Genomic DNA, 56,378 nt, shown 5'->3' with positions numbered 1-56,378 from the left:
GCCGCACCCCGCCGCCGCACCTCGCTCAACCTTCGCGACCGACCCCATCCCACCGTCCTCGGCCGTATTCCTCATTCCTCTTCGAGGGCCTCGATGGGGCACCCCTTCTCCCGAGCCGGGCACCTCTCGCGAACACCTCAGCCATAAGCGCCCCCGCACCCGCGCAACAAACCTCGCATTTCGGGCTTAATCTGGCGCCTTAGGACGAGTCCTGCACCCGGGCGGAAACCGGATGCACCTCCGGCCAACTGAACCCGTGGACGGGCAGGGCATCTCCTGGGGGGCGCTTCGACGGCATGCCCCACGCGGGTGCGCTGCCGACGTTGCGCTCCCACCGCCCCGCGAAAAGTCCGACACTTCGTGATCGGACTTTTCGGATTTATACCCTGACGGGGGATGGGAGCTATTGAAACGAAATGCCCGACTCGATGCCGAGCCGGGCATTTCGCAACACAGGTTCAGGCGGCCAGTCGAGCAACCTTCGACAGCAGCAGCGCCTCGGCGATGCACACGCGCTCGAACTCGGCGAGGTGCAGGCTCTCGTTCGGCCCGTGCGCGATCGTGTCCGGGTCCTCGACGCCGGTCACGAGGATCGCGGCCTTCGGGAAGAGCTCCTGGAACGTGGCGATGAAGGGAATCGAACCCCCGATCCCCATGTCGACTGGCTCCGCCCCGTCCCACGCGGCCGCGAACGCCTCGCGCGCCGCGTCGTACGCGGGTCCGGTCGCATCGATCGAGCACGGCTCGCCGAGCTGCTCGAGCTCGACGGTCACGCGGGCACCCCAGGGCGCGTGCTTGCGGAGGTGGTCGGTGACGGCCTCGTACACTTGTTGCGCCGAATCCCCGGGCGCGATCCGCACGCTGAACTTCGCCTTCGCCCGCGGGATCAACGCGTTCGGCGCGCCCGACGTGGCCGGCGCGTCGATGCCGAGAATCGAGATCGACGGGCGCGTCCAGAGCCGTTCGACCAGTCGGCCGGTACCGATGAACTGCACCCCTTCGAGCATGCCCGCCTCCTCGCGGAAGCGCTCCTCGGGATAGTCGAGCGGCGCCGAGTGCGTGCGCAGCAGTCCTTCGACGGCCACGTCCCCGGCGTCGTCGTGCAGGCTGGCGATGAGGCGCGACAGCGAGATGAGCGCATCGGGCACCGCACCGCCGAACATCCCACTGTGCACAGCATTTTCCAGCACTTGTACTTCCACGAAGCCGTTGACGATCCCGCGCAGCCCGGTCGTGAGCGCCGGCTGGCCGACGGCCCAGTTGCCGGAGTCCGCGATCACGATGACGTCGGCGGCGATATCGTCGCGATACTCGCGGAGCAGGTCCTCGAGCGACTCGGACCCGTACTCCTCCTCGCCCTCGATGAACACCACCACCCCGACGGGCAGGTCGTCCCCGAACGCGCGCAGCGCCGCGACATGCGCCATGACCCCGGCCTTGTCGTCGGCGACCCCGCGTCCGTAGAGGCGCCCGTCCCGCTCCACCGGCTCGAACGGGTCGCTCTTCCACTGCCCGAGATCCCCGACGGGCTGCACGTCGTGATGCGCGTACAACAGCACGGTAGGCGCCCCGGCCGGCGCCGGCTTGCGTCCGATGACCGCCGGCTGCCCACCCTTGCGTACGATCCGCACATCGGGCAGCCCGACCCCACGCAGCAACTCCGCAACGGCCTCGGCCGAGCGCTCGACGTGGCTGTGGTCGAATCCGGCAAACGCAATGCCGGGAATCCGGACGAGCGCCTCCAGATCGGCGCGCACACCCGGCATCTCCCGCCGGATCGCGGCGCGAAGCTCTTCCTCGGTTCGCACTGTCATATGGAGAACTTACTGCCCACCGCCCACAGCCGCCCCCGCCGCCCCGGCTTCGCGAATCCCTGCCTCCCACCCCGAAACCCCCGCGCAAGCCAAGATCAGCGGACCGGGCATCGAACGAACCCGAGCCTCGATCGCGCGGGCGACCACCCACCCCGCAGGCGTCCTATCAAAGCTCGCCACGGCGGATCCAGCACGCTCGCGCTTACCGGCCCGTCACCCGCTCCCGGCACCCATCCGCCGGTGAGCCCTCACTCCAACGCCTTCTTCGTGGGCGAGGACCGCCCAGTGCGCTCATGCACCGGATACGCAGCCCGCGGAGCTGACGATCCGCCGAGATCATCGCACTGACGCCGCAGCCCACCGACCAGGCCCGCTCTCCTCACACGAGGACCGCGCGGTGTACTCGCGCACCGAACACACCACGCCGGGCACTGCTGTGCACGCGCGACGACCGCCCGGTGCACTCGCGCACCGAACACACCACGCCGGGCACTGCTCTCCGCATACAAGGACCGCCCGGTCACTCACGCACCGGACAAACCGCGTCGAGCGCCGCTCTCCACGCACGAGGACCGCCCGGTGCGCTCCCGCACCGAACACTCCACGTCGAGCGCCGCTCTCCAAACACGATGACCTCGACGCCGACATCGCCGACACCGGCACCCGGCTCCTCTCCGGCAGGCACCGTCGCCGGTTGACGAAGTCCGCCAGCGCGAACCACGGGCCACCCGGCGCATCACGGCATCGCAGAACCCACAGCCCCGCCGGTGCCGCTCGAGTCCCCCGCTGTGTGAGGGTGCGGATACGGGGGACGCCTGCAGCGGCATCGGGTTGCCTGGCCATTGGCCGGAACACCCGGTGACGTCAAGTTCCGCCGGATGCGCCCGACCAACGCCCGACCGTCCTACGACTCGGCGGGCCTACGACTCGGCCGCCCTACGACTCGGCCGTCCTGGTGTCCCCTCCGTCCGAGCCGTCGCCCCGCATCCAGCCCCGCATGCGCCCGGCCCCGGCGCCGACCCAGCCGCCGACGTCCGCCGCACCGTCCCCGAGCTTGCGCAGCAGCGACACCAGCGGGTCCTGCGATCGGCTGAACGCCTGCCGATACGAGGCCGCCGCCGCCTTGATCTCCTCGCTCACCGACGCGTTCCCGTCGTCCTCGCGCCGCGGGTAGTCGCCGGACAGAATCCGCTGGTACTCCCCGCTGTCGATCCAGGCCCGCACCTCGGCCGCCCGCGCGACGGGCATCGGGTGCGACCGTGCGGTGACCATCCGGATCTTGATCAGGCTGTCGCGCAGGTCCCCGGCCCGGTCGAACTCGGCCGCCTGCTCCAGGAACGCCGTCGTGTCGACCTCGGACAGGTCCCCGCCGCCGGCGAGCTTCATCGCCAGCCGCAACGAGGCGGCCGGGTCCTGGCAGGCGAGCAGCCCCGCGCGGTCGGCGGAGAGCTCGGCCTTGCGCCACCACTCCATCAGCGCCGCGACGATCGCCCGCAGCACCATCGACCCGACCGGCAGCCAGGCCAGCCGGACCGCCCAGTCCGTCAGGATCATGACCATCGTCCGGTACACCGCGTGCCCGCTCACCAGATGCCCGAGCTCGTGGCCGAGCATGCAGCGCAGCTCGTCGTCGTCGAGCAGTTCCACGGAGCCCGAGTTCACCACGATGAACGGCTTCGACATGCCGATACACATGCCGTTGATGGACCGGTCCTGCTGCACGAACAGCTCCGGCAGCTCGGCCAGGTCCAGCGAGGCCGCCGCCTCGGCGAGCAGCCGGTGCACCCGCGGATACTGCCGGTGGTCGACCCGGATCGCGTTGCCGAGGAACTGCAGCCGCCATGCCCGCTCGTTCCACAGTGCGTGCAGCGACTTGAGCACGTCGTCGAATCCGCGCAGCTCACGCAGCGCCACCAGTGCGCCCCGGTCCGCCGGATGCTCCCAGGCCCGGGAGCTGATCCCGGTCAGCACCACCCGCCGCCGCGCCGGAGGATTTCCGCTCTGCGCCTCGTCAGTGCTCATTCGCTCTGCTCCTCCCCGTCCGGCCTGCTCTCCGGATCGTCCTCCAGTGTTGCGCGGGCCGTCCACCCGCTCGGGACGGCGATGTACTCATTTTCGGGATCGTGGCCCTCCTCCGGCGCCCCGTCGACCAGTACATCCATGGCCATTTCGGTCGCATCCCCGGCGAAGTGCTCGTCCTCGGCGGCCATCCAGCGCTCCCACTCGGCCCGCAACCCCTCGCCGTCGCGCTCCAGCCCGCGCCGCAGCCGAAGCCCCCGAGGCGCCTTGACCAGCACTCCCAGCGTCAGGAACGGCCGCATCGCCACCGACCCGCTGCCCACCCCCTCGACCACGAGCACATCCGGCGGCTCGACCGGCGTCCATTCGTCCCCGAGCCGCTCCATCCCCCAGTCGTACCGCCGATAAGCCCCCGCCTCCCCCCGCCCCAGCGGTTCGAGGACCCATTCCCGCATCCGCGGCTGCCAGGCGAGCAGCTTCGCCCACCCGTCCAGGAAGTCATCGGTGTGCAGCACCGTCACCCGCCGCGCCGTGCGCTCGATCCCGTCGCCGTTCCCCCGGCCCTCCCCGAGCGCCCGAGCCAGCCGCCCGGCGAACGTGGTCTTCCCGGACCCGGCCCGCCCGTCGACCCCCACGACGCGGACGGCCCCCAACCGAGCCGGCCGGCTCAGCACCGACTCCGCCAGCGCCTGATACGTCCTCGGCATCACTCCCCCGTCCTCGACCACGTCGCCCGCCATTGACGCCGAAGAACGCTGCCTGACCGCCCGACTCATCGCGACCCGGCCAAGAGCATCGGCACCCTGTGGCGTCGGGACCGTTGCGCAGTCGCCCGGCTCATCGCAGCCCCACCGAGATCGTCGGCAGCCCCTCGGGCGCCCCACCCTCGATCAACCGCCAGAGCGCATCGGTGTCGAGATGCTCCTCCACGAGGTCCCCCAGCACGTCCACGGTCCGCTCCCGTAGCGCCGCGAACGACGTGTCCGGCGCCGCCTCGAACCCGTGCCGCCCGGCCAGCCGAGCCGCCTCCGCCAGAAACGCCCGCCGGAACCCGTCCGACTCGAACGCGCCGTGCCAGTGCGTCCCGAACACATTCCCGGCCACGATCCCCTCCCCGGTCCCGTCCGGCAGCCGGATCAGCGGCGGCCCGTCGTTGCGGGTGACCTGCCCGTGATGGATCTCGTACCCCCGCACCGGCACCCCCTCGAACGCCGTCCCACTCGGCAGCGCCAGGGTCTTGCGCTCGGCGAACGCGATGTCCACCGGCAGCAGCCCGAGCCCCGGGGCGCTGCCGCGCCGGCTCTCCACCTCGTCGTCGATGCGCTCGGCCAGCATCTGGAACCCGCCGCAGATCCCCAGCACCGGCCGCCCCGCCTTGGCGTGCCGGACGATCGCGTCGGCCAGCCCCCGTTCCCGCAGCCAGTCCAGATCGTCCACAGTGGACTTGCTGCCGGGCACGACCACCAGGTCGACATCGGCCAGATCGGCCGCCTCCACCGTCAGCCGCACCTGCACCCCGGGTTCGCACGCCAGGGCCTCGGCATCCGTCGCGTTCGACAGGCGCGGCAGCCGGATCACCGCCACCCGTAACCACTGTGTCCCCCGCGCCGGGGCCGGGCGGCCCAGCACCCGCCCGTCGTACGCCAGCGAGTCCTCGGCATCCAGCCACAGGTCGTAGGACCAGGGCAGCACCCCGAGCGTCGGCCGCCCGGTGAGTGCGGTCAGCGACTCCACACCCGGCCGCAAGAGGCCGGCGTCGCCCCGGAACTTGTTGATGACGAACCCGCTCACCAGCGCCTGGTCCTCGGCGTCGAGCAGCGCGACCGTCCCGAACAGTGCCGCGAACACCCCGCCCCGGTCGATGTCCCCGACGACGATCACCGGCAGGTCCGCGGCCCTCGCGAGCCCCATGTTCGCCAGGTCCATCGCCCGCAGGTTGATCTCCGCCGGGCTGCCGGCCCCCTCGCAGATCACCACGTCGTGGCGCCGCCGCAGGTCGTCGAGCGTCTCCAGCACCGTCGCGCGGAGCCGGTCCTTGATCTCCGCGTAGTTCGCCGCGCCGATGTGCCCGACCGCCTGCCCCAGCACGATGACCTGACTGCGCCGGTCCGAGCCGGGCTTGAGCAGCACCGGATTGAACCGCACGCTCGGCGCCAGCCCGCACGCGGCCGCCTGTAATGCCTGCGCGCGCCCGATCTCGCCGCCGGTGCCGTCCGGCTCGATCGCCACCGCCGAGTTGTTCGACATGTTCTGCGCCTTGAACGGCGCGACGTTGACCCCTTGCCGATGCAGCCACCGACAGATCCCGGCCGTCAGCAGACTCTTGCCCGCATCCGACGTCGTTCCCGCGACGAGCAGACCACCCTTGCCTTCCACGTCGCCCATTCTCACCCGCGGGTACGACACAAATTTCGCCCCATCACCTTCAGTAGTCGAAAAACTTCACTAAGCAACTCCCCCGCGCCGACTCCGAAAAAGTGTCAGAGCCTCCCGGTACGGTCGCGGCATGAAACTCTTGGCAGGCGCAAGGGCCGACGCGGCCGGGATCGCGCTCGGCGCCGCACTCGACGCGGTCTTCGGCGACCCGCGCCGCTGGCACCCGGTGGCCGGCTTCGGCCGCTTCGCCGGCGCCCTCGAGCGGCGGCTCTACGCCCGCAACCGCTGGGCGGGCGCGCGGTTCACCGCCGTCGCGGTCGGCGTGCCGGTCCTGGCCGCGGCCGCCGCCGCCCGCCTGACCCGGAACCGCCCGCTGGCCCGCACCGCCCTCGTCGCCGCCGCCACCTGGTCCGCTCTCGGCGGCACCAGCCTCGCCCGCGAAGGCCGGGTCATGGCCGCCAAGCTGGCCACCGGCGATCTGCCCGCCGCGCGGGAGCAGCTGCCAAACCTGTGCGGCCGCGACCCGTCAGGCCTCGGCCCGCCGGAACTGGCCCGGGCCACCGTCGAGTCCCTGGCGGAGAACACGTCCGACGCCGTCGTCGCCCCGCTCTTCTGGGCCGCGATCGCCGGAGTGCCCGGCATCGTCGGATACCGGGCCGTGAACACCCTCGACGCCATGGTGGGTCACCGTTCAGAGCGATATGCCAGATTCGGTACCGCCAGTGCCCGCCTCGACGACGCCGCGAACCTCATCCCCTCTCGCGTGACCGCCGCCCTCACGGTCGCCGCCGCCCCTCTCGTCGGCGGCAGCCCGTCCCGCGCCCTGCGCACCTGGCTGCGTGACGGCTCCCATCACCCGAGCCCCAACTCGGGCCAGTGCGAGTCGGCCGCGGCCGGCGCCCTGGGCGTGCGCCTGGGCGGCCGCAACGTCTACGGCTCGCGCGTCGAGGAGCGCCCTCACCTGGGCGACGGCGAGCCCCCGACGTCGTCCGACGTGCGCCGAGCCGCAACCCTCACGGTCGCCGTCGGCACCGCCGCGGTGGCCCTGGCCGCGGCCACGCGCCTGACCCTCGCCCACCGCCGCCGCCGCCGAAAACCCACCCGCCACCCGGCGCCCTGATCCCAGCCCGGCGCCGCACCTCTCAACCGCACCGCAGCAATCCGCACCGCAGCACACCGCGGCGCGGCGACGCCGCGCGGCCCGGCACACCGCGTGCGCCCGGCACGACGCGGCGCAGCGCGATGCAGCACAACACGGCGCGGACCAGCGGGCGCGGCGCGGACCAGCGGGCGCAGCGCGATGCAGCGGGCGCAGCGCGATGCAGCACAACACGGCGCGGACCAGCGGGCGCAGCACGAACCAGAAAGGCGCTGCACAGCGCAATCGAACCGACCGAGCGCATCCAACGTCGCGGATCGTGAGCGGCGGTCCGGGCCGACGTCGAGCCGCACCGGGCCGGCGTCCAGCCAAGAACAGACCAGCGGGCGCCATAGATCAGGATCGGGGCGGGCAGCGGAGCGACTCAGCCGGGTCTACACCTGGAACGGGAGGGGCTCTCCGCGGCAGCTTGAGCCCGAAGTGAGCCGACGATTCCGAACCGTTATCAAGCCGCACGGCAGCTACGGAGGTGAATATGGACACATCTGAGTGGTGTCAACTGGGCGTTCGTCCTGGGCGCGCACAGCTAGCAAGCACATGGCGCAAAAACAAGAGCTTGTCTCACTTCCGGCATGGTCTTACCTTGCACTCGTGCAGCTCGTGCTCCTGCCCGTACTCGCACCGCTTCGCGACTTCCGTCGCGACGATGTGCACGCGCCCGTGCTCGATGAGTTCATGGGCGGCCTGGGAGTCGGCTACAGCTACGGCCCACCATTCGGCCAGCGTCTCGTCACGTGGGCCGATCTGCAACGCATGGAGCTTCCCCGCCGAATGCTGCGCCGCCAGGCCGCCCACAACCTCGACGCACGACTCGGTGCCGTTGGTGTCCACGGACAGCCACCGGCGCTCATGCTCAACTTCGAGGGCATCGCCTCCAGCCTCCTGCTCGCCGAGGGGTTGTGGGCGAGCCTCGAGCGCTCGGTGCCCGGTGAGTTGGTCGTCGGCGTACCCGCGCGGGACGTGGTCATCGTGACCGGCTCCCACTCGCCGCCCGGCCTCGCCAAGGTCCAGCGCGCCGTCGACCGCATCTTCTTCGCCGGCGATCGGCACCTGCTCTCGCGCAAGATGCTGGTTCGGCGGCGAGGTATCTGGGAAACGTTCGTGCCCAATCAGACGCGTACGCCCGAGGCCGCATTCTCCGAGACCGCCGGGTTCTAGAGACCACCACGAAGGTTTCTGGGCCGCGGCAACTGCAGCCCAACCGCAGCGAGGACACCCGGGCCGCGACGACTGGCGAGCGTCGGGCCGCGACTAGTGGCGAGCTTCTGGGCCGCGGCGAGTGGCGAGCTTCCGGGCGCCGCGCGGCGAGTGGCGAGCGTCGGGCCGCGGCGAGTGGCGAGCCTCCGAGCCTCGGCGCGTGGCGAGCCTCGGCGCGTGGCGAGCCTCGGCGCGTGGCGAGGGGTGCGACTCGGCCCGCGGCGAGTGGTGAGCTTCCGAGCCGCGACCGGGGGACTGTAAGCGGCGACAGCCCCGCAGCACGAGCCGCGGTAGCCACGGCGAAACGGCGATCGCAGCGGGCCGGGCTCGTCGGCGCCGAAGAAGCCGGGGGCGCGGTAGACGCGCGCTGCACGGCCTCGACGCGCACGGCAGCGCGCCGCCGCGATGAGAACGTGGTCGCGGTGGGGGCCGCCGGGTTCCTGCTCAAGGATGCCGCGCCGGCCGAGTTCGGGCCGGGCTCACCGTCAGGTAGCGGCTGGTTCCGTGCGGCTCACGGTCGGGTGGAGTCCGAAACCGGGCGGCTCACCCGGCCAAATCTGTGGCGATGCGGCGCAGGACGTCGGTCGCCGGCTCGCCGGTCTGGCGTGCGTGGTCCAGCAGGATCAGGGCGGCCAGGTTCGTCATGCCGGTGAAGGCGCGGCCCACGTCCGCGACCGCGTCCTCGTCGCCGATCATCTGCTGCAGGTAGCCGCTTCTCGTCGCGGTGTCCTGCGGGGCTTGGAAGAGCAGGGTCAGGACTCCGATGGCGTTGCGGGTGTCGTCCAGGCGGCGCTCGTCCATGCCGACACAGTACGGGCGCGTCGGAAAAAAGTTCGGCGCGGCTGTCGAAAGCGGCGGGGTGAGTTCGACGCGTGGTTGCAAGGCAGGAGCCAACGCTAGGGAGTAGTGATCATGTCGTTCCAGGCCTACATCGACGCGCTGGAGAGCAGGACCGGGATGACGCCGCGGGCGCTGCTCGCCGTCGCGGCGGAGAAGGGGTTCGACGGGCCGCAGGTCAAGGCGGGGGCCGTCATCGAGTGGCTCAAGGAGGACTACGGGGTCGGGCGGGGGCACGCGATGGCGCTCGTGCACGTGATCAAGCACGGGGCGCAGATCTCGGACCGGCACGTCGGGACCGACGGCTCGCACCGCGACGCCTCCGACGTGCTGCTGCTTGACGGTGTGGCCGCCCGGCGCTGAGGACGATGGGCCCGGCGCTCACGACAGGCCGGCTCGCGCACAGACGAACCCGCGAACCGCTACGGGTCCGGCGGTCGCCCAACACGGCGACCGCCGGACCGAAGCTAATGCAGTGACCGCCAAGCGCTCGTCCGGATGTGTCGCGGACCCGGCAAAGGTTGGTGGACACCGCACTGGCGCGTGAACCCGCCGCCAGGTTGACCGTCACCACCCGCGGAGGGTGAGGCCACGGGAGTAACGGTCCGGACCCCGGCGGACATCGCGGTAGCTCTGAAATGCTGGAAAAATGTGGCTATCCGACCGAGCAGACGTTGCCGTTGAGCGTGAACGCCGCCGGCGGGATGTTCGGGCCGTTGTAGGCGCCGACGAAGCCCACGCTGGTCGATGCGCCGGGGGCCAGGTCCCTGTTGAAGTCGGCCGGGGTCACGCGGACCGTCGCGCCCGTCTGGGTCCAGGTGCCGTTCCAGCCGCTGCTCAGGCTCTGCCAGCCCGTCGGCCACGTGAAGGTCAGCGTCCAGTTGCTGATGGCGGCGGTACCGGTGTTGGTGATGTCGATGCTCCCGACGTACCCGTTGCCCCAGTCGTTGGTGTCCGCGAACCGGATGCCGCAGGTGCTCGTCGCCGGGGAGCCCGTGGCGAACGTCAGCGGCGGTGAGGACCAGCTCGCGCGGCCCGAGCCGTCGCGGGCCACGATGTTCACGGTGTACCGCGTGCCCGGCGTCAGGTTGCCCGCGGTGAACGTCGTCGACGTCGTCTCGCCGAGCTGCTCGGAGCGCGCGCCGACCTGGCGGTACACCTCGTACTTCACGCCCGCCTGCGAGGCCGGCCACGTGAGCGTCGCCGTGCGGTCGGTGATCGCGCTCGCCGACGGGCGGGCCGGCGCCTTCGGGGCGTTCGCCTGGGACGTCGCCGGGTGCAGGGTGAGCACGGCCAGCGAGTACGGCGCCAGGGTCTGCGCGACCGCGGTGCCGGACTGCGCGCTGGTGATGCCGCCGGCGCCGTTGAGCAGCGACTCGACCGTCGGCGCCGCCGAGGAGGGGGTGTACCCGTCGTAGACGATCTTCACCGCATGGCTGTTCGCCGGGTCCATGTTCACCAGCAGCACCGTGAGGTCGCCGTTGGCCCGGCGCGCGGCGTGCGCGGCGACCAGCGGGTTGTCGGTGCCGGCCCGGATGAGCTGGTCGCCCGGGTGCGCGAAGGAGTGCATGAGCTTCAGCGCGTGGTACGGCGCGAACGGGGTGTTCTTCGCGGGCTCGCACACGGTGTTGTCGGCGTTGCAGTTGCCGCTCGAGAGCATGCCGAGGTCGCCGTAGTCGGTCTGACCGGCGACGGTCGAGACGGTGCCGATGCCGTTGTGCACGTCCCACCAGTCGACGGTGAAGACGCCGTTCTCGAGCATGCCGCTGTAGGTCTGGGCCAGGAACAGCGCGCCGGGCTGGGTGTTCTGCCCGAAGCCGACGTTGGTCTCGGTGAGGCTGATGCCGATCCGGCCCGGGTTCGCGCCCGCGTACCGGGTGAGCTGGTCGCGCACCATGTACATGATGTCGTCGATCTGGCCCGGCTTGGTCAGCGAGTCCGCCTCGCCGTTGCCGCCCGGGTACCAGTGCAGGTCCACGAAGTCGATGGACGCCCCTGCGATCGACAGCACCACCTGGTTCCACGAGCCCGCGTCGCCCGCGCCGACGAGCGCGTCGGGCCAGTTGGCCGGGGTCGTGAGCACCGCGCCGACCTTGATGTTCGGGTCGACGGCCTTCATCGCCTTCGAGTACGCGACGACCTCCTCGGCGTACTGCTTCGGGCTCTTGTCCGCGTGGTCGTCGGCCTCCCAGGCGGTGCCATAGTGGCCGTTGCCGTAGTTCTCGTTGCCGATCGTCCAGTAGTTCGCGTGGTAGCCCTTGGTGATGTTCGCGTACCGCACCCAGTCCGCCGCCTCCTGCGCGGTGCCGGTGCCGTAGTTCGCGATGATCATGGGCTGGGCGCCGATGCGCCGGGCGCCGGCCATGAACGTGTCGAAGTCCGTGTTCGGGGCGACGTACCCGCCCGGCGCGGTGTGGGTCTGCCAGTGGTAGATGTCGGCGTACGAGCCGCCGGGGTAGCGCACCATGCCCACGCCGGCCGCGCCGAGCAGGTCGGACACGGCGGTCGTGCCGAGCTCCGAGTCCCAGATCGCGTGGTTCACGCCGAGCGCGGTATCGGCGACGGTGGCCAGGCCGGCGCGGGTGTTGACGGTGACGTTGGTGGGGGCGGGATCGGCGTAGGCGCTGGCCAGTGGCAGGCTGGACAACGCGCCGGCCGCGACGAGCAGTGCGAACGCACCGGCGGCGCGGCGCACTGAACTCTGGGGCATGGCGGCGGACCTCTCGCTCGGAGTGTGAAACGCTTCGATCCGGAAGCTGCGTCCCACCCGCCCCGGCGGGCAAGCGGCCGCCCGGCTTGTCAGCATTTGTCAGCGCGATCGCGGAGAACCTTTCATGGATGCGCTTCGCTTCCTCGCCGCACACCACGTGGAGGGCATCGCCCGCCTGCGCGAGCACCTGGCGCGCAACCCGAGCCGCGACGAGCAGCGCCACGGCCGCCTGCAGGCCCAGCTCGCGGCGCAGGCCCTGCTGGCCGGGGTCCGCCCGGTGCTCGAACCCCCGGTCGGCGACCTCCGCCTCGGCGACGTGCTGCTGGAGCTGCGCGGATTCAACAGAGGCGGCAGCAGTACCGGCACCAGCCGACGCCTCGTCCGGGCGATCGAGCTCAAGGCGAAACAGACCCGCACGGCCCCGTCGGTCTGGGTCTGGATCGAGGACGACGGCGCCTTCCCGGACCTGGACGACACGGCGGTCCCCGGCCTGGAGCGCGTCTTCGCCTCCTGGCCGCACCTGGAGGGCGTGGTGCTCTCGGGCCCCTTGCCGATCGCCTTGCCGCGCGCACACGGTTTCGGCCCGCTGACGGTGGTGCACCGCCCGGGCCTGCCGCCGGACCGGTACGCGCTCATCCACCGCCTGTGCTCGTCCGGCGGCCGCCCCTCCTGCACCTAGGCTTGGCGCCGACGCACGCCCGGCTCGCGTCAACGGCGCCGACGGGGCTGCTCGCGCTCGCCGAACCCGATGACAGGATCACGCCTGTGACGGAACCAGATAGCCGAGTACCGCCTGGCGCGTCCGCCCGACGCTGGTGACGGACGTCGCCGTGCGGCGGCTGCTGTCGTCGTTGCTGTCGGTTCGGCCGGCGACTTCAGCTCGTTCAAGCAACCCGGGGGCCAGAACTTGCCGTGCGGCCGGACGGTCCGGTCGCACGCGAGCGTATCGTTCGCTGTCATGATGTCTGGTGCCGGACTGCTGCCGATTCTCATCATTTACGCCCTTGGTCTTGCGATCCTCTACTGGGTGATCCGCTTGGCGGTCCGGCACGCGATCCGAGATGCTGACCAGCGTCGGCGTACGCAGGGCTAGCCGCCCGGTATGGTCGCGCTGATCTCAAAAGACCGGTGACGCCGGACGTAAAGCGAGCGGTCGGGTCGCCGATCGGCCCGCCGTGTGGTGAAGTCAAGGACTTGCATTTCAGCTGCTCTTGAAGCGAACAAGGGTCAGCCCGAACGTTTCTCCGGTACGGCCAGTCCTGCCTGCTCTACAGCAAGAGGCTGCCGGACAGATGGACCAGGCCCTCGGCGATCCCGACGAGATTGACTCGGTTACTGGTGAAGCGTGGTGCGCCCGGTAGGACTCGAACCTACGACCTTGGGATTAGAAGTCCCCTGCTCTATCCACTGAGCTACGAGCGCATGTCGTCGCACAGGCTACCGTCATCCCCCGTGACCGTGCTGAAGACCTGCCTAAGAACAGCACGCCGCCGGTTCCTGGAGCAACCGGGTAGACGGCGGGCCGGCGCCGTGGGCGGGGAAACCCTCGGCGCCGGCCTGCCGCCCGGTCCTCAGACGCCCACGGGCACCCGGGTGCGCGGCTTGCGCCGCGTCCGCGGGCCGGGACCAGGCTCGGCCGCTTCCTCCACGTCCAGCTCCACGTCCGAGTCGTCGTTCGAGTCCTCGTCGGAGTCGTCGTCGGAGTCGTCGTCGGGCTCGGTGGCGGAGCCGGGGGCCGGGGTCTCGAAGGCCGCGGCGAGGTCGTCGGTCGCGGCCAGCGAGGCCAGGATCTCCTCCGCGAACGGGTCGCCGTCCTCGACCAGCGTCACGACGCCGCCGAGGTCGGGGTCGAAGGCCTGGCGGCGCGGCAGGCCGTTGATCTCGCCGGCCGGGACCGTCGGGGCCTCGCCGATGCGCGCGTCGCCGAGCTCGTCGTCGATCGTGCTGGTCGCGGTGTGCGGCCGGATGCGGGCGAACCTGGCTCGCCCGCGCGAGAGGTCGTGGCCCACGGCCTGCGCGTCGAGCTCGTAGCTCACCCGGCGCACGTGGTCCTCGGTCTCCCAGTCGCGGCTGTACAGCCGGCCGGTCACGATCACCGGATCGCCCACCTGCACGCTGCGCGCCACGTTCTCGGCGAGCTGCCGCCAGCAGTTCACCCGCACCCGCAGGCTGTCCCCGTCGATCCAGCGGCCGTCGGCCCGGTCGAGGCGCCGCGACGTCGACGCCACCTTGAAGCTCGTGACCAGCGTCTGGTTGTCCACGAGCCGGCGGCAGTCCGGCGCATTGAGCACGTTGCCGACGACGGTGACCATGGTCTCGAACACGGTCTTGCTCCCTCCACGTTTTCCCTTGCGGTGTCGGGAGAGAGCGTGCGCGAAACGGGGGTCGGCGCGCTGGGCGCGGGAGCCGGATCTGTGGACGGCGGGGTGCTTGTGGACGGGGTCGCGGGCCGGGGCGAAGCGTGCTATCAGACCCGGAACTGGCCCACGAGCACGCGCAGCTCACGGCTCATGTCCGAGAGCTCCTCGACAGCCGTGCGGGTGTCGTGCACCCCGTCGGTGGTCACCCGCGCCGCGTCGGAGATGCCGGCGATGTTCGCGGCGATGTCGGCCGAGCCGGCGGCCGCCTGCGCGATGTTGCGGCTCATCTCGTCGGTGGTCGCGGTCTGCTCCTCGACGGCGGCCGCGATCGTCGTCTGGTAGTCCCCGAGCCTCCCGGTGACCTCGACGATCCGGTTGATCGCCTCCGTCGCGGCGGTCGTGTCGGCCTGGATGCTGGCGACCTTGGCGGCGATGTCCCCGGTGGCGCGGCCGGTCTCCTGGGCCAGCTCCTTGACCTCGTTGGCCACGACGGCGAACCCCTTGCCGGCCTCGCCCGCGCGGGCCGCCTCGATGGTCGCGTTGAGCGCGAGCAGGTTGGTCTGCCCGGCGATGTCGGTGATCACCTTGACCACGTCGCCGATCTGCGCGCTGGAGCCGGAGAGCCGCCCGATGAGGTCGAACGCGGACTGCGTGAGCTCGGTCGTCTGCCCGCCGACGCGGGCGGCCTCGGCGGCCGTATCGGCGATCTGCTGAATCGACGCGCTCATCTGCTCGGCGCCGGTGGCCACGGTGTGCACGTTGCCGGAGACCTCGTCGGCGGCGGCGACGATCAGCCCGGACTGCGCCGAGGTCTCCTGCGCGCTGGCCATGATGCGCCGGGAGGTGTCGGTGAGCCGCTCGCTGGCGACCGCGACGGTCGCGGCGGAGCCACTGATCGCCCGTACCGTTGCCGCGATCTTGTCCACGAACGTGTTGAACTCCCGGCTCACGGCCGAGAACTCGTCGTGCCCGCTGACCGTGAGCCTCTTGGTGAGGTCCCCCTCGCCCTCGGCGATGTCCGCGAGCCGGTCGTGCAATGCGCGCAACGGGCGGATGACGGACAACGAGAGCGCGACGGCGAGCAGGATCGACAGCGCGAGGGCGATGACGCCGACCGTGTTGGCCAGGCGCTGCGTCCGGTTCGCGCGCGCGGCGGCGGCCTGGTGCGCGGCCGCCTGGAGCTTCCTGGCCGAGGCCAGGAGCGCGTCGACGCCGTCGGCGATCCTCGCGTACACCTGGAGCCCCTCGCCGACCACCAGCTCATTGGCCGCGCTGACCTGCGCGGGCGTGCCGGCCCGGTAGCCGGCGACCACGCGGTCGTCCATGGCGACGAAGTCGGCGTACGCGGCGCGGATGGCCTCCACCACGCCCCGGTCGCCCGCCGAGAGCGGCAGCTTCGCCATCGCGTCGAGCTCGGTGCTGAAGTCGCGCATCGCCTGCAGATACGCGGCCCGCGTCTCGGCCGTGTCGTCCGTGGCCCCGGGCTGCCCGCGCACGACGTCGAACGCGTAGCCGACCTGCCACCCCGAGATGTCGGTGATACGGAACTTCAGCTGCTGTGCGGCGTCGAGCTGGGCCTGTGAGGCCGACAGCCGGACGGCGGTGTCCCGGGTGCCGCGCGCCGCCGAGATCGCCGAGAGCCAGATGGCGACGACGCACAGCGACACGACGAGGAACCCGACCACCAGCCGCGTGACGACCCGCGTCCGCCGGAGCGCGTCCATGCCCGACCTATCGGCGCCCCCGAACCGCACCGAAGCAAAACCCAAGATCCAAAAGCGGCGAGCTACCGCGATGTCCGCCGTGGTCCGGACCGTAACTCCCGTGGCCTCACCCTCCGCCGGGGGCGCGGTCGGCCTGGCGGCGCGCGCCCGCGCTCGCCGGGCGGGGCCCGCGAGCGGCTGGCAGACTGGCCGGATGCCGACCTTCGAGCAGCTCTTCGCCCAGCACGTCGCGACCGGGATGGCCCACCAGCTGGCCCTGGCCGACCTCATCGGCGAACGCGACTGGCAGCTGGACCTGTCCACGGGCCAGGCGACCTTCGGCACCGACCTGCGCTACGACATCCAGCTGCTGGGCAGCGAGAGCCACAGCGACGAGACATGGCTGTGGGCCTGGGCCAACGAGGCGAGCAACATCCCGCCGGACCTGCTGCGGCTGAGCACGTGGCTGCGGGAGTACGGCGCCGGCGAGCAGGTCCCCGAGTTCGTGACCCCCGGCTTCCCCCTCGCCCGGGCCGACGGCCACCGCCTGGCCCTCGTGGCGGGCAGCCTCACCGGCCGCCCGTACTACCGGGGCCCCTACGACGGCGGCGCCGTCTTCTTCCACCTGGAGGGCACCCCGGCGCAACTGTCGGCCCCGGTGCGCCCGGAGCGGGCCCTGACCGTCCTGCAGCAGGTGATCTCGGCCTTCCCCCTGGACCACCGCACGACGGCGAGATCCTTCTTCGAGCAGCAGAGCTGGCGCGTCGACGAGGCCGCGGACTCGATGATCGTCCAGCACCCGGAGGGCACCACGATCCGCGTGTCCTTCGACGACCTGGGCCGCATCAGCAAGATCGAGGGCACGCTCAGCTGAACGGGACCAGCGCCGAAACGTTGAAGAGACCGGCATCCACGGGGGAAGACGCCGGTCTCACTATGCATCATAGTTGCCGCGGCACCGACCCGCCACCGCAGAAGCGCTCGACTCAGCGGCCGCTCAGCAGGAGGCTCGCGGCGAGCGCGGTCAGGACCGCGACGACAAGGATCAGCAGGGCCAGGCGCAGGGCACGGCGCAGGGCACGGCGCAGGGCACGGCGGCGGTCCGGTGCCATGAGGCTCACGCGTCCCGTGCCGGGGCAGCCGCTGGGGACACGCGGCGCATCACGGAACCGGCCAGCGCGGCGGCCGCCCAGCCGACCATCGCGATGATCAGCGTCGTCACCGCGAGGTGGACGATGTTGTTGCCGAGGCGGTCGGAGACCGTGCCGCGGATCGTGAAGCCGCCGTCCTCGTCCGGTGGTCCGCCGCCGCCGAGGATGGCGACGGCGACGGTGGCGTACAGCAGCTGGAGCAGCCCGCCGCTCAGGGCGGCCAGCCGGGCGATACGCCGCCCCGTCGCCGGATCGCGGCGCCACAGGGTGCCGGCGACGCCGATGACAGCGGGCACGGCGAACACGATCATCCCCCGCTCCCAGCCGATCGGGACGAAGGTGACCTGGTCGGCGGCGGTGAACCCGGACAGGCCCAGCACCGCCAGGGTCGCGAAGACGCCGCCCAGCACGCCGGGCAGTGCGACGCCGGGGCGGCGCAGCAGGGCGCTGGCGCCGAGCAGGTAGCCGACGCAGGTGAGGCCGACGACCGCGAGTGCGATCCAGTCTCCGGTTCCCAGCCCGTAGTCGACGAGCAGGACCGCGTGGATGGCGAGGCTGGCCGCGGCGACGCCGATCGTGGCCCAGAGCGCGGCGGCGGCCCGGCCCCAGGGCGGCATGATCAGGGCGGCGCCGGCGCAGCCGAGCGCGAAGCGCAGCCGCCGCCACCAGCCGTCCAGCGCGCCGAGCTCGCCGAGCATGGCCCGGCCCCATTCCGCCCGCTGCGGCGACAGCAGGCCGGCCGCCCAGTTCAGCAGCCGCTGCGGCGCGTCCTCGTCCGGGCCGTCCAGGAAGCGGCGCGGGTCGCGGCGGTAGAGGGCGATCGCCACGGCGACCGGGGTCACCAGGAACACGATGAAGTACGGCATCTACGCCTCACTCAGGCGACGGCGGGGACGGGCGATGCTGCGGTCGCGCTGCTCGGCGGTCAGGGCGGCCACGAACTCGCGGCCGGCGCCGGTCAGGCGGTAGAGGTGCCGGGGCGGACGACTGCCGACGCTCGGCTCCCAGGACGTCTCCAGCAGGCCACGGTCGGCCAGCCGGACGAGGATCGGGTAGAGCGAGCCCGACTTGAGGTGCACCTCGGAGGCGAGGTCGTAGCCGTAACGCCACCGGGCCGGTTCGGCGGCCAGCGCCCGCAGAACGTCGACCGTCTGCGGCGACGGGGGGCGGTTACGCTGCACGGACGTTAACTCTACTCATGTAGCCGTAGCGGTCAAGGCCGGAAGACGGCGTCCTGCGGCGGCTCGGCGTCGAACACCGCCTCGCCCAGGAACGTCGCGTGACCCCACGGCCCGCCCAGCGAGAACGACGCGCGCTTGAAGGCGCTGCCCGCGAACCGGGTCGTGCCGTGGAACTGGGCGCCGCTGAAGTCCGCGTACTCGGCCGAGCACCCGCTCAGATCCAGGTCCACCAGCGTCGCCGCGCACAGGTTCACGATCAGGCCCGGCCAGCGGCGCAGACGGTCGACCAGGAGGCGCTGGGTGTCCCGGCGGCCCTCGTCGGTCAGGGACGGCGACCGCAACAGGGCGCACAGGGCCGTGACGATCGACTGGCGCAGCTCGGGGCGCTCGGAGCGCAGGTCCGCCGAGGGGTCCCGCACCACCTCGCCGCCGGCTTCGGGCGCCGTCCAGCCGAGCGGGAAGACCGCGGTGCCCGCCGTGCCGTCGCCGGTCCAGTGCGCGCCGGTCAGGTCGGCGGCCGGGTGGTCCAGGTGGAAGCGCCCGCCGAGCGCGGCCCCGGCGAAGGAGACCGCGCCACCGAAGCGGGCGTTGTAGAACCAGGCCGGCCCGGCGAGGCGCGCGCCCGCGAACGTCACGTCCCCCGCGAACACGGCGCCGTCGCCGCCCTCCTGCCAGTCCTGGTAGTCCTCGACCAGCACCGCGACCGGCCAGCCGGGGTCGGGGCCGTCCAAAGCCTCGTCCCACGGCGGCGGCACCAGGCCGGTCTCCCAGCGCTCGTCGTCCTCCCACCACGTCTCGGTACCGCGGCCGAACCACGCCTCGTCGGCGAACTCGGCCCCGGCGAAGTCGGCGCGGCCACGGAACCGCGCACGGCCGAACCCGGCCGGTCCGGTGAACCGCGCACCGGCGAAGGAGACGTCACCGACGAACTCGGCACGCTGGAAGCTGACCGATCCGTCGAACGTCCTGCCGGAGAAGTCGGCATCGACCAGGCGCTGCCCCGAGAAGTCCATCACGGCAGCCTAGGCCAGGCCCAGCCACGCCCCGGGCGGCGCCGAGCGGCGACCTCCGGCGCGACGAGCACCCACGGCCACCGCCGCGCCCGGCCGGTCCGTCGAGGACGACTTCGCGGAACCGGCTTCCGAGCGGGCCGACATTGGGCTCAGCGCTGGACTTCAATGCGTTCTCGCGGCTTGCTTGCCCCGTCCTCGTTCTCGTTCTCGCTGCGCGTTCCTTTCTCCACCCTCGTCCTTGCTGCGAGCTACGCCCGGCTTGACCCGCGCTGCCGGCCACAGCACTCCGCCGACCGCCACCACCCGCACCCGCGCGTGTTCTCGACCCCGGGTGCCGGGCTCGGGCTCGCACCCGACCCATGCACCCCGTACCGCGCGTGTTCCCGACCCCGGACGCCGGGGCCCGGGCTCGCACCCCACCCGTGCACCCCATACCGCGCGTGTTCCCGACCCCGGACGCCGGGGCCCGGGCTCGCACCCCACCCGTGCACCCCATACCGCGCGTGTTCCCGACCCCGGACGCCGGGGCCCGGGCTCGCACCCCACCCATGCACCCCATACCGCGCGCCCAGAACCCGCACCCCGCACTGCGCAACCCCGCACCGCGCACCGCACACCGAGCACCGAGCACCGAGCACCGAGCACCGAGCACCGAGCACCGATGCTTGACGAAAAGTCGGGCGCTTCGCTAGCCCGACTTTTCGGACATTTCATGAAATTGTGCGACTCGACTTCGGCCGCGGCGTGAGTATTGTTGAAGCGTCAACGAGCTTGTGAGGAGCGCGCCCATGATCCAGATTGAGGTCTGGTCCGACATCGTCTGCCCGTGGTGCTACATCGGCAAGCGGCGGCTGGAGCGCGCGCTCGCGAACCACCCCGGCGAGGTCTCCGTCGAGTGGCGCAGCTTCCAGCTCGACCCGTCGACCCCGAGCGGCGACCCGCGCACGGTCGGCGAGTCCCTGGCCGCGCGCAAGGGCCTGTCGCCGAGCCAGGTCAAGGGCATGTTCGCGCACGTGACGGCGATCGCGGCGGAGGAGGGCCTCGCGTACGACTTCGACCGCGCCCGCACCGCCAACACCCTCGACGCGCACCGCCTGCTGCACTTCGCCAAGGCGAACGGCCGCCAGGGCGAACTGAAGGAGCGTCTGCTGCGGGCGTACTTCACCGAAGGCGCCGACGTCGGCGACCACACGGTCCTGGCGTCCCTCGCGGCCGAGACCGGCCTCGACGAGGTCGCGGCGAAGCAGGCCCTGACGGACGGCTCCTACGCCGAGGACGTCGAGGCGGATATCGCGCAGGCCCGGGAGTACGGGATCAGCGGGGTTCCGTTCTTCGTCTTCAACCAGCGCCTGGGCGTCTCGGGAGCCCAGCCGCTCGAGGTCTTCGAGCAGGCCCTGGCCCAGTCCTCGCTGACCGTCCTGCGCGCCCCGTCCGGCTCCTCGTCCTCGGCGACGGCCTCGGGCGAGTGCACGGACGACTCCTGCGCGATCTGAGGCCGGAACTCGGGCGAATGCCCGCACGATCCGAGGGCCGGACGGCGAGGGCCGCAAAGTCTAGACCGTCCGGCCCCACAGTCAAGCGGTGGCCGCAGCGCCGTGAACATGAGTGACTACTTTCCGGCAAGCACACCGCGGCCGTCCGGTTCTACTCTGCACTCATGACCGCTGATGTACTGCACAGCTACCGCCAGCAGGTCGCCCGAGGCGTGCGCCGGCTCGCGACGGACGACACCGACCAGGTGGCCCGGCTGCTGGAAAGTGACGGTCATCCGCAGGCCGACACCAACCTCGCCGAGCGGCTCCAGCGCTGGTGCGAGCACCCGGACGGGGCCGCGTTCGTGTGGGACGAGCGGGGCCGCCTGCTGGGGGTCATCGCCGCGCACATCATCCCGTCCTTCGAGGTCGACGGCGCCTGGCTGCGCATCGTCGCCCTGGCCGTGGCCGAATCGGCGCGCGGGCGCGGGATCGGCACCAGCCTGGTCGCGGCGGCGGAGACCTTCGGCCTGATGCGGGGCTGCTCGAGCGTGGAGGCGACGAGCCTGCGCACGCGCGAGGGCGCGCACGCCTTCTACCGGGCGCTGGGGTACCAGGACCGCACCGACGCCGCCGGCCGCTTCCAGCGCCGCCTGCCCTGACGATTCCGGCCCGCCTCGCCGCGGTCATGCGTAGGCCGGCCCGACGGCACCGTTCCCGGCGCGACCACGGCCGCGTCCAGCACCGCGCGCCCTGACGGCCGAGCTATTCGGTGGGCACCGTTCCCGGCGCGACCACGGCCGCGTCCGGCACCGCGTGCCCTGACGGCCGAGCCGGTCCGGGGCACCGTTGCGGGCGCCGCGCGCCTCCGGCGCGGTCGACATCGAGGCTGCGAGGTGGCGGCGCCGGGCCGGACGCACCTCGTCCGGGCGCCGGGGTGGGCGCACCTATCGCGGTGTCGCCGAAAATTCGGTCACCGTCGATGCGCATTGCCGCTCCGGCACCGCACCGATTGCCGCCCCGAGGCGACCCCGCCGCACTCCTTGCGGCGACCCGCCGCCCCGGCCGGAGCCCTTCCCGCCACGACCGCACCGATGGCCATTCCCCCACCACCGTCATACCCGGAAATACGCGAATATTTCCGGATCTAGCGGGTCACGAGGTCCGTCCGGTCTCGACCAATAAAGTCCCATATGTGAGTTCGTGCAGGCGGAGCGAAAGAAGATCGCCCGCTCAGCCCGCCAAACGGGTGCCGAGCGCCGCCGCGACCTTCACGAGACCGTCCTCCGCCCCGGCCGGCAGCTCGCCCCCGCCGAGGTTCACCACCGACAGCACGACGATCAGATTGCTCACCCGCATGCTGATCACCTGGGGCGACCCGATCGCCTGCGTACGCTGCCGGATCGCCTGATCCCCAACCCCGTCGAGCCTCTCGGTGTCCCCGCCCGCGACCGCGGTGAGATAGCGCGACGCCAGCTGCGGGCCACCGACGGTGCCGTGCTTGGTGACGAGGGTGTACCCCACGTTGACCTGCACGCTCCCGTCCGACACGGTGCAGTTGTCGCCGTCGGCCTCGACCTTCGCCGCGGTGACCACGGGCGCGAAGACCGACGGGTCGAGCACCCCGCAGCCCGGCACCGAGCTGAAGCGGCCCGCCTCGGCGAAGAGGCCCAGTGAGTACGCGATCCCGAGCCCGGTCACGGCCACCGCCGCGACCACAGCCGCCGAGACCAGGACAATTCGCCGGAGCCTGCGCATCGTCGCAGTCTACGGATCCAAAACTGTCGTACCCCCGTGCGAGCATGTCCCGCACAGGCACCCCCTGTGCACAACCTGAAGTCCCGATTAAGCCCGTGGCCGAGCAGGCCAGGGCCCTGGTATCACGATGGCAGTGGAACCGCATGCACCGTACGCAGAGACAACGATGACCGTCCCGAGACAGCGCCCGGCCGGCGCGCTCGCCGCCCCCGCGGCGAGGCCCGTCGAGCACAACAACGCCGGACGGTTCCTCCTGCGCACCCTCTTCTGGGGCGGCCTCGCGCTCGCGGTGCTGCCCTGGTGGCTCGGCACGAAGACCGGCTCGGTCGGCACGAGCGCCCAGGTCTTCCAGGCCGCCGGGCGGGTGACCGGACTGATCGCGGGCTATCTGCTGCTCATGCAGGTGATCCTCATGAGCCGTCTCGCGTTCCTGGAGCGCTGGATCGGCGCTCGGCACCTGGGGCTGTGGCACCGCGAGCTCGGCGGCTCGGTCCTGGTCATGATCCTGGCGCACGCGGCGCTGATCACGGTCGGCTACTCCTACGCCGACGACGTCGGGTTCACCAGCGAGCTGGGCACGCTCCTGAGTGAGTACTCGGACATGATCACCGCGTTCATCGCGACCGGCATGCTCGTGTGCATCGGGCTGCTGAGCATTCGGGGACTGCGGCGCGCCCTGCCCTACGAACTGTGGTACTTCCTGCACCTCAGCGCCTACCTGGCGCTGCTGCTCGGCTTCGCGCACCAGTTCTCCAACGGCCAGGAGCTCTTCCGGCCGGGCCTCGGGCGCACGGTGTGGATCGGGTTCTACGTCGTCACCATCGCCGCCGTGGTCCTCGGCCGCGTCGTCGGGCCGCTCTGGCTCAACCTGCGCCACCGCCTGCGCGTCGCCGACGTGGTCACCGAGGGCCCGGACATGGTGTCGATCTACATCACCGGCTCCCGGCTGCACGACCTCGACGCCCAGGCCGGCCAGTTCTTCCGCTGGCGGTTCCTCAGCCGCGGGCTGTGGTGGCAGGCGCACCCGTTCTCGCTCTCGGCCGCGCCCAACGGTCGCTGGCTGCGGCTCACCGTGAAGACCGTCGGCGACCACACCTCCCGGATGCGGGAGATGGCCCCGGGCACCCGGATCTTCGTCGAGGGCCCGTGGGGCGACTTCACCGCCAGCCGCCGCGTGAAGCAGCGCGCCCTGCTGATCGCGGCCGGCAGCGGCATCGGCCCGATCCGCGCGCTGCTGGAGGAGCTCCCGCCCGGCGCGATCGTCATCTACCGCGCGAGCGCCGTGCACGACCTGCACCTGCGCCACGAGCTCGAGCACCTGTCGGAGCTGCGCCACGCCCAGCTGTGGTTCGTGGTCGGCGACCGCCGGGACCCCGGCCCCCGGCGCCTCTTCACCCCGGCGGGCATGCGAGACCTGGTCCCGGACATTGCCGAGCGCGACGTGTACCTGTGCGGCCCCGACGGCCTGATCCAGCAGTCCCTGCAGGTCCTGCGCCGGCTTCGGGTCCCCCGCCGCCAGGTCCACCTGGACCCCTTCGAGTTCTGAGGAGTTGGACCGCACATGCGACGCGCCTTGATGGCCCTGATGGGCACCGCGGCGGGCACCGTCCTGCTCGTCGGCGCCAAGGCGGGATTCAGCAGCCCCGCGAGCGACCAGGCGATGCAGCCCCAGGCGGGCAAGAGCCCGATCCCCGGCGCCGACGTCTCCGCCGCCCCGGCCGGCGCGCCGTCCACGGGCGCGGACCCGCAGGGCAACCCGGCCCCGGGCACGACCCCGACGCCCGGCACGAAGACCGCGACGACCCAGCCCGCTGGCACGAAGACGACGACCGCCCCGGCCTCGAAGCCGACGACGACGGCCGCCAAGCCCCCGCGCACCACGATGAAGGACGGGACCTTCAACGGGAACCCGATCTACGTCGAATACGGCAACGTCGAGCTGAGCATCGTGGTCTCCGGCGGCAAGATCACCGACGTCAAGGTCCTCGACTCCCCGAGCGAGCACTCCCGCTCGGTCCAGATCAACAACTCGGCCCTGCCGAAGCTGCGCGCCGAGGCCCTGGCCGCCCAGAGCGCCAACATCGACACCGTCTCCGGCGCCACGTACACGAGCAACGGCTACAAGCTCTCCCTCCAGTCCGCCATCGACCGCGCGTTCCAGGCCTGACCAGCCCGATGCCACCACCGCCGACCGCGGGGAGACTCGTGCGGCCCACGAAAAGTCGGGCGCTCCGCGCCACGACTTTTCGGACTTATCCCCCGCCGCCGGATAAGCCGCGGATGTCCCATTCGCAGCCGACGGGCTTCGGCGACTTCGAGATCCGGCCGGCCGACCCCCGCGCAGCGGATAGCACCCCGCTCCACGAAGGACGATGCGGCGCGCGGGAGACGAGGACGCGGCGCACGAGAAAAGTGCAGCGCACGACAGGACGGCGGCACCACGTGAAGGACGGCGACGCGGCGCATGAGCGACGGCGACGCCTGCATCAAGGACGCCGCGGGTGGCAGACCGCGGCACCGGGTGGCGACAGACCATGGGGCGCGCGGGGGACGAGGATGCGGCCCACGAGAAGATGCGGCGCACGACAGGACGGCGGCACCACGTGGAGGACGGCGACATCCCCATCAAGGACGCCGCGCGCGGCAGACCGCGCCACCACGTGAAGGACGGCGATGCGGCGCACGAGCGGCGGCGGCATCCGCATCAAGGAGGCCGCGTGGCAGACTGCGGCACCAGGTGGTGACAGGCGATGGGCGTGCGGCGAACGGCGATGCGGCGCATGGAGGATGGCGACGCCGATGCGGCGCATGAAGGATGGCGACGCCGATGCGGCGGATGCGTGGGAGCCGGGCGGAATCGAACAGAATCGAGCCGAGCGGGCCGAATGCGGTGAGCTGGGGTATGACGAACGGCATGACGGGTAGGGCGCGACAATGACGCACAGCCTGGTGCGGGTCGAGCACGTCATGGGCATGGCGATCAGCCTCGACCTGGACGACGACCTGCCCGTGCACGAGCTGGAACGCCTCGCCGACGGGGTGTTCGGGTGGCTGCGGCAGGTGGACGAGATCTTCAGCACGTACCAGGCCGAGAGCGAGATCAGCCGCCTCGCGCGCGGGGAGATCCGCCGGGAGCAGTGCTCGCCGCTCGTCGGCGAGGTCCTCGACCGGTGTGCGGAGCTCTGGGACGAGACCGACGGCTACTTCGACGTGAGCGCGGGCGGGGTGCTCGACCCCTCCGGGTACGTCAAGGGCTGGGCCGTCCAGCGCGCCTGCGACCGGCTGCTCGAGGAGGGCTCGGCCAACCACTGCCTCAACGCCGGCGGGGACATCTTCGTGCGCGGGGCGCCCCGCGGGCGGGAGCGGTGGCGGGTGGGCGTGCGCCACCCGTGGGAGCCGCTGGCCGTCGCCTGGGTGCTGGAGGTGACCGACACCGCGGTGGCGACGTCCGGCACGTACGAGCGGGGGCTCCACGTCCTCAACCCGTTCACCGGCGCCCCGGCGAGCGAGCTGCGCTCGGTCACCGTGGTCGGGCCGGAGCTGGGCACCGCCGACGCGTACGCGACGGCTGCCCTGGCCATGGGCCTGCCCGGCATCGACTGGCTGGCGGCCCTCGCCGGGCACGAGAGCGCCGTGGTCACCGAGGACGGCCGGGCCCTGCGCTCCAAAGGCCTCCACGTGGCCCCACCGAGGCTCACTGCCCCCTGACGAACCGCCCCTGACGAACCGCCCTGACGACCCGTCCTCAAGGCGCGAACCGGATGAGCTCGCGGCCCGGAAGTCCCGCCGCGTAAGCGAGCAGCCGTAGCGGCGCGACAGCTGACGGCCACCGACGGCCGGGGAATGCACCAGACCCGGGCGGCGGAGTCAGGCGACGGCCAGGTCCAGGTATTCGATCAGGTGCTCGTGCGTCGGGGCGCTGTCGTCCGGCTTGAAACTGAGGTACCGCACCCGCTTCCCGGTCCCCTCCAGCAGCCCGTGCGGATCAGGCAGGTCCGCACCGTGCTCGAAGCCGACGGTGACGGAGTCGGCCCGGGGAAAGACCGCCGCGACATACCCCCGCGACGGATGGTGGAAGCCCAGCCCGTGCCAGCCGCGATATACGCGCTCGGTCAGCTCCGGGCGGGCGCTCAGGATCACCTCGCGCAGGTGCCGGGTCAGCGCGCCGATGCTGGCGCAGTGCTCGCCGAGCAGTTCTTCGAGTCCCTCCGGACCATCCCCCGTCATACCCCACACCTCACCACAGGGGTACGACATTTTCCGGCCCGTTTTCCTGCCAAGCGGGACGACCGGTCTACCAGTCGAACTCCACGCCGCGGACCTCGCCGTCCGGCAGCAGGGCCCGGTTCGTGTAGACCCAGTGCTGCACGACCACGTACCGGTGCCCCCGCGGCAGGTGCGCCTCGAACGGGCCGCAGTCGTGGTTGGGCGCGAAGTCGGTGAACATCACGCCGTTGCACTCGTGCGGGCCGTCGGCGGTGCGGCCCGAGGCGAGGTCGAGAATCGACATGCTGATGTCGGCCTGGACGCCGGGGATGCTCTGCATGTGCCCGACGGCGCGGACGCGGTCGGCGGCCAGGGCGTGACAGGGCTTGCCGAGGGCCGGGTGGCCGATGTCCCACGTGTACTGCTGGCCGCACACGTACGGCCCGAAGGCATCGGAGCCCTCGACCTGCGCGCCCGGCTCCAGGGACGCCGCGGCGCTCTTGTCGCCGGCTCGCGACGAGCCCGCGCCGCGGCTGGCAGCGGCGGCGGCTCCGGCACTGCGCGCCGCGGCGGACGGGGGCGCCGCGGGGGCCGGAGTCGCGCGCACGCCGTCGGCGGTGTCGGTGGAGTGGTCGCGATGGAGGTACTGCCAGGCGGGGACGGCGATGAGGGCGAGCAGGATCAGTACCGCTGCCAGAAATGCGGACCGGGAACGGGTCGGCGCCGGGCGCTGCGCGGGCAGGGGCGGCTGGATCGTGGTGAGGCGCTCCTCCACCGACTGCGGCGGCAGCGGGGGCACGTCGGCGGTGCGGCGGGCCACGGCGCGCAGGGTCGCGGCGAGCTCACGGGCGGTCGGGCGCCGGCTGGGGCGCTTGTCCATGCACTCCTGCACGACCTGCCACACGGCGTCGGGCATGCCGGGCACGCGCCGCGGGGACTCGTCGACGTGGCGGCGCAGGATGGCCCACGCGGGGCCGCCGGCGTAGGTGGGGCGGCCCGTCGTGAGCTCGAAGAGCACGACGCCGAGCGCGTAGATGTCGGCGGCCGGGGCCGGACGCCCGCCGTAGACCGCCTCCGGCGCGACGTAGTTGGCGGTGCCGACGAGCGCGCCCGGGGTCGTCATGCTCGGGGTGTCGAGGACCCGGGCGATGCCGAAGTCGGTGAGCCGGCAGTGCAGCTCGCCGTCGACGCGGTCGAGCAGGATGTTGTCCGGCTTGAGGTCGCGGTGCACGACGCCGCGGCGGTGCGCGGCGCAGAGCGCCTCGGCGACCTGGGCCAGCAGCGTCGCGGCCTCGGACGGGGCCAGGGTGCCCCGCTCGTGCAGGTAGTCGCGCAGGCTGCCACCCTCGACGAGGTCCATGACCAGGCCGAGCGAGGTGCCCACGGTGACCAGGTCGCGGACCCGCACGATGTGCGGGTGGCGGAGCATGAGCAGGATCGCACGCTCCTGCACGAACCGGTTGACGGCCTTCGGCTCGGACATGAGGTCCTCGCGCAGCAGCTTGACGGCGACCTGCTCGTCGCCGTCCAGGGCGCGGGCCCGCCACACGGTGCCGGTCCCGCCGCCGCCGATGGGCTCGACCAGCTCGTACGCGTCACCGATCCGATAACCGGTCAGGTCACCGCTGTGGTGACCTTCCGTGTCGTAGCGCGCTTCGGGCGGAGTACGCATCGGGGTATTCGTACAGAATGCTGGATGCAGGTCACAAGCTGTACCAGGAAGTAGGCCCCCCAAGGGGGACCCGATGGCGGTTGCACACCATCACAACTGCCGATACATGATATGAAAGTCGACCAGCCCGTGCTTCGTGCTCTGGAAGCCGTCGGGGATCGTGCCCACGATGATGAACCCGAGTGAGCGCCACAGCCGCACGGCGACCGTGTTCGTCGAGACGACCGCGTTGAACTGCATCGCGGCGTAGCCGAGCTCGCGGGCCCGGTCGAGGCAGTGCTCGCCGAGGGTGCGCCCGAGCCCGCGGCCACGGGCCCGGGACGAGACCATGAAGCTCGCGTTGGCCACGTGCGCGCCGAGGCGGCCCTTGTTCGGCCCCACCTTGTAGGTCCCGAGCACCTCGCCGTCCTCGACCGCGACCCACTGCTCCCACGGCGGCGCGAGCAGCCAGTGCCCGCGCGCGTCGGCCTCGGTCGAGGCGGGGTCGTTGTCGTAGCTCTCGCCGGCCGCGACCACCTCGTGCCACACGTTCCACACACCCGGCCAGTCGGTGTCCGCAAAGCGCCTGATCTCCACGCTGTTCATTCAACACGTGAGATGGCAGGCTCTGCACGTGGTGGATGCTGCCTTCGACGTGTTGCACGACGCCCTCGGCCGCCAAGCGTCCCCGCCGCGCGAGGTGGTCATCGCGACCGCCGTGGCCGCTCTGCTGGCGGTGCTGCTGCGGCCGGTCTGGAAGGTCATGCGCAACTTCGTGACCATCGCGCACGAGGGCGGCCACGCGCTCGCCGCGGTGCTCAGCGGCCGCCGCCTGTCGGGCATCCGCCTGCATTCGGACACCTCGGGCCTGACCCTGTCCCGCGGCCGCCCCAACGGCCCCGGCATGGTCATCACCGGCCTGGCCGGCTACGTCACGCCGTCGCTGCTGGGCCTGGCCGCCGCCGCGCTCCTCGGCGCCGGCCGGATCACGATCCTGCTCTGGCTGCTGCTGGTCCTGCTCGTGCTCATGCTGATCATGATCCGCAACTTCTACGGCGTGATCTCGGTGGTCGCCGCCGGCGCGATCATCTTCGGGGTGTCGTGGTTCGCCGACGCGAAGATCCAGGGCGCCTTCGCCTACGCGTTCGCCTGGTTCATGCTGCTCGGCGGCGTGCGGGCGGTCTTCGAGCTGCAGCAGTCGCGGTTCCGCCGGCAGGCGCCGAACTCCGACGCCGACCAGATCGCGCGGCTCACCCGGGTGCCCGCGATCGTCTACGTCAGCTTCTTCGTGATCGTCGTGCTCGCCTGCCTGGCCTTCGGCGTGCGGCTCATGCTCGGCCCGGTCGAGAACCTCCTGGGCTGACGGTTCTCGATCTCACATAGCGTCACTGATCACTGCCCCACCGTCCGAACAGGGTGGGCATCCTTGCGCGGATCCATTAGAATGTATGTACGAAAGACGCTCTTGACCTGGGAGGAGAGCGCCAGTGACCGCGCCCGAAACCTCGACCGGATCCGTCCCCTACGCCACCCTGCTCAACTTCACCCGCTACGTCGGGCGGACCGGCCCGCGCAAGGCGAGCTTCGTCGGCGGCCTGCGCCGGCAGCGCGAGTCGGGGCACGGCTTCAACCCGCACGGCCAGCTCGTGAAGGCCCTGAAGGCGGACATCCAGTTCCGGACCGGCGGCACCTACCTCAACGCCGTCGTCGACCAGGTCAACGCCCGCTGGAAGCCGCTCTACGAGTCGGTGGTCCCCGGCGCCCTGCGCTACCTCGAGTCCATCCCGACACCGGTCGAGGTGACGCCGACGCGCGACGCGCTGTGCATGATCGGGACGCTCCCGGTGAAGATCAACCCGCACTTCGGCCTGCGCTATCCCGACGGGCGCGGCGAGGCGGTGCGGCTGCACTTCGACGAGGACCCGCCGCAGGACGAGGCCGCCGTGGCGACGCTGCACCTGATGGGGCGGCACATGGACCTGGTGCTGCCGAACGCGGCGCCGGTGCTGGTGGACCTGCGGCGCGGAGACGTGCTGCGGCCCGGCAACGGGGTGAAGGTCGACGAGGTGGAGCGGTGGCTGGCCGGAGAGGCGGCGGCATTCTCGGCGATGTGGGGTGCGGTTGCCTGAGCAACGTTGATCTTTTCTCCCGGGGCCGGGAGCAGTGTGTCTCTTGGCCCCGCGGCTGAGCAGTGGGCGCGGCCCGTCGGACCGTTGCGGTTCTCCGCGGGAAATGGAGAAGCACAAAAGCGTCCCTGCTCGGGTCCGCGTCACTTGCTGACCGTCGCTCCCGCCAGGAATCCCGACGTCCGTCGTGCCAAGACCGCAGCCGAGTGCTCGGCTCCCTGAAGACTTTACTCGCCCCCAAAGTGCGGAAGCGGGCGCGATGCGCCATCCCCCCGGTGATCGCGCTCGCTTCCGCATGAACCAACGGCGGCGCGCACAAGGCCGGAATCTCGAAAACCATGGCATCCCGAAGGCTTTACCCGCCCCCAAAATGCGGAAGCGGGCGCGATCCGCCATCCCCCCGGTGATCGCGCTCGCTTCCGCATGAACCAACGGCGGCGCGCACAGGGCTGGGATCTCCGACGGGGGCCGCGGGCGGGAGAAGCGGAAGCCCTGGGCCAGCCGGTAGGCGAGCTCCAGCAGCCTCGCCGCCCGCTCGGGGGTCTTGCACGCCCTCGCCACCCCACCAAGGCGCAGGGCCTGGGCGATCTCGCTGATCGACGTCGCGTTCGCCTCCTGCCCCACCGTGCCCGTGACGCCGTCGAGGATGGACTTGTCGACCTTCCGCACGTCGACCGGGCAGATGCGCAGCAGGCCCAGCGACGAGTGCCCCGTGCCGAAGTCGTCCAGGGCGATCCTCACGCCAAGCGCTTGCAGCACCCGCACGGCGTCCAGGGCGCGGCCGCCACCGAGGACCCCGGTCTCGGTGATCTCGATGTTGCCGAAGACCGCGGACTCGGTGATCTCGACGTTCAGGCGGGACGGCTCCAGGCCGGCCTCGCGCAGGGTGGACTCGACCGTGGCGACGAACGCCGGCTCGAGCAACTGGCGAGCCGAGTCGTTCACGCTGATCTTGGCCGGGGCGGCGGCGCCGAGCAGCGCGATCCAGGCAGCGCGATCCAGGCAGCGCGATCCAGGCAGCGCGATCCAGGCAGCACGGTCCAGGCAGCACGGTCCAGGCAGCGCGGCCCAGGCAGCACGATCCAGTCGGCGGCCTGGCGGCAGGCCTGACCCAGAGGCTCACCTCGGCCCGCGCGGCGAACAACCAGGCCACGAGCGCAGCAGCCGCCGATCCAGCGCGATCCCCGCCCGAACGGCCCCCGCCGACCGCGCGAGCGCACGGCCGAAGAGATGCCACCGCGCCAAGAATCCCCCGGATCCGGCGCCGGGATGAGCCGCCCGGGATAAGGCTTTCGCAACCTTTATCGGTCCAGTCCCAAATGACCAGATCCCCAGATACCGCAAGGCAAGTTCATGATCAGTACGTAGTCGAGCGGTCACACATAGACGCCCGCCGGTGCTAGGTTGACCGCATCGCGCGTCCGCGCCTTTGCGCACCGTAGCGGGCTCGCAGCGAGAGAAAGGGAGGCCATGACGGAGGGCCGGCACCACAGGCGTCGCGGCGACGACGACCTCACGGCCGACGGGATCTACGTCCCGCCCCCGCGCGAGACGCCCGCCCCCGCCCCCTCACCGTGGGCTCCCACGGCGTCGACGCAACCCCCGCCGCCCGAGCGACCCCGACGGCAACCCCCGCCGCCCCCCAGCGACGCACCATCGCCGGCGTGGGTCGCGCGCCCCTCCCCCTGGGCGCCGGCCGACGACGGCGACGCGTACTCCGACGACCACCCCGCGGAGTACGAGGAGGAAGGACCGTATGTGCCGGTGGAGGACGACCCCCCGCCTCCACCGGCACATACGGCCCGGCCCCGCCGCGACGAATGGCTGCCGCCGCTCTACCCCCAGGAGTGGCCGCCCGCCCCCGCCCACGAGGAGCACCGGGCTCAACGGCCCCTCCTGCCCCCGCCACAGCCGCCGGCACCGTCCGAGCCGCCCCCGGGCACGAAGCTGTGGGTGGCCGTGGGCGTCGTGATCGTCGCGCTGGCCGTGGCCGCCGGGGTCGCGGTCGGGCTCAACCTCGCCTCGCGCAGCAACGCCGAGCACGCCGGCGGCGGGGCCGGCGCGGCGGGTGCGACCTGCGGCGGCCGGGAGGTGCTGCGCACCACCGTCACTCCCGGGCTCGCCCCCGTCGTCGAGCAGGCCGCGGCCGACATCGGCGCCAACCAGCAGGGCGGCTGCAAGCTGGTCGCCGTCACCGCCACCGACACCTACGCCGGCGGCGAGGCCTGGGTCCCGGCGAGCGCGGGCTGGGCCCGGCTGGTCAAGTTCGACTACGCCCCCGAGCCCGTCTCGCTGGCCCGCACCCCGGTCGTCGTCGCCGCCCCCAGGTCCTACGCCGAGTCGCTGGGCTGGCCGGACAAGCAGCCGACGTGGGCCGCGCTGGGCGCCGCGCTCAACAACGGCCAGGGCCCGAAGCTCAGCATGGGCAGCCCGCTGCGCGACACCGCGGGGCTGCTCGCCGCGATGGAGATCCAGAGCGCGATGGCCCGCACCACGACCGACCCCGGCATCGCCCAGATGCGGGCGCTGTCGGTGCGGGCGCGGCTCGCCGACGCCGAGGCCGAGCCGGCCAAGCTGCTGGAGAAGCTGGCGCAGCAGAGCGACTCGGCGCGGGCCCTGCGCGACGTGGGCCTGTTCACGCTCACCGAGCAGGACTTCTGGCGCTATCAGCAGACCCGGCACCCGGTGGCGATGGCCGCGCTGTATCCGGCCGACGCCATCGCCGAGGCCGACTTCCCGCTGCTGATGACCCCGAAGGCGGCCAGCGACGGGGAGCTCAAGGCGCTCGCGAGCCGGCTGGCCGAACGCATGCACGCCAAGGACTTCGCCGAGCAGCTCACCAGCCGCGGGCTGCGGCCGGCCGGCGACGCGGCGCCGAGCGGCGACGGGCTCACGGCGAAGTACCAGGCGGCGATCGGGCTGCCGGACAACGTGGCCGAGTGGGCCGCGACCTGGGCGCAGTACAAGCGGCTGGCCTACCACACCCTGCTGCTCGTGGACGCGTCCGCCTCGATGAACGACCAGGTGCACGACCGGGCCGGCAACGTGACCACCAAGGCGGGGCTGCTGCGCTCGGCCGGAGTCCAGGCGGCCCAGCTCTTCGGCGACGAGACCAGCCTCGGCGTGTGGATGTTCGCCTCGCCCGGGGCCGAGGCGCCGCCGTTCACCGTGGCGCTGCCGTTCGGCCCGATGGCCGACGCGGTCGGCGACGTTCCCCGGCGCGAGGCGATGCGCAAGGTGGCGGAGCAGTACACGGCCTTGCCGAAGGCGGGGACCCCGTTGTTCGAGACGGTGCTGCGCGGGGTGGGTGACCTGAAGGACCGCTTCGCCTCCGACGCCGTCAACCTCGTCGTGGTGCTCACCGACGGCCGCGACCAGGACTCGCGATTCTCCATGCCGAAGGAGCAGTTCCTGAGCAGGCTCACGGGGCTGCGCGACCCCGGGCGGCCGGTGATGGTCTTCGCGATCGGCTACGGCGGCGACGCCGACATGACCGTGCTGCGAGAGATGTCGCAGCTGACCGGGGGGCAGGCGGTCGCCTCGAACGACCCCGGCGACCTCGCCAGCGCCATGGCCAAAATCTTTCTCGCAGCCCACACGCCCAGATAGGTGCATCTGCCGCAATCCGGGTAGACAGGCGGAGCCCTCGACCGGGGCGATGCCATGTGTGTACGCGATTGGGGTGATGGCCATGAGCGGGCCTATCGTGGGCAAGCGCCGCCTCCGAGCCGAGCTGCGACGGCTGCGGCGCGAGCGGGAGCTGACCCAGGACCTGGTGGCGGCCGAGATGGAGTGGTCGCTGTCCAAGCTCATCCGCATCGAGAACGGCACGGTCGCCATCTCCGTGAGCGACCTGCGGAGCCTTCTGGCCTACTACCGGGTCCACGACCCGCGAACGGTCGACGAGCTGCTGGAGCTGGCCCGGGCGGCCAAGCGGCGGATGTGGTGGGACGAGTACCGCCCGACCCTGTCCGCGCAGCTGATCACCTACGTCGGCTTCGAGGCCGAGGCGGCCCGCATCGGGGAGTGGGCGCCGATCATGTTCCCGACGCTGCTGCAGACGCGGCGGTACGCGCACGCCACCACGGACGCCGAGTCCCCGGCGGCCGAGCGGCGGGTCGAGTTCCACCTGCGCCGCCAGGAGGAGCTGTTCGCCCGCAGCGAGCCGCCCCAGCTGCAGGTCATGCTGGACGAGTCGGTGCTGCGCCGCGTCCCCGTCCCCGGCGACGACGCGCTGCTGGTCGACCAGCTCGAGCACACGATCGAGGTGGCGCAGCGCCCGTACGCCGACATCCGGGTGGTGCCGCTCGGGGCCGGCTACCACCCGGGCTGGGACGGCGACTTCACGCTGCTGGAGTTCGGTGCCGACGACGGCGTGCTCTGGCGTCAGCACCTGCTCTGGGAGGAACCGGAGCTCATCGCGGCGTACCGCGCGATCCTCGAACGGCTGACGAACCTCGCGCTGTCGCAGGAGGCCACGCTGGACCTCATGCGACAGGTCGCGGGCGAGCTCAAGAAGTAACGCCGCTCAGAACTTCTCGTAGCAGGGCTTGTCGAGCTTGTAGTCCTTGGCCGTGGGGCCGACGAAGTAGTCCTTGACCAGCGGCACGTCGGTCGTGCCGTTGCCGGTGGCGGGGCTGTAGAGCAGCGACTGGCGCAACTGCCCGCCGGGGCCGCCGGCGTAGTTGCCGGCGCCGTCGGGCAGCATGCCCTCGTAGTCGACCTTGGTCAGCGACTTCGCGGCCTTCACGAGCCCGGCCCGGGTCAGGTCGCCGTCGGCCTGGGCCTTCTTGAGCGCCGCGAGCAGCGGGTACGACCAGACCCAGCCGGACGTGTAGCCGTCGTTCGGGGTGACCGATGAGCCCAGCGCCTCGCGCATGGCCCTGTGGCCGGGCGAGTCGCTCGAGAACGTCTTCCACGGCGCGGTCTGCAGGTAGAGCGCCTTGAGCGCCGGGGCGGCCGGGCTCTGCAGCAGGCCCGGGTTCCACGACGGGCTGGTGCCGATGAACTTGCCGGTGTAGCCGCGCTGGGCGGCCCCGCCGACGACCGCGGCGGTGTCGGCCGGCCCGGTGGTGATGATGACCAGGTCCGGCTTCTGGCTGACGATCGCGTTGATCGCGCCGGCCTGCTTGTCGGTGCCGGAGTCCGTCTTCACGTCGATGAACGTGAGGCCGTTGCTCGCCGCGGCGATCCTGGTGCCCGCGGCGGCGTCGTCGCCGTAGTCGCCGGCCAGGTGGACAGCCATGACGGATCTGGGCTTGAAGGCGTCCTTGGCGTAGTCGACGGCGTTCATCGACTCGAAGCAGTAGTTGGCGCCGGACTCGAGGATGTTGTCCTCGAACGCGTACGCCGACGTCCACGCGGCCGGGGTGGCCAGCACGTTGTTCTGCCGCATGTCGGGCAGGATCGCGGCCGTGGTCGGCGAGCCCAGCGACTGCGCGAGGGCCAGGACGCTGCCCTTGATCTCCTGGTACACCTCGTTGTGGGTCTGCGGGTTGTACTTGTTGTCGCGCACGTAGGTCTCGGCGTCGACGTCGTAGCCGCCGATCCCGCCCTGCGCGTTGACGCGCTGCCAGAACTTCTTCTGGGCCTCGGTGATCGGCACGGCGAGCGCGTGGAACGGCCCGACGGTGAGGTCGGAGATGGTGCCGAGGTAGATGCACCCGCGGTCCTTGTGCTCGGACTTCGGGCACGGTTCCTTGGTGATGCCGGTGTCGGTCTTCACACCGCCGGCACCCTGGGCGTCGGTCTTGTCCGCGCCCCGACAGGCGGAGAGCCCGGCCACGGCGAGCACCGCGGCCAGGGTGAGGGCACCCAACCTTTGCATGGAGCCTCCTAGTGCGAGAAGGGCCAGGATTTCCAGTAGTTGCGCAGCCGTATCCAGATGCCGAACAGCCCCCGCGGCTCGAAGATGAGGAACACGACGATCAGCACGCCGTAGAGGACGGTCTCGAGCTGGTAGGCGTTCGGCGACTGCGCCGGGGACGAGCTGATGAACGGCAGGAGCGACGGGATCTCCCGGGTCAGCCGCGGCAGCAGCGTGATGAGGAAGGCGCCCAGGATCGCGCCGCTCACGGTGCCGGCCCCGCCGATGAGGATCATGGCGATGTACTGCACCGAGAGCAGCAGGTCGAACGAGGTCGGGTCGAAGTAGCCGGCCCCGACGTAGAGCAGCGCACCGGCGCAGCCCGCGTAGCACGACGACACCCCGAAGGCGACCGTCTTGTAGCGGGCCAGGTTGACCCCGATCACGCCGGCGGCGATGTCACGGTCCCGGATGGCGGTGAGCGCCCGGCCCACGCGCGAGCGGGCGAGGTTGCGCGCGGCCAGGGCGCCGATCAGCAGCAGGACCAGCATCAGCAGGTACAACTTCTGGTCCCTGGTCAGGAATGCGCCCGACGTGTTGAGGTCGAGGCCCAGCAGCGACGGGGCCGGGGGCCGGCGGCCCACGCCGGGGCCGCCGGTCAGCTCGGACCAGCCGTTGATGACGTGCCCGCCGATGAAGACCAGCCCGAGCGTGACCACGGCCAGGTAGAGCCCGCGCAGCCGGGTGGCCAGCGGCGCGACCAGCATCCCGGCCAGCGCCGCGACCAGGCCGGCCGCGGGCAGCCAGACCAGGATCTCGGTGACCCCGAAGCCGATCGTGCGCCCGTCCGGGTCGCCGGCCAGCGCGGCCGCCGTGTAGGCGCCGATGGCGAGGAAGAACGCGTGGCCGAGGGACACCTGCCCGGCGAGGCCGGTGACGATGTTGAGGCCGAGCGCGCCGAGGGCCGTGACGCACGCGAGGCCGAGCAGCTGCAGCACGTCGTCCCGCACCAGCAACGGCATCGCCAGCGCGACGAGCAGCCCCGCGAGCACGAACGAGCGTTGGACGGCGGTGCCGAACAGCGCGAGGTCCTGGGAGTACGCGGTGTGCAGCAGTGGACGCTTGTTCATACGCGTGTGACCTCCCGGGTGCCGAACAGCCCGTAGGGGCGCACCAGCAGGACGAGCAGCATGACGACGTAGGGCGTGACGACGGAGACGTTGCCGCCGAGCCACGGCAGGTGGCCCTGGTAGGCCGCGGTGACCTCCTGCACCACCCCGACCACGACCCCGCCGATGACCGCCCCGGGCAGCGAGTCCAGCCCGCCGAGGATGATCACGGGGAGCGCGGTCAGCGCGACCAGCCACAGCGACTCGCTGACGCTGCCGCCGACCGCGGCGAAGGTGCCGGCCACGGCCGCGAGGGCCCCCGCCAGCGCCCACGACATCGCGAAGACCGACCCGACGCTGACCCCCTGCGCGAGCGCGGCCTCCTGGTCGTAGGCGGCGGCCCGCATGGCCAGACCGGTGCGGGTGTACCGGAAGAAGGCGAACAGCCCCGCGATGAGCACCGCGGTCGTGAGCACCATCGCCACGTGCCGCTGCTCCACGACGATCCCGCCGGGCAGCCGGAACACCTTCAGCCCCCACGGGTCGCCGACGTGGCGCACGTCGAGGCCGATGAAGGCGTTGTCGGCGACCCGCACGGCGATGTCGATGCCGAGCGTGATGATGGCGACGGTGAACACGGGGCGGCCGATCATCGGGCGCACCGCGAGCCGCTCGACGCCCAGGGCCAGGCCGCCGGTGAGCGCGGCCGCGGCGACCAGGGCCGCGAAGAAGCCGAGCGGGCCGGCGAGGTACGTCACCAGCACCGCCCCGGCGAGCATGAACGACGGCTGGGCGAACGAGATCACCCGCGTCGCCTTGTAGATGATCACGAAGCCGAGGCCCAACAGCGCGTACACGCTGCCGGTGCCGATGCCCCGCAGCACGCTTTCGAGCAGATCCTTCACGCGGGACTCCGGTACATCTCGTCGACCTCGGCGCGGAAGGCCTCGACGACCGCGGCGCGGCGCACCTTCTGCGTGGCGGTCAGCTCTCCGCTCTCGTGGTCGAGCTCCTTGGGCAGCAGCCGGAAGGCCTTGAGCCGCTCGACCGGCGCGCGGCCGGCGTTGACCTCGTCGACGATGCCGCGCACGAGGGCCAGCACCTCCGGCTTGCCGGACAGGTCGCGGTAGGTGGTGTAGACCAGGCCCCGCCGCCGGGCCCAGTCGCCGACGGTCTCCAGCTCGATGCCGACCAGCGCGGTGAGGAACGCCCGGCGGTCCCCGACGACGACGGCCTCCCTGATGTACGGGGAAGCCTTGAGCGCGTTCTCCAGCTCGCTGGGCGCGATGTTCTTGCCGCCCGCGGTGATGATGATGTCCTTGGCGCGGTCGGTGATGCGCAGGTGCGTGCCGTCGAGCACCCCGATGTCCCCGGTGCGCAGCCAGCCGTCGGCGGTGAGCGCCGCGGCGGTGGCGTCCGGGTCGGCGTAGTAGCCGGCGAACGTCCCCGCGTGCCGGGTCAGGATCTCGCCGCCGTCGCCGATGCGGACCTCGACCCCGGGCTGGGGCTCGCCGACGGTGCCGAGGCGGATGCGGCCGGGCCGGTTGGCGGTGGCGATGGCGGCGTTCTCCGTCATGCCGTACACCTCGTGCATCGGCACCCCGATGCCCATGAAGAACCGCAGCACCTCGGGCGCGACGGGGGCGGCGCCGCTGGCCGCGTACCGCACGTGCCGCAGCCCGATCCGCTCCCGCAGCGCGCGGTAGCAGCACAGCCAGCCCAGCGCGTAGCGCAGCCGGCTGCCGGGGGTGTGCCGCCCGCCGTTGGCGGCGAGGGTGGCCCCGATGTCGTCGGCGACCCGCAGCCACAGCCGGGCGTTGGCGCGCTTGAGCCTCGACGCGCCGGCGATGCGCGTGGTGACGCCGGCGAGCATCTTCTCCCAGATGCGCGGGACCCCGAAGAGGATCGTCGGCTGTACCTCGCGCAGATCCGCCTGCACGGTCGCGATCGACTCGCCGAAGTGCACGACCACGCCCGTGGCCGCGCCGAGCCACACGGTGAAGACGCGCTCGGCCACGTGACACAGCGGCAGATACGACAGCAGCAGGTCCCGGGGGCCGGGCGGCGGATCGGTGAGCCCGCCCTCGCCGCGCAGCACGCCGACGGCGAAGTCCACATTGGACACGGTGAGCATCGCGCCCTTGGGCCGCCCGGTCGTGCCGGAGGTGTAGACGAGCGTCGCCAGGTCGCCGGGCTCGGCCGCGAGCTCGAGGTCCTCCTCGCAGACGCCGGCGAGCAGGTCGCCCCAGAAGAGCAGGCGATCGTTGCCGTACCGGTTGCGGATGCCCTTCGGATCGAGGTACACGATCTTGAGCAGTTGCGGGCAGTCCCCGAGCACCGCCAGGGCCTTGTCCACCTGCTCCTGGTCCTCGGCGATGAGCACCTTCGCGCCGCAGTGGGCCAGCAACCGGCCGATGTCGCCGGCCGGGCTGGTCGGGTAGAGCCCGACGGTCGCGGCGCGCAGCGCCACCGTGGCGACGTCGGCGAAGAGCCACTCGGGCCGGTTCTCGGACAGGATCGCGACCCGGTCGCCCGGCTCGACGCCGAGCCCGCGCAGCGCGTGGGCGACCGACCGGGCCGTGTCCCAGTACTGCCGCCAGGTGATCTCGCGCCAGATGCCGCGGTGCTTCTCCCGCAGCGCGACCGCGTCCGGGGTCCGCCGCGCCCGATCGCGGACCAGGGTGGCGATGGTCATGCCGCCTCCCCCAGGTAGGCGCGGATCACGTCGGGGTGCCGCTGGACCTCTTGCGGCGTGCCGCACGCGACCGGCGTCCCGAAGTCGACCACCAGCACCCGGTCGGCGAGGTCCATGACCAGGCCCATGTCGTGCTCGACGAGGATCATCGGGATGCCCAGCTCGTCGCGAATGTCGAGGATGTACCGCGCCATGTCCTCGGTCTCCTCGAGGTTCATGCCGGCGACCGGCTCGTCGAGCAGGAGCAGCCGCGGCTGCATGGCGAGCGCGCGGCCCAGCTCCACCCGCTTCTGCACGCCGTACGGCAGCAGCCCCACCGGCATCCGGCGCCACGGCGCGAGCTCGAGGAAGTCGACGATCTCCTCGACCCGGGCCCGGTTGGCCAGCTCCTCGCGGCGGGCGCGGCCGAGCCAGGCGATCGCGGCCAGGGTGCCGTAGCGCATGTGGTGGTGCCGGCCCAGCATCAGGTTCTCCACGACCGTGAGCTGGCGGAACAGCTCGACGTTCTGGAACGTGCGGGCGACGCCGAGCCGGGCGACGCGGTCGGGGCGCGCGCCGGTGATGTCGGTGTCGCCGAGCAGGACCCGGCCGTGCTGGGGGCGGTACACCCCGGAGATCACGTTGAAGATGGACGTCTTGCCGGCGCCGTTGGGGCCGATCACCGCGAAGAGCTCGTCGGCGCCGACGCTGAAGTCGACCCCGTTGATCGCCTTGACGCCCGCGAAACTCAACCGCACGTCTCTGAAGCTCAGCACATCACTCACGACGCCACCTCCGCAAGCTCCGGTGCCGCCGCGAGAAAGCTGTGCTTATGGTGAGCGGCCCCTCCGCTCCGCTCCGGACCGCTCACGACAACCACCGCTTCCGCCGCTTGTAGTGCTTGACCTCGCGGAACGAGTGGGCGGCGTGCGAGCCGAGGTAGAACTCGCGGATGTCGTCGTCGGTGAGCAGGTCGGCGGCGGGCTTGTCGAGCACGACCTTGCCGTTCTCCAGCACGTATCCGTGCTCGGCGACGGAGAGCGCCATGGCCGCGTTCTGCTCGACCAGCAGCACGGCGGTGCCGGCCCGGTTGATCTGCACGATCAGGTCCCGCACCTGCTCGACCATGCGCGGGGCCAGGCCCAGGCTCGGCTCGTCCAGCAGCAGGTACTTCGGGTCGGACATGAGCGCCCGGCCCATCGCGAGCATCTGCTGCTCGCCGCCGGAGAGGTAGCCGGCCACGGCCGCGCGCCGCTGCTTGAGCACCGGGAAGAGCGCGTACATGCGCTCCATCGCCTCGGCCGCGCCGCGGCGGCGGGTGTGGGCACCCAGCCGCAGGTTCTCCTCGACGGTGAGCTCGGCGAAGGTGCGCCGGCCCTCCATCACCTGACTGATCCCGCGCCGGACGATCGCGGCGGGGCGCAGACGGTGGACGGGAGTGTCGCCCAGGGTGACGCAGCCGCGCGTCACGGCCCCGTCGTGGACGCCCAGCAGGCCGGACAGCGCCCGCAGCAGCGTGGTCTTGCCGGCGCCGTTCGCGCCGAGGAGGGCGACGATCCGGCCCTCCGGGACGGCGAGGCTCACGCCCCGCAACACCAGCATCACATCGTCGTAGACGACCTCGAGGTTCTGGACCCGTAGCACGTGCGGACCCCCGAACTATTTGCACCGGCGGTGTAAGAAGTTAGGAGTATTTAACCCGCTCCCGCGTGAGAATCAAGCCCCGAATCTGTAACCGTCCGGCACCGATGTCACGGTCCGGCACGGGTGGCCAACCGGCGGTAATCCGGACTTTTGGGGTAATAGATATTGAGCGGGACGCACGCCTTTCGCCCGGCGGATGCTCACGTTAAGTTAGGCGCTGGCCTGCCCGGCAGTCCGTCATCCACCCCGGATGGCACCGGGCAAGCGCCGCCGAATCGAGCTCCGCGCGCACCCACTCCGGGCGTGCGCATCGAGCCGGGGACCCATACCTCTGGGGTGAATCCGCAACACTGCGGTAGGGCGCTCTCTCTTCCCGCCCGAACCCGTCAGCTAACCCGGTAGGCGGTCGGTGCAGAAGGGTCTCCCCTTGTCCACTGGACATCGTGCCCGCCGTTCGGCGCTACGGACCCTGCTCATCGGGTTCGTGTCACTCGCTGTGATGGCACCCGCCACGGTCGCACACGCCGACCCGACGCTCGCCGAGATCGAGGCCCAGCTCGACAAGCAGAACGACGAGCTCGAGCACACGATCGAGGCCTGGAACAAGATCAACTCCGACCTGGCCACCTCGCAGACCAGCGCGAAGGCGCTCGAGGACGGCGTGGCCAACGCCAACGCCGGCGTCGAGCAGATCGCCATCGCCGCGTTCAAGACCAACGGCAGCCTGCGCAACCTCAACCTCGTCCTCAACGCGACGTCGTCGGGCTCGCTCATGGACCAGCTGTCGATGCTGCAGCAGATCACGCGTCAGCAGCAGAAGGAGATCGACGACTACAAGGCCGCCAAGGCCAAGCTGGACGAGACGATCGCGGGCCAGAACGCGCAGAAGGCCGACCTCGAGAACAAGCGCAAGCAGATCGAGGGCGACGTCAAGAAGCTCCAGGACCTGCAGAGGAAGGCGGCCAACGCGGGCGCCAAGAAGGTGGCGTACAACAGCGTCAAGGCGCCACAGGTCGACGACGCCACACGCCAGAAGGTCATCAACTTCGCCTACGCGCAGCAGGGTGAGCCCTACCACTGGGGTTCGGCCGGCCCGGACCAGTGGGACTGCTCAGGGCTGACGATGATGGCCTGGAAGCAGGTCGGCGCGAATCTGCCGCACGTCGCCGCGGACCAGTGGAAGGTCGTGCAGCACATTTCCGCGTCGGAGGCCCGCCCCGGTGACCTGGTCTTCATGAACAACCTCGGCCACGTCGGCATCTACGTCTCGCCAGGCCGGATGATCCACGCCCCGCATACGGGCGACGTGGTGCGGGAGGCCAACATCAGCGGCAGCGTCTACGGATACGGCCGCGTCAAGATCTAGGCTCCCGACGACGATGTGCAGGGCCGCGGATCGCGACGATCCGCGGCCCTTCATCATTGGGGCATGGCGTCCTGGGATCCGCAGCAGTACGAGCGCTTCGCCGACGAGCGCGCCCGGCCCTTCCGCGAGCTCGTGGCCCGCATCCCCACCACGTCCGCGGTCGCCGTCGTCGACCTCGGCTGCGGCCCCGGCACCATGACCGCCACCCTCGCGACCCGCTGGCCGGACGCGGCGATCCTCGGCCTCGACTCCTCGCCGGCGATGATCGCGGCGGCCGCGGAGCACCGCAGCGCCCAGCTGACCTTCCAGCTCGCCGACGCGGCCGAGTGGCGGCCCCAGCGCGGCTCCCTCGACGTCATCGTGGCCAACGCCTCGCTGCAGTGGGTCGGCGACCACGAGACGCTGCTGCCGCTGTGGGCGGCGGCGCTCGACGACGGCGGGACGCTCGCCTTCCAGGTGCCGCTCTCCTTCGACCCGGGCATGGTCGCGGTGGCGGCGCGGGAGCGCTGGGCACCGCTGCTGGGCGGCGCCTCGGGCACCACGGGACCGCGCTCGGCGTCGCCGGTGCTGGGCGCGGCCGACTACGTACGGTTGCTGTCCGGGGCCGGCCTGACCGTCGACGCGTGGGAGACGACCTACTACCACGTGCTGCCCGGCGAGGACCCGGTCTTCGAGTGGTTCAAGGGAACCGGCCTGCGGCCTTACCTCGACGCCTTGTCCGGGGCCGATCTGGAGGAGTTCACGGCGGATGTCAAGGAGCGAATGCGGCAGCTGTACCCGCGCGAGCCCTTCGGCACGATCCTGCCGTTCCCTCGCCTCTTCGTCGTCGCCCAGCGCGCCTGAGACTCCCGGCTCGCGGCTCGCGGCTCCCGTTTTCGCGGCCCTCGTTTCGCGGCTGGCGGCTCGCGGCCGTCGTTTCGGGGCTGGCGGCTCGCGGCCCTCGTTCGCGGCCTTCGTTTCGCGGCCCTCGTTCGCGGCCCTCGTTCGCGGCCGTCGTTTCGCGGCCCTCGTTCGCGGCCTTCGTTTCGCGGCCTTCGTTTCGCGGCTCGCGCCTCGCGGCTCGCGCCTCGCGGCTCGCGCCTCGCGTTCCGCGGCTACGGCCCTGGGCATGGCCGCTCGCACGTGCCGACCGCGCCGTGACGTCGTTCCCATTCGCGCGGATCGTCGCGCATCGGGCATGACCTACGTCAAATGGTTTACATCAGGACCTGATCGCGATTCATACGCTGAGGCGCGTGAGCAAAACCTGGAAGATCATTATTTTCGGCGCGATCGGCCTCTTCGTGCTCTGCTGCGGAGGCGGCGTCGCCGGAATTTTCTTTGTCGTCAACGGCTCCACCAAAGAACCCAAGGCCGCGACCGGGGACTTCCTCACCGCGCTCGAGACCGGCAGGACCCAGGCCGCCTACGACCTGCTGTGCTCTTCGGCGCAGCAGCAGTACGGGCCGGAGACCTTCGAGGCGTACGTCAAGAAGGACCCCATCACCGCCCACGACATCAGCTGGGGCGGCTCCTACAGCAACAACAACGGCAACGAGAGCGCCTCGATCGACGCCAGCGTGACCTACCAGAACGCCGGCAAGTCCAGCCACACCTTCGACCTGATCAAGGAGAGCGGCTCCTGGAAGGTCTGCGGCGACCCATTCTGAGGCCGCTCGCCTCATGGCCGTCTTGAGGGCCGCGGAGCCGTCCAGTTCCGCGGCCCTGAGCCATGCCCCGCCACTCGCTCCGCTGCTCAGTCCGCGCCGCCACCGCAGCTTCGCCGCCGCCGCAACTTCGCTGCTCGGTCCGCGCCGCCCGTAACTTCGCCGCTGTTCGGTGCGCGCCATCGCCGCAGCTTCGCCGCCGCCACTCGGTCCGCGCCGCCGCCGCAACTTCGCCGCTGTTCGATTCGCGCCATCGCCGCAGCTGTTCGATTCGGCCCTCCGCAGTAGCTTCGCCGCCGCTCGATTCGGGCCGCCGCCGCAGCTTCGCCGCCACCGCTCGGCTTCGCGCCGCGCCGCCGCCGTAGCTCCGCCGCCGCTCGATTCGCGCCGCCGCCGCAGCTTCGCCGCCGCCGCTCGGCTCGCGCTGCGCCGCCGCCGCCGTAGCTTCGCCGCCGACCGAGTCCTCGCGCCTCCGGCGCCGCTGGTGCAGTCTCGCGGCGCGAAAAAGCCCCGGGTCCGCTCCGACCCGGGGCTTGCTCGTCTTGGGGGATGTCGCTGCTTGCTAGGCGGCCTGCAGGCCCTCCGCCCGGGCCAGCTCACGCAGCCGGCCGAGCGCCTGAATCTCCAGCTGGCGGATGCGCTCGCGGGACAGCGAGAACCGCGTCGCCACCTCGGTCAGCGAGTGCTCGCGACCGTCCTCGAGGCCGTAGCGGGCCCGCATGATGCCGGCCGAACGGTCGTCCAGGTGGTTGAGCAGGCCCTCGATCCGCTGGCGCTCCAGCGCGGCCAGGACCACGTCCTCCGGCGACGGGGCGTCGGAGTCCGCGACCAGGTCGCCGAGGTTGGTGTCGCCGTCGTCACCCACGGGAGTGTCGAGGGACACGGTGTCCTGGGACCAGCGCATGAGCTCGTGCACCCGCTCGACCGGCACGCCGAGCGCGGTCGCCAGCTGCTCCGGCTCAGGATCGTTGCCGAGCTCACGGGTGAGCTGCCGCGCGACGTTGCGCATCCGGTTGACGTCCTCGACGAGGTGCACCGGGAGCCGGACCGTGCGCTCCTGCTGCGCGATCGCCCGGCTGATCGCCTGGCGGATCCACCACGTCGCGTATGTCGAGAACTTGTATCCACGCACGTAGTCGAACTTCTCGACGGCGCGCACCAGGCCGGTGTTGCCCTCCTGGATCAGGTCGAGCATCGGCATGCCGGACCGCACGTAGCGCCGCGCGATCGACACCACCAGGCGCAGGTTGGCTCGGATGAACCGGTCCTTCGCTCGCTCGCCGTCGGCCACGAGGCGGTGCAGCTCCTCCGCGGTCACGCCGTCGGGGATCTCGTCGCTGTCGAGCAGGTGCTCGGCGTAGAGCCCAGCCTCGACCGCCTTGGACAGCTCGACCTCAGAAGCGGCGTCGAGCAGCGGCGTGCGGGAGATCTCATGCAAGTACACGCCGACCAGGTCACGCTCCTCGGCGCCTGTATCGGGTCGCATCTCCACTTTCACGTTCTCCACCTTCGGGCCCCTCCCCGCTCCATCCTTCGCCTTCCCCGTTTCACCCTGCTAAAACGGGTGCCCCCCGGGTATGCCCCCTACACAACAGTCAAAGTGCCTTCCGAATTCCGCCCCTCAGGGCGATTCGGTGACGACCCCTGAGAGTTGCACCACTTACCAAGACGTTCGGGAGACTGCTCCGGTTCGCTTCGGTTGCAACAAGTGATACGTGCTCTACCTGCCCGTCGGACGCCTGAATTCGCTGTGAGTTCCCTGGGAACGCCCCGCGCGGGGGGCGCTGGACGCCTCGTGGGCACGGATGTTCATCGGCAACGGTCGGGGACACGACAGCCTTTTCCCGCTGTGGCGAGCGTGATACTCACTAACACGGGCCAGTCGTCGGCTCACCGCTCGTGCCATTCACGCAACAGCTGCGCCTCCTCATCGATACCCAGTCCGTTCTTCGCATCGATGTGGGATGCGTCACGAATGGCCGCGATGGTGTCGCGGACGGTCTCGGCGAGGGGCCGGATGCGCAGGCCGGCCGCGAGCGAGGCGGACACGTCCCGGCTCAGAAATCCCGCGTACTGCGGCAGGAGCAGCCAGAACGGCAGCGACCGCGGCCCGCTCCAGGGCGCCACCTCGCGATCGAGCAGGAAGTCCTGGGCGACCCAGGTGAGCTGCTGGGGTACGCCCGCCGCCTCGGCAAAGGCCGCATGGAACTCCGCCCGGCGCATCGGCGCCCCGATGCCGTCGAACGCCCCCGCCAGCCCACTCCCGCTCGCGGCGATGATCCAGTCGGCCAGGTCGCGCACGTCCACGAGCTGCACCGACTCGTCCGGCCCGCCAGGGGCCAGCACCTCGCCACCGCGCAGTGCACGGCGCACCCAGTACTCGAACCGGTACGTCGGATCCTCCGGCCCCACGATCATCCCGGCGCGCACGAGGAACGTGCGATCCGCACCGAAGCCGTCGGCCGCGAGGCGCTCGCAGGCCACCTTGCACCGGCCGTACTCCTCCGCGCCCACCGCCGGATCCCCGTCGAAGTCCGGCGGCAGCAGCGGCGCCGTCGCGGCGGTCTGTCCCGGGGTCGCGGTGTCGGCGTACGCCGAACAGCTCGACACCAGCGTGTAGTGCCCCACGCGCCCGCTGAGCGCGGCCACGGCGTGCCGGACGTGGTGCGGGTGGCGGGCAACGTCGACGACGGCGTCGAAGGCGCCCTCGATCGCGTCCAGGCCGTCGGGGCGGTCGCGGTCGACGCGGACGAAGGCAGCACCCTCGACGGGCTCGCCGGACTCGCCGCGGGCGGCGCAGACGACGTCGTGGCCGCCCTGGAGCGCCTGGCGGGCGAGGGCGCGACCGAGGAAGACGGTGCCGCCGAGCACGAGGATTCTCATCGGCCGATGATTCGCCGCCCGCCGCGGGTTCGCCAGGCCGTTTCGCCCCCAGCGGATTCCGCTGAGCGACGAAACCGGCGCCTGCCCACCGCACGCGGCGCCCTCTGCCCGCCGCCGAACGCGTTCGCCACCCGCGAGCCGCACCCGACGCGCTCTGCCGGGCCGCTGGACGCGTTAGCCACCCGCGAGCCGAGCCGCCACGCGATGCGCGCCCTGCGCGGCCGCTCGACGCGTTCGCCACCCGCGAGCCGCCCCCGACGCTCCGGCCGGCCCCAAGGACCCGTGCACCGCGGTCGTCGAATCGGCCTATTCAGATATATCGCCCGGCAGGTGATAAATCCGAAAAGTCGTGGCGCGGAGCGCCCGACTTTTCGTCCCAACACCAGGCAAGCGCCAAGAACCAGGCGAACACGCACAACTCAAGCGCGGTGCGACGACTTCGGTCGATGCGGCCGCGTCTTGTGCACGACGAGACCGAACAACGCGACCGCCGCCGTGACCACCGCCGCCACCGCCAGCCAAAGCGACCAGTGCCGATCGACGGGAAGCGCGGCCGGCGCGGCCCCCTCCCGCGTCAACGGCGTCGTCCCCGGACCCGGCGAGATGGCGTCGTCCGGGGCGAAGGACCAGATGCGCAGGTAGTCGATCTGGAACTCGGCCGGCAGCGCGGTCGACGAGCCCGGAGTGCCGGCCCGGTCGCCGGTCGTCACGGCGAAGCCGAACCACCGCGGCTCCGTCGACACCGCGGGATCGAGCCACTGCAGGGCGCCGTCCATGTAGACCTTGAAGCCCGACGGGGCCCATTCGATGACGTACGTGTGCCAGTCCCGGAACGTCCCCGTCAGCGCCCGGGTGTTCGTCGTCGTGCCGTCGGAGTTGCTCACCAGGGCCTGCTCGGCCCCGGGCTTCGCCATGATCTCCAGCTGCGAGTCGTTGCGGTCCGCGGCCCGGTCGACCGGGCGCAGCAGGGCCATCGAGTCGATGCCCGCGCCGACCGGCACACGGGCCTTGAACTCGTAGCGGCCGAACTGCTGGGCGGCCCCGACGCAGCGGAGCTCACCGGTCACGTAGGGCTTGCCGCCGTAGGTGCGCTTGTGCAGGGCCAGACTCAGGTGACCGTCGGCGACCGTGACCGCCTCGGGGCGGAAGTAGCTCGCCTGGGCGCCCTCGGGCGCGCCGTCGTAGGCGGAGCAGCCGGCCGGCAGGGTGCCCGTGTCGTCGAAGGTGTTGGCGAAGACCGGCTTCCAGCCGTCGGGATCGGCGGCGTTCACCCGTTCGGGGAAGATCATCCCACTCAGCGCGGCCGATGTGAGGACGACCAGCACGGCCGCGAAACGCCTCAGCATGGTGGCCGCCTCCGTAGGCGAGGTGTCCCGTCCCCGGCAACGTACTAGATACCCAGCGGTATTGCAGCGTCGCGCAGTGTGCACTGCCCGTTCGGCCGGTTCGTTCCGTCCGCGCTGCCGACCCTCGCTTTTACCCGTACGACACCGAACCGACGACGAGTGGTGCTCGCGCGCGGCCGACGCGATCGACAAGGATGTCCATCTACGCATGTATCCCTTCCGAAGGAGAGATCATGGCCCAGCCAAGCGCCCGCGGCTGGCGGTTAGCGCAGCACCTCGCGGTGCCCGCGCTCGCCGTCGCGGTCGTCGCCCTGCTGCCCTTGGCCAAGACCGGCGGATCGCAGGCATCGGACCGGTGGACGCCACTGACCCCGGCCAAGGTCTCGTTCGCCGAGAAGACCGGCCCGACGACGACCGCGCAGCTGCTCGGCTTCAACGACTTCCACGGCAACATCGACCCGCCGACCGGCAGTGGCGGGCTCATCAACGGCGTTCCCGCCGGTGGTTCGGAGTACCTCGCGACCTACCTGACCAAGCTGCGCAACGACGCCAAGAAGGCCGGCGTCAAGACCAGCGACACGGTGGTCGCCGGCGACAACATCGGCGCCTCGCCACTGGTGAGCGCCGCGTTCCACGACGAGCCGGCGATCGAGGTCCTCAACGCGATGGGCGTCGACCTCGCCTCCGTGGGCAACCACGAGTTCGACGAGGGCGTCACCGAGCTCTACCGCATGCAGTTCGGCGGTTGCCACCCGACCGACGGCTGCCAGGACGGCGACGGGTTCGCGGGGGCGAAGTTCCCGTACCTCGCCGCCAACGTCACCCAGAAGTCCAACGGCCTGCCGATCCTGCTGCCGTTCACGATCCGCTTCTACGAGGGCGTGCCGGTCGCGTTCGTCGGCATGACGCTCGAGGCCACGCCGGGCATCGTCAACCCCGCGGGCATCAAGAACGTCGACTTCCACGACGAGGTCGAGACGGCGAACAAGTACGCCACGATGCTGGGCTGGCTCGGCATCAAGTCGATGGTCCTCGTGGTGCACGAGGGCGGCATGCAGAGCAGCCCGCCCGCGCCGCTGGACCCGTCCGGCTGCGCCAACTTCGCCGGCCCGATCACCGACATCACCAAGGGCCTCAACCCGGCCTACGGCGTCGTCGTCTCCGGCCACACGCACCGGTTCTACAGCTGCGAGCTGCCCAACTCCTCGGGCAAGAACTCGCTGGTCACGAGCGCGGGCACGGCCGGCACGCTGGTCACCGACATCCGGGTCACGCTGGACAAGAAGACGCGCAAGTTCGTCGACGCGTCCGGGACCAACGTGATCGTCGACAACGGCGTGAAGAACGCGGACGGCACCTACCAGAAGGACGCCGCCGGCAACTTCGTGCGCAACACGGCGCTGGTCGACGCCAAGGTGAAGAAGATCGCGGACAAGTACCGTGTCGCCGTGGCGCCGCTGGCGAACAAGGTCGTCGGCAGCATCACCGCCGACATCACCACGACCCAGGTCGCCTCGGGTGAGACCCCGCTCGGCGACGTCATCGCCGACGCGCAGCTGGCCTACACCAAGGCCTCGGCGGGGGCCCAGATCGCGTTCATGAACCCGGGCGGCATCCGTGCCTCCCTGATCTACGCGAACACCCCCGGCGGCGAGGCGCCCGGCCAGGTCACGTACGGCGAGGCCTTCACCGTGCAGCCGTTCAACAACCTGGTCGTCACCCAGTCGTTCACCGGCGCGCAGATCAAGGACGTCCTCGAGCAGCAGTTCGTGGGCTTCCAGGGCCAGACCGTCCAGCGCATGCTGCAGGTCTCGGCCGGCTTCACGTACAACATCACCGCCTCGGCCCCGGCCGGATCGAAGATCAGCAACATCCAGCTCAACGGGGTTGCCCTCGACCCGGCGGCCACCTACAAGGTGACCACGAACGACTTCCTGGCCAACGGCGGTGACGGCTTCCTGAACCTCGCGAAGGGCACGGGCCGCGTCACCGCCCCCGGCTTCGACGTCGACGCCCTGACCACCTACCTGGCCACCGGGCCCATTGCTCCGGGGCCGGCCAACCGTTACACCTTGATCGGCTGATCGATACTCGTCCGGGCGGGCGGCGGGTTTGCTCGCCGCCCGCCCGCACGTATGCTCGGCGGCGAAGCGACCAGGTCGAGGAGTGTTGATCCGTGGATCGTCCCAGCTGGGCCCCGGCCGACGTCGACCTCGATCGGCCGAGTGTCGCCCGGGTCTACGACTACTACCTCGGCGGCTCCCACAACTTCGCCGCCGACCGGGCCTTCGCCGAGCAGGTCCTCAAGGTCATGCCGGCCGTCGCCGGGCTCGCCCGCAGCAACCGGGCCTTCCTGCGCCGCGCGGTGCGTGAGCTCGCAACACAGGGCGTCCGGCAGTTCCTCGACCTCGGCTCCGGCATCCCGACCGTCGGCAACGTGCACGAGCTGCTCACCGACTCCGGCATCACCGACGGGCGGGTCGTCTACGTCGACCACGATCCGGTCGCGGTCGCGCACAGCCGCGCCATCCTGGCCGGGGTGCCCGGCACCGCGGTCGTCGCCGGCGACCTGCGCTCCCCCGCCGAGGTGCTGGCCCAGCCCGAGATCCAGGGCCTGCTGGACTTCGGCCGGCCGATCGCCTTCCTACTGGTCGCGGTCCTGCACTTCGTCCCCGACGAGCTGCGCCCGGCCGACATCGTCGCCGGATACGCCACCGCCGGAGCGCCCGGCAGCCACGTGGTGCTCTCGCACGCCGGGATCGACCGCCCGCTCACCCCGGCCGAGGAGCAGGCCTGGGAGATGTACCGCAAGTCGCCGACCCCGCTCGTCCTGCGCACCAGCGAGCAGGTGGCGGCCCTGCTCGGCGACCTGACGCCGCTGCCGCCCGGGGTCGTCGCGACCCACCTCTGGCGCCCCGACGGCGACGAGGAGTCCCCGCCGGACGGCAGCGCGGTCGGCAGCGCGGTCGTCGCGCGCAAGGATTAGCCGCGCCGACCATGACCGCCATCAGCCCCACGCCGACTTCGTGGGACCGCCCCCATCGCGCCGCCGAACGGATGGCGCGCGCCTGGTCGCTGGCGATCGCCGGGACCAGCTACGTGTCGATGAACGGCCTCGAGGTCCAGGACTTCCTGACCAGCCTCTCCACGCGGGTCATCCAGGCGCTGACCGCCGAGACCTTCGACCCCACCGACGTGCGCGAGGTCGGCTCGACGCTGGTCGCCGCGCACTTCACCGAGCCCACCACGCTCGAGCGGACCCTGGCCGTGCTCGCCGAGCAGTTCGGCAACGCGCCGGTGAAGCGGGTCGCCCAGATCCAGGGCGCGCTCGCGTCCGGCTACGCGCTCGCGCTGCGCGACCGGGTGCTCGAGGAGCAGGAGGAGATCCGCACCGCGGCGCTGTGGGCCCGCGCCCGCGCCGAGGAGGGCCGGCGGGTCAGCGAGGCCCGGTTCCAGGCGATCTTCGCCGGGGCCGCGATCGGCATGAGCGTGAGCACCATCGACGGCCAGGTGATCGAGGTCAACCAGGCGCTGTGCGACATGCTCGGGTACAGCGCCGAGGAGCTGCGCTCGATGTCCTTCGACGACTTCGTGCTGCCCGAGGACCCGCCGAGCGCCGGCGCCATGTTCGAGGAGGTGCTCTCGGGCGGGCGCGACCAGTTCCGCATCGAGAAGCCCTACGTGCACAAGGACGGCCACCGGGTCTGGACGGACCTGGTCGCCTCGATCATCCGCGACGAGGACGGCCGCCCCCGGTGGATGGTGGCCATGTTCGAGGACATCACGGAGCGGTACCTGCTGCAGCTGCGCCTGCGCCACCAGGCCCTGCACGACCCGCTGACCCAGCTGCCCAACCGCACGCTGTTCTTCGAGCGGCTCGGGGCCCTGCTCGACGGGGCCCGGGCCGACGAGGGCCAGGGCGGCGAGGCCCGGATCGGCGTGTGCTACCTCGACGTCGACGGCTTCAAGGTCATCAACGACACGCTCGGCCACGACGTCGGCGACCAGCTGCTGCAGACCGTCGCCCGGCGGCTGGCCCGCTCGATCAGCGGCGAGCGGCAGCTCGTGGCCCGCATGGGCGGCGACGAGTTCGTGGTGCTGGTGGAGCGCTGCGGCGGCATCGACGAGGTGGTCGCGGTCGCCGAGAAGGCGCTGGACACCGTGCGCGCCCCGGTCCACGTCGGCGGCCACGAGATCAGCATCTCGGCCAGCATCGGCGTGGTCGAACAGCCGCTGCGCGGGACGAGCGCCGGCGAGCTCATGAAGGCCGCCGACACGACGCTCTACTGGGCCAAGGCCGACGGCCGCAACCGTCTCGCGCTCTTCGACGCCGATCGGCACACGCGCGAGGTGAAGCGGTACGAGCTGTCGGCCTCCATGCCCGCCGCGCTCGAGCGGCGGGAGTTCTTCGTCGAGTACCAGCCGCTCGTCCGCCTCGGCGACGAGGTCACCATCGGCGTCGAGGCCCTCGTGCGGTGGCGGCACCCGCGCTTCGGGGTGCTCGGGCCGGACGCGTTCATCGGCATGGCCGAGGAGACCGGGCTCATCGTGCCGCTCGGCCGCTGGGTCCTGCACGAGGCCTGCCGGCAGGCCGCCGAGTGGCGCCGCGCCGTGGGCGACCGCGCCCCGATCATGAGCGTCAACCTGGCCGTACGGCAGATGCGGGACCGCACCATCGTGCGCGACGTGCGCGCGATCCTCGAGCAGACCGGGCTGCCGCCGGAGGGCCTGCAGCTGGAGCTGACCGAGAGCGCGGTCATGAGCACCGGCGACGACCCGATCGAGGCGCTCAACGCCCTGGCCGCACTCGGCCCGCGCATCGCGATCGACGACTTCGGCACCGGCTACTCGAACTTCGCGTACCTGCGCAACCTCCCCGTGCACAGCCTCAAGCTGGCCGGCTCCTTCGTGGCCGGGCTGCGCCCGCCGGAGGGGCCGGACCCGGTCGACCAGGAGATCGTGGCGGCGGTCATCGGCCTGGCCCACACGCTCAAGCTGAGCGTGACGGCGGAGGGCGTGGAGACGGCGGAGCAGGCGAGCCGGCTGCTGGAGCTCGGCTGCGACACGGCCCAGGGCTGGTACTACGCGAGCTCGGGGCCGCCGGGCGCGATCAAGCTGCGGACGGCGTGAACGGGCCGGTCGGTGCGCTGCGGAGCGCACCGACCGGGACTCAGCCGGCGGCGTACGGGTTGACCTCTTCGTGCATGTCGGTCATGAACTGCGACCACATGTCGTTCTCGTCAGGGGCCGCACCCACCAGGTCGTAGTGGCCGTCCAGGAACGAGGTGTCCAGCTGCCAGTCGGGCAGGTCGATGTCCTGCTCGTCGAGGGTCAGCGGGTCCTCGTGGTGGGCGTCCACGGGGTCGAGCCCGGCCTCGGCGGTGTAGTCGGGGCCGTCCTGCGGGTCGTGGTGCGTGTCCTCGTGCAGGTGGTGCAGGTCATGGCCGGCGTCACCCTCGTGGGTGGCGTCGGCGTAGGTGTCGTGCTGGTCGTGTCCCTCATATATGTGCGCGTCGGCCAGGCCGTGGTCGACTCCGCCGTCGTGGTCGACGTGGAGTTCGTGCTCCATGCCCCAGTCGAGGTCAAAGTCGCTCATAACCTGCTCCCGGATTCTTCGATCTACCGCTGCGGCGCGGTACATCTAGAACGGTAGGGAACGGCGGGAGCGACCGGCTCCCCGAAACGTGCCACTCAGCGCGCGCGGCGGTCCAGCCACCCGTCGCCGTTGACGTCCTCGTAGCGCGCGTCCACGACACCGTCGGAGTTCGAGTCCACGTCGGAGGAGTCGATCAGGCCGTCCCGGTTGACGTCGTGCCCGACGAACTCGGGACGCCCGTCGCCGTTCGTGTCGACCACGATGTCGACGCCGCCGTCGGCGCGGTTGACGTAGGTGTGCTGGTCCCAGCGCCCGTCGCCGTCCCAGTCCACGCGCGTGTGGTAGCCGTCGGTGGGCACGGACCCGGGAACCTGGGCGTGCCCCGCGTGCTGCGCCACGCCCGACAGGCTGCCGGCGATCCCGCCCTGGTGGTGCTGCTGCTGCGCGAGGTCCTGCAGCCCGGCGCCGAGCCCGCCGCCGTGGCCGCCCGGCTGGTAGCCGCCCAGGCCGGCCGCCACGCCGGAGGCGCCCGGATCGGTGGGCTCGGCCGGGGTCCCGCCGGTCGCGCCGCTGTAGGTGGCGGAGCGGTAGACGGTGCCCGACGAGTGGCTCTCGCTGTGGTAGTCGGTGTGGGAGTAGGAGTCGCCGGCGCCGGCGCCGGGCCCACGGGTGCCCGCGTCCTGCACGGCGTGCGCGATCGAGCCGCCACCCTGCTCATCGCCGGTGGGCTCGAGGGCGGCGTGGCGGCCGCCGGCCTGCTGCTCGACCACGTCGTGCATCCGCTGACCCAGGTCCGACCCGCCGGAGCCGTGCACCCCCAGGCCGCGGGCGGACACGTCGTGGGCGTTCACCCCGGCGCCGTGGCCGTGCAGCACGTCGCCGAGGCCGGAACCGATCGACGAGAACACGCCGAACATGCTCGCCTTGCTCGTGCGCTGCTCCACGTGGGCCTGGCCGGCGCCGCCCGCCTCCCCGAGCTGGGTCTGCAGGATGTCCAGCTCGTCGGGGGTCAGCCGGTAGCCGGCCAGGGCCCCCTGCGGGTCGGTCGCCAGCCGTGCCTTGAACGCGGGATCGCCGAGCAGGCGCTCCAGCACCTCATCGAAGTCGGACATCGCAATCTCCCCCAGATCGTGTACCACCCGAGCTCAGTCGAGCTCCGGCATCGGTATCGGCTGCGGCCGCGGGCGACAGGTCCCGCACTGCACCGCGTCCTCCACCACGAGCCCCTCCGCCCGCCCGCGGCTCTGCGAGCGGTGCACCTCGAGCAGGTAGGGGCCGAACTTCGCGTGGTCCTCGCACAGCCCGCGACCGCAGAACCGGCATGACCCCCGCGCCGCCTTGGCGCAGAACCAACAAAGCACGCTCGCTCCTATGTGTCAGTGATCAGCCGATGCACGCCGAGACGGTCACCGACACGCTGACCGAGCTCGAGAGGCCGGCGCCGTCGATCGCCGTGACCCTCACGGTGAGCGTGCCACCACGATTGCTTGCGCCGTTGTTGTTGATCGGTCCGACGGACCCTACGTAATCGGTGCCGCGGATGGACATCGACCGAGAGCCGGTCGCGAACCCGCT

General features: G+C 71.6%; 49 protein-coding genes, 1 tRNA gene, 1 pseudogene and 1 riboswitch (1 of these 52 running past the window's edge). Of the genes and pseudogenes, 21 read left to right on the top strand and 30 right to left on the bottom strand.

Annotation, left to right across the window (positions count from 1 at the left end; translation table 11 throughout):
- Positions 1-458: 458 nt before the first annotated feature.
- From ACQP2P_RS05675 to ACQP2P_RS05660, 4 genes are all read right to left on the bottom strand, one after another.
- A complete protein-coding gene (locus ACQP2P_RS05675; RefSeq protein ID WP_433613879.1) occupies positions 459-1,814 on the bottom strand; it encodes a dipeptidase in 1,356 nt (451 codons plus the stop codon).
- Between the two features lie 936 nt (positions 1,815-2,750).
- Positions 2,751-3,836, bottom strand: coding sequence for a M48 family metallopeptidase (locus ACQP2P_RS05670; RefSeq protein WP_350616341.1), 1,086 nt, complete (start codon positions 3,834-3,836; stop codon positions 2,751-2,753).
- Positions 3,833-4,540 carry a uridine kinase family protein gene (locus ACQP2P_RS05665; protein WP_433613878.1) on the bottom strand — a complete coding sequence of 236 codons (708 nt, stop codon included), beginning with the start codon at positions 4,538-4,540 and terminating at the stop codon, positions 3,833-3,835. The genes ACQP2P_RS05670 and ACQP2P_RS05665 overlap by 4 nt, the downstream gene beginning before the upstream one ends.
- A gap of 130 nt (positions 4,541-4,670) precedes the next feature.
- Positions 4,671-6,209: a cobyric acid synthase gene (locus tag ACQP2P_RS05660; RefSeq protein ID WP_433613877.1), complete on the bottom strand. Its 1,539-nt coding sequence runs from the start codon at positions 6,207-6,209 to the stop codon at positions 4,671-4,673.
- 130 nt (positions 6,210-6,339) lie between these two features.
- On the opposite strand from ACQP2P_RS05660, the gene ACQP2P_RS05655 reads away from it, so the two are divergent.
- On the top strand, positions 6,340-7,329 hold the full coding sequence (locus ACQP2P_RS05655; protein ID WP_433613876.1) for a cobalamin biosynthesis protein: 990 nt from the start codon (positions 6,340-6,342) through the stop codon (positions 7,327-7,329).
- A 630-nt stretch (positions 7,330-7,959) separates the two neighbouring features.
- Positions 7,960-8,526: a hypothetical protein gene (locus ACQP2P_RS05650; protein ID WP_433613875.1), complete on the top strand. Its 567-nt coding sequence runs from the start codon at positions 7,960-7,962 to the stop codon at positions 8,524-8,526.
- A 582-nt stretch (positions 8,527-9,108) separates the two neighbouring features.
- Here the strand turns inward: ACQP2P_RS05650 and ACQP2P_RS05645 are convergent.
- Entirely contained in the window at positions 9,109-9,366 is a 258-nt protein-coding gene (locus ACQP2P_RS05645) for a hypothetical protein (RefSeq protein WP_433613874.1), read from the bottom strand.
- Positions 9,367-9,477: 111 nt separating this feature from the next.
- Between ACQP2P_RS05645 and ACQP2P_RS05640 the strand changes: the two genes are divergently transcribed.
- Positions 9,478-9,765: a DUF4287 domain-containing protein gene (locus tag ACQP2P_RS05640; RefSeq protein ID WP_433613873.1), complete on the top strand. Its 288-nt coding sequence runs from the start codon at positions 9,478-9,480 to the stop codon at positions 9,763-9,765.
- 292 nt (positions 9,766-10,057) lie between these two features.
- On the opposite strand, the gene ACQP2P_RS05635 is transcribed toward ACQP2P_RS05640, so the two are convergent.
- A complete protein-coding gene (locus tag ACQP2P_RS05635; RefSeq protein WP_433613872.1) occupies positions 10,058-12,112 on the bottom strand; it encodes a cellulose binding domain-containing protein in 2,055 nt (684 codons plus the stop codon).
- Positions 12,113-12,236: 124 nt separating this feature from the next.
- On the opposite strand from ACQP2P_RS05635, the gene ACQP2P_RS05630 reads away from it, so the two are divergent.
- Positions 12,237-12,791, top strand: coding sequence for a hypothetical protein (locus ACQP2P_RS05630; RefSeq protein WP_433613871.1), 555 nt, complete (start codon positions 12,237-12,239; stop codon positions 12,789-12,791).
- A 667-nt stretch (positions 12,792-13,458) separates the two neighbouring features.
- Here the strand turns inward: ACQP2P_RS05630 and ACQP2P_RS05625 are convergent.
- From ACQP2P_RS05625 to ACQP2P_RS05615, 3 genes are all read right to left on the bottom strand, one after another.
- Positions 13,459-13,534, bottom strand: a tRNA-Arg gene (locus ACQP2P_RS05625).
- Between the two features lie 149 nt (positions 13,535-13,683).
- A complete protein-coding gene (locus ACQP2P_RS05620) occupies positions 13,684-14,436 on the bottom strand; it encodes a single-stranded DNA-binding protein (protein ID WP_433613870.1) in 753 nt (250 codons plus the stop codon).
- Positions 14,437-14,579: 143 nt separating this feature from the next.
- Positions 14,580-16,196 carry a methyl-accepting chemotaxis protein gene (locus tag ACQP2P_RS05615; RefSeq protein WP_433613869.1) on the bottom strand — a complete coding sequence of 539 codons (1,617 nt, stop codon included), beginning with the start codon at positions 16,194-16,196 and terminating at the stop codon, positions 14,580-14,582.
- Positions 16,197-16,389: 193 nt separating this feature from the next.
- Here ACQP2P_RS05615 and ACQP2P_RS05610 point away from each other — a divergent pair, with 193 nt between their 5' ends.
- The gene (locus ACQP2P_RS05610; protein ID WP_433613868.1) at positions 16,390-17,049 is read left to right on the top strand and encodes a DUF6882 domain-containing protein; all 660 of its coding nucleotides are present in this window, start codon (positions 16,390-16,392) and stop codon (positions 17,047-17,049) included.
- A 112-nt stretch (positions 17,050-17,161) separates the two neighbouring features.
- On the opposite strand, the gene ACQP2P_RS05605 is transcribed toward ACQP2P_RS05610, so the two are convergent.
- Genes ACQP2P_RS05605 through ACQP2P_RS05590 form a run of 4 tightly spaced genes read right to left on the bottom strand, consistent with a single transcriptional unit; the run spans position 17,162 to position 19,520 of the window.
- Entirely contained in the window at positions 17,162-17,296 is a 135-nt protein-coding gene (locus ACQP2P_RS05605; protein ID WP_433613867.1) for a hypothetical protein, read from the bottom strand.
- Positions 17,293-18,192, bottom strand: coding sequence for a hypothetical protein (locus ACQP2P_RS05600; RefSeq protein ID WP_433613866.1), 900 nt, complete (start codon positions 18,190-18,192; stop codon positions 17,293-17,295). Before ACQP2P_RS05600 ends, ACQP2P_RS05605 begins: the two co-directional genes overlap by 4 nt.
- A complete protein-coding gene (locus tag ACQP2P_RS05595) occupies positions 18,193-18,507 on the bottom strand; it encodes a PadR family transcriptional regulator (RefSeq protein ID WP_433613865.1) in 315 nt (104 codons plus the stop codon).
- A 32-nt stretch (positions 18,508-18,539) separates the two neighbouring features.
- Complete coding sequence (locus ACQP2P_RS05590; RefSeq protein ID WP_433613864.1) at positions 18,540-19,520, bottom strand: pentapeptide repeat-containing protein; 981 nt, start codon at positions 19,518-19,520, stop codon at positions 18,540-18,542.
- 788 nt (positions 19,521-20,308) lie between these two features.
- Between ACQP2P_RS05590 and ACQP2P_RS05585 the strand changes: the two genes are divergently transcribed.
- Together ACQP2P_RS05585 and ACQP2P_RS05580 are read left to right on the top strand one after the other, a co-directional pair.
- Complete coding sequence (locus ACQP2P_RS05585; protein WP_433613863.1) at positions 20,309-21,013, top strand: DsbA family oxidoreductase; 705 nt, start codon at positions 20,309-20,311, stop codon at positions 21,011-21,013.
- Between the two features lie 164 nt (positions 21,014-21,177).
- Positions 21,178-21,654 carry a GNAT family N-acetyltransferase gene (locus ACQP2P_RS05580; RefSeq protein ID WP_433613862.1) on the top strand — a complete coding sequence of 159 codons (477 nt, stop codon included), beginning with the start codon at positions 21,178-21,180 and terminating at the stop codon, positions 21,652-21,654.
- A 571-nt stretch (positions 21,655-22,225) separates the two neighbouring features.
- Here ACQP2P_RS05580 and ACQP2P_RS05575 read toward each other — a convergent pair.
- Positions 22,226-22,750: a hypothetical protein gene (locus ACQP2P_RS05575; protein WP_433613861.1), complete on the bottom strand. Its 525-nt coding sequence runs from the start codon at positions 22,748-22,750 to the stop codon at positions 22,226-22,228.
- Between the two features lie 166 nt (positions 22,751-22,916).
- Between ACQP2P_RS05575 and ACQP2P_RS05570 the strand changes: the two genes are divergently transcribed.
- The 4 genes from ACQP2P_RS05570 (at position 22,917) to ACQP2P_RS05555 (ending at position 26,458) form a co-directional block, all read left to right on the top strand.
- Positions 22,917-24,296: a ferredoxin reductase family protein gene (locus ACQP2P_RS05570; RefSeq protein WP_433613860.1), complete on the top strand. Its 1,380-nt coding sequence runs from the start codon at positions 22,917-22,919 to the stop codon at positions 24,294-24,296.
- A gap of 15 nt (positions 24,297-24,311) precedes the next feature.
- On the top strand, positions 24,312-24,917 hold the full coding sequence (locus tag ACQP2P_RS05565; RefSeq protein ID WP_433613859.1) for an FMN-binding protein: 606 nt from the start codon (positions 24,312-24,314) through the stop codon (positions 24,915-24,917).
- Between the two features lie 506 nt (positions 24,918-25,423).
- On the top strand, positions 25,424-25,675 hold the full coding sequence (locus ACQP2P_RS05560) for a hypothetical protein (protein ID WP_433613858.1): 252 nt from the start codon (positions 25,424-25,426) through the stop codon (positions 25,673-25,675).
- Positions 25,676-25,684: 9 nt separating this feature from the next.
- Positions 25,685-26,458 (top strand): FAD:protein FMN transferase, encoded by a 774-nt coding sequence (locus ACQP2P_RS05555; RefSeq protein WP_433613857.1) that lies wholly within the window; start codon positions 25,685-25,687, stop codon positions 26,456-26,458.
- Between the two features lie 159 nt (positions 26,459-26,617).
- On the opposite strand, the gene ACQP2P_RS05550 is transcribed toward ACQP2P_RS05555, so the two are convergent.
- From ACQP2P_RS05550 to ACQP2P_RS05540, 3 genes are all read right to left on the bottom strand, one after another.
- A complete protein-coding gene (locus ACQP2P_RS05550; RefSeq protein WP_433613856.1) occupies positions 26,618-26,977 on the bottom strand; it encodes a DUF1801 domain-containing protein in 360 nt (119 codons plus the stop codon).
- 67 nt (positions 26,978-27,044) lie between these two features.
- Positions 27,045-28,628 carry a serine/threonine-protein kinase gene (locus tag ACQP2P_RS05545; protein WP_433613855.1) on the bottom strand — a complete coding sequence of 528 codons (1,584 nt, stop codon included), beginning with the start codon at positions 28,626-28,628 and terminating at the stop codon, positions 27,045-27,047.
- Positions 28,629-28,718: 90 nt separating this feature from the next.
- The gene (locus ACQP2P_RS05540; RefSeq protein WP_433613854.1) at positions 28,719-29,213 is read right to left on the bottom strand and encodes an N-acetyltransferase family protein; all 495 of its coding nucleotides are present in this window, start codon (positions 29,211-29,213) and stop codon (positions 28,719-28,721) included.
- Positions 29,214-29,220: 7 nt separating this feature from the next.
- On the opposite strand from ACQP2P_RS05540, the gene ACQP2P_RS05535 reads away from it, so the two are divergent.
- Together ACQP2P_RS05535 and ACQP2P_RS05530 are read left to right on the top strand one after the other, a co-directional pair.
- Entirely contained in the window at positions 29,221-29,970 is a 750-nt protein-coding gene (locus ACQP2P_RS05535) for a M50 family metallopeptidase (protein WP_433613853.1), read from the top strand.
- 124 nt (positions 29,971-30,094) lie between these two features.
- Complete coding sequence (locus ACQP2P_RS05530; protein WP_433613852.1) at positions 30,095-30,736, top strand: hypothetical protein; 642 nt, start codon at positions 30,095-30,097, stop codon at positions 30,734-30,736.
- Positions 30,737-31,264: 528 nt separating this feature from the next.
- On the opposite strand, the pseudogene ACQP2P_RS05525 reads toward ACQP2P_RS05530, so the two are convergent.
- Positions 31,265-31,678: pseudogene (locus tag ACQP2P_RS05525) on the bottom strand (EAL domain-containing protein); the annotation flags it as partial.
- 813 nt (positions 31,679-32,491) lie between these two features.
- Here ACQP2P_RS05525 and ACQP2P_RS05520 point away from each other — a divergent pair.
- Both ACQP2P_RS05520 and ACQP2P_RS05515 read left to right on the top strand, forming a co-directional pair.
- Entirely contained in the window at positions 32,492-34,342 is a 1,851-nt protein-coding gene (locus ACQP2P_RS05520) for a hypothetical protein (protein ID WP_433613851.1), read from the top strand.
- An 82-nt stretch (positions 34,343-34,424) separates the two neighbouring features.
- Positions 34,425-35,255 (top strand): DUF5753 domain-containing protein, encoded by an 831-nt coding sequence (locus ACQP2P_RS05515; RefSeq protein ID WP_433613850.1) that lies wholly within the window; start codon positions 34,425-34,427, stop codon positions 35,253-35,255.
- 6 nt (positions 35,256-35,261) lie between these two features.
- On the opposite strand, the gene ACQP2P_RS05510 is transcribed toward ACQP2P_RS05515, so the two are convergent.
- The 6 genes from ACQP2P_RS05510 to ACQP2P_RS05485 form a co-directional block, all read right to left on the bottom strand.
- Positions 35,262-36,560, bottom strand: a complete 1,299-nt coding sequence (locus ACQP2P_RS05510) for an ABC transporter substrate-binding protein (protein WP_433613849.1) — start codon at positions 36,558-36,560, stop codon at positions 35,262-35,264.
- Between the two features lie 8 nt (positions 36,561-36,568).
- Positions 36,569-37,669, bottom strand: a complete 1,101-nt coding sequence (locus ACQP2P_RS05505; protein ID WP_433613848.1) for a branched-chain amino acid ABC transporter permease — start codon at positions 37,667-37,669, stop codon at positions 36,569-36,571.
- Positions 37,666-38,553: a branched-chain amino acid ABC transporter permease gene (locus ACQP2P_RS05500; protein ID WP_433613847.1), complete on the bottom strand. Its 888-nt coding sequence runs from the start codon at positions 38,551-38,553 to the stop codon at positions 37,666-37,668. Before ACQP2P_RS05500 ends, ACQP2P_RS05505 begins: the two co-directional genes overlap by 4 nt.
- Entirely contained in the window at positions 38,550-40,343 is a 1,794-nt protein-coding gene (locus ACQP2P_RS05495) for an AMP-dependent synthetase/ligase (RefSeq protein ID WP_433613846.1), read from the bottom strand. Before ACQP2P_RS05495 ends, ACQP2P_RS05500 begins: the two co-directional genes overlap by 4 nt.
- Positions 40,340-41,107, bottom strand: a complete 768-nt coding sequence (locus tag ACQP2P_RS05490) for an ABC transporter ATP-binding protein (RefSeq protein WP_433613845.1) — start codon at positions 41,105-41,107, stop codon at positions 40,340-40,342. The genes ACQP2P_RS05495 and ACQP2P_RS05490 overlap by 4 nt, the downstream gene beginning before the upstream one ends.
- A gap of 82 nt (positions 41,108-41,189) precedes the next feature.
- A complete protein-coding gene (locus ACQP2P_RS05485) occupies positions 41,190-41,924 on the bottom strand; it encodes an ABC transporter ATP-binding protein (RefSeq protein WP_433618997.1) in 735 nt (244 codons plus the stop codon).
- Between the two features lie 300 nt (positions 41,925-42,224).
- Positions 42,225-42,386, top strand: a riboswitch (cyclic di-AMP (ydaO/yuaA leader).
- 64 nt (positions 42,387-42,450) lie between these two features.
- On the opposite strand from ACQP2P_RS05485, the gene ACQP2P_RS05480 reads away from it, so the two are divergent.
- The 3 genes from ACQP2P_RS05480 (at position 42,451) to ACQP2P_RS05470 (ending at position 44,981) form a co-directional block, all read left to right on the top strand.
- The gene (locus ACQP2P_RS05480; RefSeq protein WP_433613844.1) at positions 42,451-43,332 is read left to right on the top strand and encodes an NlpC/P60 family protein; all 882 of its coding nucleotides are present in this window, start codon (positions 42,451-42,453) and stop codon (positions 43,330-43,332) included.
- 63 nt (positions 43,333-43,395) lie between these two features.
- Positions 43,396-44,175, top strand: a complete 780-nt coding sequence (locus tag ACQP2P_RS05475; protein ID WP_433613843.1) for a methyltransferase domain-containing protein — start codon at positions 43,396-43,398, stop codon at positions 44,173-44,175.
- 392 nt (positions 44,176-44,567) lie between these two features.
- Positions 44,568-44,981 (top strand): Rv0361 family membrane protein, encoded by a 414-nt coding sequence (locus tag ACQP2P_RS05470; protein WP_433613842.1) that lies wholly within the window; start codon positions 44,568-44,570, stop codon positions 44,979-44,981.
- A 559-nt stretch (positions 44,982-45,540) separates the two neighbouring features.
- Here ACQP2P_RS05470 and ACQP2P_RS05465 read toward each other — a convergent pair.
- From ACQP2P_RS05465 to ACQP2P_RS05455, 3 genes are all read right to left on the bottom strand, one after another.
- Positions 45,541-46,464, bottom strand: coding sequence for a sigma-70 family RNA polymerase sigma factor (locus ACQP2P_RS05465; protein WP_350620449.1), 924 nt, complete (start codon positions 46,462-46,464; stop codon positions 45,541-45,543).
- A 404-nt stretch (positions 46,465-46,868) separates the two neighbouring features.
- Complete coding sequence (locus tag ACQP2P_RS05460; RefSeq protein ID WP_433613841.1) at positions 46,869-47,861, bottom strand: NAD-dependent epimerase/dehydratase family protein; 993 nt, start codon at positions 47,859-47,861, stop codon at positions 46,869-46,871.
- A 419-nt stretch (positions 47,862-48,280) separates the two neighbouring features.
- The gene (locus ACQP2P_RS05455; protein ID WP_433613840.1) at positions 48,281-49,207 is read right to left on the bottom strand and encodes a glycoside hydrolase family 16 protein; all 927 of its coding nucleotides are present in this window, start codon (positions 49,205-49,207) and stop codon (positions 48,281-48,283) included.
- Between the two features lie 233 nt (positions 49,208-49,440).
- Here ACQP2P_RS05455 and ACQP2P_RS05450 point away from each other — a divergent pair, with 233 nt between their 5' ends.
- The 3 genes from ACQP2P_RS05450 to ACQP2P_RS05440 all read left to right on the top strand — a co-directional run bounded on the left by ACQP2P_RS05450 (position 49,441) and on the right by ACQP2P_RS05440 (position 54,337).
- Positions 49,441-51,291: a bifunctional metallophosphatase/5'-nucleotidase gene (locus ACQP2P_RS05450; RefSeq protein WP_433613839.1), complete on the top strand. Its 1,851-nt coding sequence runs from the start codon at positions 49,441-49,443 to the stop codon at positions 51,289-51,291.
- Positions 51,292-51,383: 92 nt separating this feature from the next.
- On the top strand, positions 51,384-52,193 hold the full coding sequence (locus tag ACQP2P_RS05445) for an SAM-dependent methyltransferase (RefSeq protein ID WP_433613838.1): 810 nt from the start codon (positions 51,384-51,386) through the stop codon (positions 52,191-52,193).
- 11 nt (positions 52,194-52,204) lie between these two features.
- Positions 52,205-54,337, top strand: coding sequence for a putative bifunctional diguanylate cyclase/phosphodiesterase (locus ACQP2P_RS05440; RefSeq protein ID WP_433613837.1), 2,133 nt, complete (start codon positions 52,205-52,207; stop codon positions 54,335-54,337).
- 40 nt (positions 54,338-54,377) lie between these two features.
- Here the strand turns inward: ACQP2P_RS05440 and ACQP2P_RS05435 are convergent, their stop codons facing one another.
- The 3 genes from ACQP2P_RS05435 to ACQP2P_RS05425 form a co-directional block, all read right to left on the bottom strand.
- Positions 54,378-54,803, bottom strand: a complete 426-nt coding sequence (locus ACQP2P_RS05435) for a hypothetical protein (RefSeq protein ID WP_433613836.1) — start codon at positions 54,801-54,803, stop codon at positions 54,378-54,380.
- Between the two features lie 95 nt (positions 54,804-54,898).
- Complete coding sequence (locus ACQP2P_RS05430) at positions 54,899-55,915, bottom strand: hypothetical protein (RefSeq protein WP_433613835.1); 1,017 nt, start codon at positions 55,913-55,915, stop codon at positions 54,899-54,901.
- 271 nt (positions 55,916-56,186) lie between these two features.
- Positions 56,187-56,378 carry the end of a cyclic nucleotide-binding protein gene (locus ACQP2P_RS05425; RefSeq protein WP_433613834.1) on the bottom strand. The gene runs 3,162 nt beyond the window's last position, so 192 of the gene's 3,354 nt are visible here — the last part of the coding sequence; the start codon falls outside the window, past its right edge; its stop codon occupies positions 56,187-56,189.

The sequence above is a fragment of the Dactylosporangium sp. CA-139114 genome (assembly GCF_050955725.1).
In the GTDB taxonomy this organism is placed as follows: domain Bacteria; phylum Actinomycetota; class Actinomycetes; order Mycobacteriales; family Micromonosporaceae; genus Dactylosporangium.
The sequence above is the reverse complement of the archived record's forward strand: the minus strand, read 5'-3'. Positions and strand labels throughout refer to the sequence as shown.

Excerpts from the sequence above, each read along its gene's own strand:
- ACQP2P_RS05675 (WP_433613879.1), bottom strand. The coding sequence starts at position 1,814 with ATGACAGTGCGAACCGAGGAAGAGCTTCGCGCCGCGATCCGGCGGGAG.
- ACQP2P_RS05670 (WP_350616341.1), bottom strand. The coding sequence starts at position 3,836 with ATGAGCACTGACGAGGCGCAGAGCGGAAATCCTCCGGCGCGGCGGCGG.
- ACQP2P_RS05665 (WP_433613878.1), bottom strand. The coding sequence starts at position 4,540 with ATGCCGAGGACGTATCAGGCGCTGGCGGAGTCGGTGCTGAGCCGGCCG.
- ACQP2P_RS05655 (WP_433613876.1), top strand. The coding sequence starts at position 6,340 with ATGAAACTCTTGGCAGGCGCAAGGGCCGACGCGGCCGGGATCGCGCTC.
- ACQP2P_RS05645 (WP_433613874.1), bottom strand. The coding sequence starts at position 9,366 with ATGGACGAGCGCCGCCTGGACGACACCCGCAACGCCATCGGAGTCCTG.
- ACQP2P_RS05640 (WP_433613873.1), top strand. The coding sequence starts at position 9,478 with ATGTCGTTCCAGGCCTACATCGACGCGCTGGAGAGCAGGACCGGGATG.
- ACQP2P_RS05635 (WP_433613872.1), bottom strand. The coding sequence starts at position 12,112 with ATGCCCCAGAGTTCAGTGCGCCGCGCCGCCGGTGCGTTCGCACTGCTC.
- ACQP2P_RS05630 (WP_433613871.1), top strand. The coding sequence starts at position 12,237 with ATGGATGCGCTTCGCTTCCTCGCCGCACACCACGTGGAGGGCATCGCC.
- ACQP2P_RS05615 (WP_433613869.1), bottom strand. The coding sequence starts at position 16,196 with ATGGACGCGCTCCGGCGGACGCGGGTCGTCACGCGGCTGGTGGTCGGG.
- ACQP2P_RS05610 (WP_433613868.1), top strand. The coding sequence starts at position 16,390 with ATGCCGACCTTCGAGCAGCTCTTCGCCCAGCACGTCGCGACCGGGATG.
- ACQP2P_RS05600 (WP_433613866.1), bottom strand. The coding sequence starts at position 18,192 with ATGCCGTACTTCATCGTGTTCCTGGTGACCCCGGTCGCCGTGGCGATC.
- ACQP2P_RS05590 (WP_433613864.1), bottom strand. The coding sequence starts at position 19,520 with ATGGACTTCTCGGGGCAGCGCCTGGTCGATGCCGACTTCTCCGGCAGG.
- ACQP2P_RS05585 (WP_433613863.1), top strand. The coding sequence starts at position 20,309 with ATGATCCAGATTGAGGTCTGGTCCGACATCGTCTGCCCGTGGTGCTAC.
- ACQP2P_RS05580 (WP_433613862.1), top strand. The coding sequence starts at position 21,178 with ATGACCGCTGATGTACTGCACAGCTACCGCCAGCAGGTCGCCCGAGGC.
- ACQP2P_RS05575 (WP_433613861.1), bottom strand. The coding sequence starts at position 22,750 with ATGCGCAGGCTCCGGCGAATTGTCCTGGTCTCGGCGGCTGTGGTCGCG.
- ACQP2P_RS05570 (WP_433613860.1), top strand. The coding sequence starts at position 22,917 with ATGACCGTCCCGAGACAGCGCCCGGCCGGCGCGCTCGCCGCCCCCGCG.
- ACQP2P_RS05565 (WP_433613859.1), top strand. The coding sequence starts at position 24,312 with ATGCGACGCGCCTTGATGGCCCTGATGGGCACCGCGGCGGGCACCGTC.
- ACQP2P_RS05560 (WP_433613858.1), top strand. The coding sequence starts at position 25,424 with ATGCGGCGCACGAGCGGCGGCGGCATCCGCATCAAGGAGGCCGCGTGG.
- ACQP2P_RS05555 (WP_433613857.1), top strand. The coding sequence starts at position 25,685 with ATGACGCACAGCCTGGTGCGGGTCGAGCACGTCATGGGCATGGCGATC.
- ACQP2P_RS05550 (WP_433613856.1), bottom strand. The coding sequence starts at position 26,977 with ATGACGGGGGATGGTCCGGAGGGACTCGAAGAACTGCTCGGCGAGCAC.
- ACQP2P_RS05545 (WP_433613855.1), bottom strand. The coding sequence starts at position 28,628 with ATGCGTACTCCGCCCGAAGCGCGCTACGACACGGAAGGTCACCACAGC.
- ACQP2P_RS05540 (WP_433613854.1), bottom strand. The coding sequence starts at position 29,213 with ATGAACAGCGTGGAGATCAGGCGCTTTGCGGACACCGACTGGCCGGGT.
- ACQP2P_RS05515 (WP_433613850.1), top strand. The coding sequence starts at position 34,425 with ATGAGCGGGCCTATCGTGGGCAAGCGCCGCCTCCGAGCCGAGCTGCGA.
- ACQP2P_RS05510 (WP_433613849.1), bottom strand. The coding sequence starts at position 36,560 with ATGCAAAGGTTGGGTGCCCTCACCCTGGCCGCGGTGCTCGCCGTGGCC.
- ACQP2P_RS05505 (WP_433613848.1), bottom strand. The coding sequence starts at position 37,669 with ATGAACAAGCGTCCACTGCTGCACACCGCGTACTCCCAGGACCTCGCG.
- ACQP2P_RS05495 (WP_433613846.1), bottom strand. The coding sequence starts at position 40,343 with ATGACCATCGCCACCCTGGTCCGCGATCGGGCGCGGCGGACCCCGGAC.
- ACQP2P_RS05485 (WP_433618997.1), bottom strand. The coding sequence starts at position 41,924 with ATGCTGGTGTTGCGGGGCGTGAGCCTCGCCGTCCCGGAGGGCCGGATC.
- ACQP2P_RS05475 (WP_433613843.1), top strand. The coding sequence starts at position 43,396 with ATGGCGTCCTGGGATCCGCAGCAGTACGAGCGCTTCGCCGACGAGCGC.
- ACQP2P_RS05465 (WP_350620449.1), bottom strand. The coding sequence starts at position 46,464 with ATGCGACCCGATACAGGCGCCGAGGAGCGTGACCTGGTCGGCGTGTAC.
- ACQP2P_RS05460 (WP_433613841.1), bottom strand. The coding sequence starts at position 47,861 with ATGAGAATCCTCGTGCTCGGCGGCACCGTCTTCCTCGGTCGCGCCCTC.
- ACQP2P_RS05455 (WP_433613840.1), bottom strand. The coding sequence starts at position 49,207 with ATGCTGAGGCGTTTCGCGGCCGTGCTGGTCGTCCTCACATCGGCCGCG.
- ACQP2P_RS05450 (WP_433613839.1), top strand. The coding sequence starts at position 49,441 with ATGGCCCAGCCAAGCGCCCGCGGCTGGCGGTTAGCGCAGCACCTCGCG.
- ACQP2P_RS05440 (WP_433613837.1), top strand. The coding sequence starts at position 52,205 with ATGACCGCCATCAGCCCCACGCCGACTTCGTGGGACCGCCCCCATCGC.
- ACQP2P_RS05435 (WP_433613836.1), bottom strand. The coding sequence starts at position 54,803 with ATGAGCGACTTTGACCTCGACTGGGGCATGGAGCACGAACTCCACGTC.
- ACQP2P_RS05430 (WP_433613835.1), bottom strand. The coding sequence starts at position 55,915 with ATGTCCGACTTCGATGAGGTGCTGGAGCGCCTGCTCGGCGATCCCGCG.